57 protein-coding genes (2 of these 57 only partly in view) are annotated in these 55,332 nt (G+C 71.5%); 36 read left to right on the top strand and 21 right to left on the bottom strand.

The features are described 5' to 3' along the window. Nucleotides 1-570, bottom strand: the 5' portion of a protein-coding gene (locus BN39_RS03485; RefSeq protein ID WP_040766496.1) for a hypothetical protein. The gene continues 258 nt to the left of window position 1, outside the view; 570 of the gene's 828 nt are visible here — the first part of the coding sequence; it begins with the start codon at nucleotides 568-570; its stop codon lies beyond the left edge, outside the window. A 48-nt stretch (nucleotides 571-618) separates the two neighbouring features. Between BN39_RS03485 and BN39_RS03480 the strand changes: the two genes are divergently transcribed. The 9 genes from BN39_RS03480 to BN39_RS03445 all read left to right on the top strand — a co-directional run bounded on the left by BN39_RS03480 (nucleotide 619) and on the right by BN39_RS03445 (nucleotide 8,372). After that, nucleotides 619-1,578, top strand: a complete 960-nt coding sequence (locus BN39_RS03480; RefSeq protein WP_040765800.1) for a Ppx/GppA phosphatase family protein — start codon at nucleotides 619-621, stop codon at nucleotides 1,576-1,578. Between the two features lie 169 nt (nucleotides 1,579-1,747). Next, nucleotides 1,748-2,935, top strand: coding sequence for a hypothetical protein (locus tag BN39_RS03475; RefSeq protein WP_019200965.1), 1,188 nt, complete (start codon nucleotides 1,748-1,750; stop codon nucleotides 2,933-2,935). 20 nt (nucleotides 2,936-2,955) lie between these two features. Then, complete coding sequence (locus tag BN39_RS03470; RefSeq protein WP_019200964.1) at nucleotides 2,956-3,807, top strand: sugar phosphate isomerase/epimerase; 852 nt, start codon at nucleotides 2,956-2,958, stop codon at nucleotides 3,805-3,807. A gap of 52 nt (nucleotides 3,808-3,859) precedes the next feature. Further along, entirely contained in the window at nucleotides 3,860-4,675 is an 816-nt protein-coding gene (locus BN39_RS03465; protein WP_019200963.1) for a thioesterase family protein, read from the top strand. Nucleotides 4,676-4,691: 16 nt separating this feature from the next. Then, nucleotides 4,692-5,501 (top strand): pyrroline-5-carboxylate reductase, encoded by an 810-nt coding sequence (proC, locus tag BN39_RS03460; RefSeq protein WP_019200962.1) that lies wholly within the window; start codon nucleotides 4,692-4,694, stop codon nucleotides 5,499-5,501. A gap of 128 nt (nucleotides 5,502-5,629) precedes the next feature. Further along, the gene (locus BN39_RS03455) at nucleotides 5,630-5,872 is read left to right on the top strand and encodes a helix-turn-helix domain-containing protein (protein ID WP_019200961.1); all 243 of its coding nucleotides are present in this window, start codon (nucleotides 5,630-5,632) and stop codon (nucleotides 5,870-5,872) included. A gap of 165 nt (nucleotides 5,873-6,037) precedes the next feature. Next, nucleotides 6,038-6,139 (top strand): 30S ribosomal protein bS22, encoded by a 102-nt coding sequence (locus BN39_RS22630; RefSeq protein WP_003402602.1) that lies wholly within the window; start codon nucleotides 6,038-6,040, stop codon nucleotides 6,137-6,139. Between the two features lie 75 nt (nucleotides 6,140-6,214). Further along, on the top strand, nucleotides 6,215-7,297 hold the full coding sequence (locus tag BN39_RS03450) for an NAD-dependent epimerase/dehydratase family protein (RefSeq protein WP_081585905.1): 1,083 nt from the start codon (nucleotides 6,215-6,217) through the stop codon (nucleotides 7,295-7,297). A 4-nt stretch (nucleotides 7,298-7,301) separates the two neighbouring features. Next, entirely contained in the window at nucleotides 7,302-8,372 is a 1,071-nt protein-coding gene (locus BN39_RS03445; protein ID WP_019200959.1) for a lysophospholipid acyltransferase family protein, read from the top strand. Between the two features lie 12 nt (nucleotides 8,373-8,384). On the opposite strand, the gene BN39_RS03440 is transcribed toward BN39_RS03445, so the two are convergent. Further along, a complete protein-coding gene (locus tag BN39_RS03440; RefSeq protein WP_040765797.1) occupies nucleotides 8,385-9,293 on the bottom strand; it encodes an HAD family phosphatase in 909 nt (302 codons plus the stop codon). A 58-nt stretch (nucleotides 9,294-9,351) separates the two neighbouring features. Between BN39_RS03440 and BN39_RS03435 the strand changes: the two genes are divergently transcribed. The 7 genes from BN39_RS03435 to BN39_RS03405 all read left to right on the top strand — a co-directional run bounded on the left by BN39_RS03435 (nucleotide 9,352) and on the right by BN39_RS03405 (nucleotide 15,983). Then, nucleotides 9,352-9,609 (top strand): glutaredoxin family protein, encoded by a 258-nt coding sequence (locus BN39_RS03435; protein WP_019200957.1) that lies wholly within the window; start codon nucleotides 9,352-9,354, stop codon nucleotides 9,607-9,609. 170 nt (nucleotides 9,610-9,779) lie between these two features. Beyond that, complete coding sequence (locus tag BN39_RS03430; RefSeq protein ID WP_019200956.1) at nucleotides 9,780-11,117, top strand: glutamyl-tRNA reductase; 1,338 nt, start codon at nucleotides 9,780-9,782, stop codon at nucleotides 11,115-11,117. Continuing rightward, nucleotides 11,110-12,066, top strand: coding sequence for a hydroxymethylbilane synthase (gene hemC / locus BN39_RS03425; protein WP_019200955.1), 957 nt, complete (start codon nucleotides 11,110-11,112; stop codon nucleotides 12,064-12,066). Before BN39_RS03430 ends, hemC begins: the two co-directional genes overlap by 8 nt. 89 nt (nucleotides 12,067-12,155) lie before the next feature. Then, nucleotides 12,156-13,862: a bifunctional uroporphyrinogen-III C-methyltransferase/uroporphyrinogen-III synthase gene (locus BN39_RS03420; RefSeq protein WP_019200954.1), complete on the top strand. Its 1,707-nt coding sequence runs from the start codon at nucleotides 12,156-12,158 to the stop codon at nucleotides 13,860-13,862. A gap of 59 nt (nucleotides 13,863-13,921) precedes the next feature. Further along, nucleotides 13,922-14,914, top strand: coding sequence for a porphobilinogen synthase (gene hemB, locus BN39_RS03415; protein ID WP_019200953.1), 993 nt, complete (start codon nucleotides 13,922-13,924; stop codon nucleotides 14,912-14,914). Beyond that, nucleotides 14,911-15,492, top strand: a complete 582-nt coding sequence (locus BN39_RS03410) for a hypothetical protein (protein ID WP_148281403.1) — start codon at nucleotides 14,911-14,913, stop codon at nucleotides 15,490-15,492. The genes hemB and BN39_RS03410 overlap by 4 nt, the downstream gene beginning before the upstream one ends. Continuing rightward, nucleotides 15,489-15,983 (top strand): DUF3093 family protein, encoded by a 495-nt coding sequence (locus BN39_RS03405; RefSeq protein ID WP_019200951.1) that lies wholly within the window; start codon nucleotides 15,489-15,491, stop codon nucleotides 15,981-15,983. Before BN39_RS03410 ends, BN39_RS03405 begins: the two co-directional genes overlap by 4 nt. Before the next feature lie 61 nt (nucleotides 15,984-16,044). Here the strand turns inward: BN39_RS03405 and BN39_RS03400 are convergent, their stop codons facing one another. Further along, nucleotides 16,045-16,521, bottom strand: coding sequence for an NUDIX domain-containing protein (locus BN39_RS03400; RefSeq protein WP_019200950.1), 477 nt, complete (start codon nucleotides 16,519-16,521; stop codon nucleotides 16,045-16,047). A gap of 42 nt (nucleotides 16,522-16,563) precedes the next feature. Between BN39_RS03400 and BN39_RS03395 the strand changes: the two genes are divergently transcribed. From BN39_RS03395 to BN39_RS03365, 7 genes are all read left to right on the top strand, one after another. Beyond that, nucleotides 16,564-17,685 carry a serine hydrolase gene (locus BN39_RS03395; RefSeq protein ID WP_019200949.1) on the top strand — a complete coding sequence of 374 codons (1,122 nt, stop codon included), beginning with the start codon at nucleotides 16,564-16,566 and terminating at the stop codon, nucleotides 17,683-17,685. A 90-nt stretch (nucleotides 17,686-17,775) separates the two neighbouring features. Next, a complete protein-coding gene (locus BN39_RS03390; RefSeq protein ID WP_019200948.1) occupies nucleotides 17,776-17,982 on the top strand; it encodes a heavy-metal-associated domain-containing protein in 207 nt (68 codons plus the stop codon). 23 nt (nucleotides 17,983-18,005) lie between these two features. Further along, complete coding sequence (locus BN39_RS03385; RefSeq protein ID WP_019200947.1) at nucleotides 18,006-18,629, top strand: adenylate cyclase; 624 nt, start codon at nucleotides 18,006-18,008, stop codon at nucleotides 18,627-18,629. Nucleotides 18,630-18,694: 65 nt separating this feature from the next. Then, nucleotides 18,695-20,908: a serine/threonine-protein kinase gene (locus tag BN39_RS23655; protein ID WP_019200946.1), complete on the top strand. Its 2,214-nt coding sequence runs from the start codon at nucleotides 18,695-18,697 to the stop codon at nucleotides 20,906-20,908. Between the two features lie 81 nt (nucleotides 20,909-20,989). Next, nucleotides 20,990-23,191 carry an MMPL family transporter gene (locus BN39_RS03375; RefSeq protein ID WP_019200945.1) on the top strand — a complete coding sequence of 734 codons (2,202 nt, stop codon included), beginning with the start codon at nucleotides 20,990-20,992 and terminating at the stop codon, nucleotides 23,189-23,191. A gap of 4 nt (nucleotides 23,192-23,195) precedes the next feature. Beyond that, nucleotides 23,196-23,879, top strand: a complete 684-nt coding sequence (locus BN39_RS03370; protein ID WP_019200944.1) for a TetR/AcrR family transcriptional regulator — start codon at nucleotides 23,196-23,198, stop codon at nucleotides 23,877-23,879. Between the two features lie 164 nt (nucleotides 23,880-24,043). Further along, nucleotides 24,044-25,477, top strand: a complete 1,434-nt coding sequence (locus BN39_RS03365; RefSeq protein ID WP_019200943.1) for a cytosine permease — start codon at nucleotides 24,044-24,046, stop codon at nucleotides 25,475-25,477. A gap of 8 nt (nucleotides 25,478-25,485) precedes the next feature. On the opposite strand, the gene BN39_RS03360 is transcribed toward BN39_RS03365, so the two are convergent. From BN39_RS03360 to BN39_RS03345, 4 genes are all read right to left on the bottom strand, one after another. Continuing rightward, entirely contained in the window at nucleotides 25,486-27,459 is a 1,974-nt protein-coding gene (locus tag BN39_RS03360) for an acyl-CoA dehydrogenase (RefSeq protein ID WP_019200942.1), read from the bottom strand. A gap of 76 nt (nucleotides 27,460-27,535) precedes the next feature. Beyond that, nucleotides 27,536-29,125 (bottom strand): alkaline phosphatase, encoded by a 1,590-nt coding sequence (locus BN39_RS03355; protein WP_040765795.1) that lies wholly within the window; start codon nucleotides 29,123-29,125, stop codon nucleotides 27,536-27,538. Nucleotides 29,126-29,201: 76 nt separating this feature from the next. Continuing rightward, nucleotides 29,202-30,725, bottom strand: a complete 1,524-nt coding sequence (locus tag BN39_RS03350; RefSeq protein WP_019200940.1) for a carboxylesterase/lipase family protein — start codon at nucleotides 30,723-30,725, stop codon at nucleotides 29,202-29,204. Continuing rightward, a complete protein-coding gene (locus BN39_RS03345) occupies nucleotides 30,722-32,152 on the bottom strand; it encodes a wax ester/triacylglycerol synthase family O-acyltransferase (protein ID WP_019200939.1) in 1,431 nt (476 codons plus the stop codon). Before BN39_RS03345 ends, BN39_RS03350 begins: the two co-directional genes overlap by 4 nt. A gap of 163 nt (nucleotides 32,153-32,315) precedes the next feature. Between BN39_RS03345 and hemL the strand changes: the two genes are divergently transcribed. From hemL to ccsB, 6 genes are read left to right on the top strand one after another with little or no spacing between them, the layout of a single operon-like run. Beyond that, a complete protein-coding gene (hemL, locus tag BN39_RS03340) occupies nucleotides 32,316-33,629 on the top strand; it encodes a glutamate-1-semialdehyde 2,1-aminomutase (RefSeq protein ID WP_040765793.1) in 1,314 nt (437 codons plus the stop codon). Between the two features lie 16 nt (nucleotides 33,630-33,645). Then, nucleotides 33,646-34,287: a histidine phosphatase family protein gene (locus BN39_RS03335; protein ID WP_019200937.1), complete on the top strand. Its 642-nt coding sequence runs from the start codon at nucleotides 33,646-33,648 to the stop codon at nucleotides 34,285-34,287. Then, nucleotides 34,284-34,898, top strand: a complete 615-nt coding sequence (locus BN39_RS03330) for a TlpA disulfide reductase family protein (protein ID WP_019200936.1) — start codon at nucleotides 34,284-34,286, stop codon at nucleotides 34,896-34,898. The genes BN39_RS03335 and BN39_RS03330 overlap by 4 nt, the downstream gene beginning before the upstream one ends. Then, complete coding sequence (locus BN39_RS03325) at nucleotides 34,898-35,683, top strand: cytochrome c biogenesis CcdA family protein (protein WP_019200935.1); 786 nt, start codon at nucleotides 34,898-34,900, stop codon at nucleotides 35,681-35,683. The genes BN39_RS03330 and BN39_RS03325 overlap by 1 nt, the downstream gene beginning before the upstream one ends. Further along, nucleotides 35,683-37,299, top strand: a complete 1,617-nt coding sequence (locus BN39_RS03320) for a cytochrome c biogenesis protein ResB (protein WP_019200934.1) — start codon at nucleotides 35,683-35,685, stop codon at nucleotides 37,297-37,299. Before BN39_RS03325 ends, BN39_RS03320 begins: the two co-directional genes overlap by 1 nt. Beyond that, a complete protein-coding gene (gene ccsB / locus BN39_RS03315) occupies nucleotides 37,299-38,291 on the top strand; it encodes a c-type cytochrome biogenesis protein CcsB (protein ID WP_019200933.1) in 993 nt (330 codons plus the stop codon). Before BN39_RS03320 ends, ccsB begins: the two co-directional genes overlap by 1 nt. A 96-nt stretch (nucleotides 38,292-38,387) precedes the next feature. Here ccsB and BN39_RS22620 read toward each other — a convergent pair whose 3' ends face one another. Next, nucleotides 38,388-38,549 carry a BldC family transcriptional regulator gene (locus BN39_RS22620; RefSeq protein ID WP_019200932.1) on the bottom strand — a complete coding sequence of 54 codons (162 nt, stop codon included), beginning with the start codon at nucleotides 38,547-38,549 and terminating at the stop codon, nucleotides 38,388-38,390. A 176-nt stretch (nucleotides 38,550-38,725) separates the two neighbouring features. Between BN39_RS22620 and BN39_RS03305 the strand changes: the two genes are divergently transcribed. Together BN39_RS03305 and BN39_RS03300 are read left to right on the top strand one after the other, a co-directional pair. Beyond that, entirely contained in the window at nucleotides 38,726-39,073 is a 348-nt protein-coding gene (locus tag BN39_RS03305; protein ID WP_081585903.1) for a DUF4229 domain-containing protein, read from the top strand. After that, entirely contained in the window at nucleotides 39,070-40,167 is a 1,098-nt protein-coding gene (locus tag BN39_RS03300) for a PLP-dependent cysteine synthase family protein (RefSeq protein ID WP_019200930.1), read from the top strand. The genes BN39_RS03305 and BN39_RS03300 overlap by 4 nt, the downstream gene beginning before the upstream one ends. A gap of 6 nt (nucleotides 40,168-40,173) precedes the next feature. Here BN39_RS03300 and BN39_RS03295 read toward each other — a convergent pair whose 3' ends face one another. Next, nucleotides 40,174-41,112: an SDR family oxidoreductase gene (locus BN39_RS03295; protein WP_019200929.1), complete on the bottom strand. Its 939-nt coding sequence runs from the start codon at nucleotides 41,110-41,112 to the stop codon at nucleotides 40,174-40,176. A 165-nt stretch (nucleotides 41,113-41,277) separates the two neighbouring features. On the opposite strand from BN39_RS03295, the gene BN39_RS03290 reads away from it, so the two are divergent. Beyond that, complete coding sequence (locus BN39_RS03290; protein WP_019200928.1) at nucleotides 41,278-42,117, top strand: helix-turn-helix transcriptional regulator; 840 nt, start codon at nucleotides 41,278-41,280, stop codon at nucleotides 42,115-42,117. Nucleotides 42,118-42,266: 149 nt separating this feature from the next. On the opposite strand, the gene BN39_RS03285 is transcribed toward BN39_RS03290, so the two are convergent. The 8 genes from BN39_RS03285 to BN39_RS03250 form a co-directional block, all read right to left on the bottom strand. Then, on the bottom strand, nucleotides 42,267-42,818 hold the full coding sequence (locus BN39_RS03285; protein ID WP_019200927.1) for a LysR family transcriptional regulator: 552 nt from the start codon (nucleotides 42,816-42,818) through the stop codon (nucleotides 42,267-42,269). Between the two features lie 42 nt (nucleotides 42,819-42,860). Beyond that, entirely contained in the window at nucleotides 42,861-43,736 is an 876-nt protein-coding gene (locus tag BN39_RS03280; protein ID WP_019200926.1) for a 1,4-dihydroxy-2-naphthoate polyprenyltransferase, read from the bottom strand. Nucleotides 43,737-43,756: 20 nt separating this feature from the next. Next, nucleotides 43,757-45,589: an acyl-CoA dehydrogenase gene (locus tag BN39_RS03275; protein WP_019200925.1), complete on the bottom strand. Its 1,833-nt coding sequence runs from the start codon at nucleotides 45,587-45,589 to the stop codon at nucleotides 43,757-43,759. A gap of 70 nt (nucleotides 45,590-45,659) precedes the next feature. Next, nucleotides 45,660-46,808 carry an o-succinylbenzoate--CoA ligase gene (menE, locus tag BN39_RS03270; RefSeq protein ID WP_019200924.1) on the bottom strand — a complete coding sequence of 383 codons (1,149 nt, stop codon included), beginning with the start codon at nucleotides 46,806-46,808 and terminating at the stop codon, nucleotides 45,660-45,662. Between the two features lie 9 nt (nucleotides 46,809-46,817). Then, nucleotides 46,818-47,162, bottom strand: a complete 345-nt coding sequence (locus BN39_RS03265) for a DUF3349 domain-containing protein (protein WP_019200923.1) — start codon at nucleotides 47,160-47,162, stop codon at nucleotides 46,818-46,820. Nucleotides 47,163-47,259: 97 nt separating this feature from the next. Further along, nucleotides 47,260-47,583 (bottom strand): DUF3349 domain-containing protein, encoded by a 324-nt coding sequence (locus tag BN39_RS03260; RefSeq protein ID WP_019200922.1) that lies wholly within the window; start codon nucleotides 47,581-47,583, stop codon nucleotides 47,260-47,262. A gap of 11 nt (nucleotides 47,584-47,594) precedes the next feature. After that, complete coding sequence (locus BN39_RS03255; protein ID WP_019200921.1) at nucleotides 47,595-47,894, bottom strand: hypothetical protein; 300 nt, start codon at nucleotides 47,892-47,894, stop codon at nucleotides 47,595-47,597. 3 nt (nucleotides 47,895-47,897) lie between these two features. Then, nucleotides 47,898-49,160, bottom strand: a complete 1,263-nt coding sequence (locus BN39_RS03250; protein ID WP_019200920.1) for an inorganic phosphate transporter — start codon at nucleotides 49,158-49,160, stop codon at nucleotides 47,898-47,900. Between the two features lie 210 nt (nucleotides 49,161-49,370). Here BN39_RS03250 and BN39_RS03245 point away from each other — a divergent pair, with 210 nt between their 5' ends. Then, on the top strand, nucleotides 49,371-50,504 hold the full coding sequence (locus BN39_RS03245; protein ID WP_040766480.1) for a BTAD domain-containing putative transcriptional regulator: 1,134 nt from the start codon (nucleotides 49,371-49,373) through the stop codon (nucleotides 50,502-50,504). 30 nt (nucleotides 50,505-50,534) lie between these two features. On the opposite strand, the gene BN39_RS03240 is transcribed toward BN39_RS03245, so the two are convergent. Genes BN39_RS03240 through BN39_RS03230 form a run of 3 tightly spaced genes read right to left on the bottom strand, consistent with a single transcriptional unit; the run spans nucleotide 50,535 to nucleotide 52,030 of the window. Further along, a complete protein-coding gene (locus BN39_RS03240; protein ID WP_040765790.1) occupies nucleotides 50,535-50,990 on the bottom strand; it encodes a hypothetical protein in 456 nt (151 codons plus the stop codon). Nucleotides 50,991-51,045: 55 nt separating this feature from the next. Continuing rightward, complete coding sequence (locus BN39_RS03235) at nucleotides 51,046-51,546, bottom strand: hypothetical protein (protein ID WP_040765787.1); 501 nt, start codon at nucleotides 51,544-51,546, stop codon at nucleotides 51,046-51,048. Between the two features lie 58 nt (nucleotides 51,547-51,604). Further along, nucleotides 51,605-52,030 (bottom strand): HIT family protein, encoded by a 426-nt coding sequence (locus tag BN39_RS03230; protein WP_019200917.1) that lies wholly within the window; start codon nucleotides 52,028-52,030, stop codon nucleotides 51,605-51,607. A gap of 143 nt (nucleotides 52,031-52,173) precedes the next feature. Here BN39_RS03230 and BN39_RS03225 point away from each other — a divergent pair, with 143 nt between their 5' ends. Next, nucleotides 52,174-52,716 (top strand): hypothetical protein, encoded by a 543-nt coding sequence (locus BN39_RS03225; protein ID WP_148281402.1) that lies wholly within the window; start codon nucleotides 52,174-52,176, stop codon nucleotides 52,714-52,716. Nucleotides 52,717-52,719: 3 nt separating this feature from the next. Here BN39_RS03225 and BN39_RS03220 read toward each other — a convergent pair whose 3' ends face one another. Continuing rightward, nucleotides 52,720-53,646, bottom strand: coding sequence for a 1,4-dihydroxy-2-naphthoyl-CoA synthase (locus BN39_RS03220; RefSeq protein ID WP_019200915.1), 927 nt, complete (start codon nucleotides 53,644-53,646; stop codon nucleotides 52,720-52,722). Nucleotides 53,647-53,718: 72 nt separating this feature from the next. Here BN39_RS03220 and BN39_RS03215 point away from each other — a divergent pair, with 72 nt between their 5' ends. Both BN39_RS03215 and BN39_RS03210 read left to right on the top strand, forming a co-directional pair. Further along, the gene (locus BN39_RS03215) at nucleotides 53,719-54,639 is read left to right on the top strand and encodes a hypothetical protein (protein WP_086010258.1); all 921 of its coding nucleotides are present in this window, start codon (nucleotides 53,719-53,721) and stop codon (nucleotides 54,637-54,639) included. Beyond that, nucleotides 54,636-55,332, top strand: partial view of a 3-hydroxyacyl-CoA dehydrogenase family protein gene (locus BN39_RS03210; RefSeq protein WP_019200913.1) — the 5' portion only. The gene runs 185 nt beyond the window's last position; only the first 697 of its 882 coding nucleotides appear in the window; it begins with the start codon at nucleotides 54,636-54,638; its stop codon lies off the right edge, out of view. The genes BN39_RS03215 and BN39_RS03210 overlap by 4 nt, the downstream gene beginning before the upstream one ends.

Raw genomic sequence — 55,332 nt, 5'->3', positions numbered from 1 at the left:
CCGGTCGTACTCCGCGATCACCGTCTTGAGGATCTGCTCGCCGTCCGGCCGGTCCACCCACTCCTGGGTGCGCCGGATCGGAAGCTGCCAGCACACATCGGGTTTGACGGTGAGCGGCTCGACGCCCGTGCGCAACGCCATGGCGTGCAGGGCGCAGCCCTCGCCGCCCTCGAAGCCCGGCCGGTTGTGGAAGATGCACGCACCGTCGACCCGGCGGGTGCGGATCGCGGGCTCGCCCTCGAGGTCGTCCTCCTCGAGGTAGCCCTTCTTGCCCATTCCCTTCCGCCGGAACTGCCAATCCGCGTCCGTGAGCTTCGCGACCGCCTTCTTCAGGCGCTTGCGGTCGTCCTTATCGGAGAGGAACGCCCCGTGGCTGCAACAGCCGTCAGTCTCGCGCCCAGGCTCGATGCCGTGGCACGCGGGCGTCCCGAACACGCACGTCCAGTGCGAGAGCAGCCACGTGAGGTCCGCGGAGATCAGATGGCTCGGATCCGCCGGATCGGTGAACTCCAGCCACTCCCGCGGGAAGTCCAGCGGGACTTCCGGGACGGGGCGGCCCACACCGGGCATCGGAAGGTCGGTCACCGTGCCCACGGTAGTCGGGTCTAGATTGGCACCGTGAGATTGGGAGTCCTCGACATCGGGTCCAATACGGTGCACCTCCTCGTGGTGGACGCTCACTGGGGCGCGCATCCCACCCCCATGAGTTCGACCAAGGCCACGCTGCGGCTGGCGGAGAAGATCGAACCGAGCGGCCGGCTCAGCCAGGCCGGCGAGGACTCGCTGGTCGAAGCCGTCCGCGAATTCACCACGATCGCCCACAGTTCCGGCTGCTCCGAGGTCATGGCGTTCGCCACCTCCGCGGTCCGCGACGCCAGCAACACCGACACGGTGCTGGCCCACGTCAAGGACGCCACCGGCGTGGACGTGGAGATCCTCTCCGGCGTCGACGAATCGCGCCTCACCGCCCTCGCGGTGCGCCGCTGGTACGGCTGGAGCGTGGGCCGCGTGCTCAACATCGACATCGGCGGCGGCTCCCTGGAGATGAGCAACGGTGTCGACGAGGAACCGGACGTCGCCCTCTCGCTTCCCCTCGGCGCGGGCCGCATCACCCGCGAGTGGCTGCCCGACGATCCGCCCGGCCGCCGCCGCGTCAGCATGTTGCGCGACTGGCTGGACGCCGAGATCGCGCCCGCCGCCGCGCGCCTCGAGTCCGCGGGCGCGCCGGACATGTTCGCCGGGACGTCGAAGACGATGCGCACCCTCGCCCGCCTGACGGGCGCGGCACCGTCGTCCGCCGGGCCGCGCGTCAAGCGCACCCTGACCGCCTCCGGGCTGCGTCAGCTCATCGCGTTCATCAGCAGGATGACGGTGGCCGACCGCAAGGATCTCGAGGGCGTCAGCGCCGACCGGGCCGGCCAGATCGTGGCCGGCGCGCTCGTCGCCGAGGCCGCGATGCGGGCCACCGGGGCCGAGACCCTGGACATCTGTCCGTGGGCGCTGCGGGAGGGCGTGATCCTGCGTTATTTGGACACCCAGGCAGGATTCACCCCGGAAAATTCCACTAAAGGCCAGTAAATACGCTAGGTAGAATGGCAGACCGCCGCGCGCCGCATGACAGAGGCGCCACGGTGAAGACGTAGAATCTGCCGCAGACCACTAAAGACGCGGGTGCCGGTGCGAATGCACGCGACGCGCGCGGAAAGGCCCCACAAGGGGCCCGACATCTTCAGGACGGTGACTTCAATTGAGTGACGAGCGCATCTCCGTAGCTGAGCTGCTCGCCCGGGGTGGCGGGGGCGACAAGCCCGCGCAGGGCGGTCGTCGTCGCCGGCATCGCGGCGGCGAGAACTCGGTCACCGTCGCCGAACTGACCGGCGAGATCCCCGTCGTCCGCGACGAGGAGCAGCCGGCGGACCAGCAGTCGCAGGCCGCGCCCCAGGAGGCCCAGCAGGCCCCCGCCGAGCAGGCGCAGGCCGCGCAGCAGCAGCCCACCGCGCAGCAGCCGGCGGCGCCCCAGGAGGCGTACGAGGAGCAGGCCCCGCAGGCCCAGGCGCAGCCCGTCTCCGAGCAGCCCGCCACCGAGCAGGCGCCGGCCGAGCAGGCATCGGCGGAGCAACCCGCCGAGGAGGACGAGGACGACGCGCCGACCACGTCCTCCTTCCTCGCCGCCGCGGTCCAGACCGCCCGCTCGGACGACGAGACCGGTCAGGCCGAGGTCGTCGAGGCGGAGGTCGTCGACGAGACCGCCCAGGCCCCGCAGGCGGCCGCGCAGGACGCGTACGGCGCAGCGCAGGCGGCCGCCCCCGAGGCGGACGCCGAGCACCACACGAACGAGAAGCACGTCGAGGCCAACTACGCGTGGTCCCAGTGGGACGACGTCAATGCGGCCGGCGCCGCCCCCGGCATGGCCACCGCCGACTTCAACACGGCGCAGGTCCGCGAGCGGCAGGCCCGCTTCGCCGAGCCGCCCGCCGAGGACACCGTCGACGTCAAGCCCGTGGGCGACGTGCCGGCGGCCCCCGACACCGCGGCGCTGAGCGCCCAGCAGATCGACGACGCCCGCGACGGCGGCACCGCCGAGCAGGCCCCCGCCTTCCTCGCCGGCGACGACGCGCAGGACGCCGAGCCCGCGAAGACCGAGGCCGCGGAGAAGGGCGGCGGCAAGAGCTGGCTGCTGCTCGCCGGCGAGGTGATCCTCGGGATCGCCGCGGGCGCCGGCCTGTTCTACGGCTTCTTCAAGCTGTGGAACTGGGGCGGCGGGACCCTGACGATCGCGCTCACCGTGGTGCTGGCGTTCGTCGTGATCATCGGCATCGTGACCTTCACGCACTACCTGCGGAAGACCACCGACTACCTGACCCTGGGCCTGGCCCTCCTGGTGGGCCTGGTGATCACCTTCGGCCCGCTGGTCATGAGTCTCGCGCAGAGCTGACGGCGGGTACCTTCGAAGGAGTGAAAGGGATCGAGATCGGGCTGTCGACGGCCTCGGTCTACCCCGAGAAGCTCGAGGACGCGTTCCGCTACGCCGCCGAAACCGGCTACGACGGTGTGGAACTCATGGTCTGGCACGAATCCGCCAGCCAGGACGTGGCGAACGTCGCCGGGCTCTCCATGCGCTACGACGTGCCGGTGCTGTCCGTGCACGCCCCCTGCCTGCTGATCAGCCAGCGCGTGTGGGGCAGCGACCCCATGGCCAAGCTGGGCCGCGCCGTGACCGCCGCCGAGGACCTGGGCGCGCGCACCGTCGTCGTGCACCCGCCGTTCCGCTGGCAGCGCCGCTACGCCGAGCACTTCGTGGACCTGGTCAACGAGCTCGAGGACACCAGCGACGTGTTCATCGCGGTGGAGAACATGTTCCCGCTGCGGTTCGACGCGTTCTTCGGGCGCCGCGGCGAGGCCGTGGAACGGCTCAAGCGACGCGGCAGCCCCGGCACGGCGGTCTCCGCGTTCTCCCCGTCGATCGACCCCACCGACGTGGGCTTCGCGCACTACACCCTGGACCTCTCGCACACCGCGACCGCCGGGATGGACGCGCTCGACCTGATGGACCGGATGGGGGCCGGGCTGACCCACCTGCACCTCACCGACGGGCTCGGCGCGGCCGTCGACGAGCACCTCGTGCCCGGCCACGGCACCCAGCCGTGCGCCGAGGTGTGCCGGCGCCTGGCCACGTCGGGCTTCGACGGGCAGGTGGTCCTGGAGATCGCGACGGGCTCGGCGAGAACCCCCGAGGAGCGTCGTGCGATGCTCAGCGAGGCGCTCGAGTTCGCGCGGGACAACCTGCGGGCCGAACCGGCCGCCTGACGACGTCCGGGTCGCCGCAGGCCCGGACCCTGTGGCGTGGAGGAGAGAGCACATGGCAACGTTCGCGGAGCTGACCGCGGTCACCCCGGCACCCGGCGGCTTCACCGCCGACATCGACCCCACCTGGTCCGTGGGGCGCAAGGTGCACGGCGGCGCCCTCCTCGCCGTCACCGCGTCCGCGGCGCGCGCCGCCCACCTGGCCGGCGGCGGCGAACCCGCGATGGAGCCCGTCGTGATCTCGGCCGAGTACCTGGGCGCACCGGACCCGGGCACCGTCGAACTGCGGACCGACGTGCGCAAGAGCGGTCGCACCACCTCCGTGGTGAACGTCGAGGCCGTGCAGGGCGACCGCGTGTACGTGCAGGCGACCGTCACCCTCGCCCGGCGCGACACGGACGAGCTGCTCGCCGAACCGGGCCCCCTGCACGACCTGCCGCCGCAGCCGCCGGCGGACGCCCTCGCCTGGGATCCCGAACACCCGGCGGCGAAGATCTTCAAGGTGGGCCGGGTCGCCGAGGTGCACTACGACGCGTCGACCCTGCCCGTCCTGACCGGCGAGACCGGGCCCGCCGAGACCCGCGGCTGGGTCCGCCTGCGGCAGGAGCCCACCACCCCGCTGTTCGCGCTGCTGGCCACCGACATCTCGCTGCCCGTGGTGGCGAATCTCGGCAAGGTCGGCTGGGCGCCGACGCTGACCCTCACCGCGACGGTCCGCCGCGAGCCCGCGCCCGGATGGTTGCGCTTCCGCGCGGCGGCGCCCATCGTCGGGGAGCGGTGGTTCGAGGAGGACCACCAACTGGTCGACGAGGCCGGGCACGTCGTCGCCACATCGCGCCAGCTGGCCATGGTCCCGGCGCAGAACCCCTGACACGAAGAGGAGTGAGATGAGCGAGAACATCGCCCTGATCGGCGGCGGACGGATCGGCGAGGCGCTGCTCGGCGGCCTCGTCGCGGCGGGCCGCGAGCCGGCGAGCCTCACCGTCGCCGAACCGCACGAGGGCCGGGGCGGCGAGCTCGCGGATCGCTACGGCGCCCGGGTCGTCACCACCGTCGGGGAGGCGGTCGACGGTGCCGACCTCGTCGTCATCGCCGTCAAACCCGACGTGGTGGGCGCGATCCTGCCGGAGATCGCCTCCGCGCTGCGGCCCGGCGCCGTGGTCGCGTCGGTGGCCGCGGGCGTCCCCACGACGACGTACGAGGCCGCGCTGCCCGACGGGACGCCCGTCGTGCGGGTCATGCCGAACACGGCCATGCTCGTCGGCCGGTCGATGAGCGGGATCTCCGCCGGGCGGGACGCCGCGGAGGCCGATGTGGCGCTGGTGCGCGGCGTCATGGAGGCGGTGGGGCAGGCGCTCGTGGTGCCCGAGGCGAAGCTGGACGCGCTGACCGCATTGTCCGGTTCCGGGCCGGCCTACGTGTTCCTCGTCGCCGAGGCGATGATCGACGCGGGCGTGGATCTGGGGCTCACTCGGGACCAGGCCTCGACCCTCGCGACGCACACGATCGCGGGTGCAGGTGCACTAATGGTTGAGACTTCTACGTCGCCCACGGAGCTTCGGGCGGCCGTGACTTCGCCCGGCGGCACGACGGCCGCAGCGATCCGTACACTGGAGAAAAATGGCCTCCGACCTGCGTTTTACGACGCGACCCGGGCATGTGCGGAGCGTTCGGCGGAGCTGGGGAAGCTTTCCTAGAAGGTTCGGTTAGCTCACTCCCGTCGCATTATTCCCATTGGTACCGCTAAGCTGCTCGAAGCACGTGCGTGTCAGGTCCGCCGGAGGGGAAGCCGGCGGCGCGACATGTGCCGGAGGTTAGGGATTACATGGCGTCTGCAAACAAGAACAGCAAGCCCGCCGAGATCGGTGCCGCGGCCCAGCCCGCTGCAGCCGGTTCCTCGTTCCTGACGGTGGCCGAGGTGGCCACCCTGATGCGGGTGTCGAAGATGACGGTCTACCGCCTGGTGCACAACGGCGAGCTGCCTGCCGTGCGCGTCGGCCGCTCGTTCCGGGTGCACGAGAAGGCCGTGCACGACTACCTTCAGACCTCGTTCTTCGACGCGGGCTAGAAACGCTCCGATCGAGGTGCGCGGCCCGGGCGGATTTCGCCTGGGCCGTCGCGGTTGGTAAGGTAGAAAGCCGCTGCGTGGACGCGGGTGGCGACGATCGTGTCGCAACACTCGGCCGCCGCGCGCCCCGTACCGAGCAACACGACTGAAGAACGCGAGGAACCCATGGGTTCAGTGATCAAGAAGCGCCGCAAGCGCATGTCGAAGAAGAAGCACCGCAAGCTGCTCCGCCGCACCCGTGTGCAGCGTAGGAAACTCGGCAAGTAGGCCTTCGCGTCACAGTTTCACCAGAACCCGCCCGCATCCGGGCGGGTTCTCGTGTTTTCCGGTTACCCTTCAGTAATGAGTGAGTCGGTCGTCAGTGCGCCGCGCGTCGTCATGGTGACGGGCGCGTCCACTTTCGTCGGCGGCTACCTCGTGCGCCGGCTGGCGCAGCGCCCGGACATCGAGCGCGTGATCGGCGTGGACGCGGTGCCCCCCACCAAGGCGATGCATCGCCGGATGGAGCCCGCCGAGTTCATCCGCGTCGACTACCGCAGCCACATCTTCGGCAAGATCATGGCCACCAACGAGGTGGACACCGTGGTCCACGCGGCCACCTCGGTCACGGACAACCACTTCCCGTCGACGTCCACGAAGGACGCGATCGTCTTCGGCTCCATGCGGGTGTTCGCCGCCTGCCAGAAGTCCGAGACGGTCAAGCGGGTCATCATGCGCTCCTCGACCCAGGTGTACGGCTCGCGCTCGCGCAACGCGGCCCTGCTCACCGAGGACCTGGTGGGCGGCGTAGCCGCCAGCGGGCACCCGCGGGACCTGCTCGACGCGGAGGCCTACGCCCGCAGCATGGCCCGCCGCCGCACCGACATCGACCTCACGGTGCTGCGCCTGGCGCCGATCGTCGGGCCCAACATCGAGACCCTCATGCTCTCCCTGTTCGACCGCCCCGTGGTGCCGTCGATCATCGGCCGCGACGCGCGCCTGCAGCTGTTGCACCAGGACGACGCCCTCGGCGCCCTGGAGCACGCCGTGGTCGCGGGCCGGCCGGGCACGTACAACATCGCGGGCGACGGAGCCATCTCGATGTCGCAGGCGATCCGCCTCACCGGACGCATCCCGCTGCCCGTCGTGCGGGCGACGTTCGGGCCCGCGGCCGCCGCGATCCGCGGCCGGGCCGGCAGCCGCAGCGACAAGGTGCAGCTCGACTACCTGAGCCACGGGAACGCGTTCGACACCACCCGCATGCGGGGCGATCTCGGGTTCAGTCCCCGTTTCAGCACGCGGGAGGCGATGGTCGACGTCGCACGCCACGGGCCGACAGAACCTACAATCGGTGTGGAGTCGATCACGGCGGTCGAGCAGCGGGTCGCGGCCCTCGCTCGGCGGTTCGCCGGGACCACCCCCGACTACGGCACGGCTGGACGGTAGAGAGATGACCAACGCTTCGGGCTCGCAGCACGCGAAGGTGCTGCAGCTTCCGGTGTCCATCGACACCGCGCGCTCCGCAGGGCGGGAGCGCGCGCAGCAGAGGCACCCCTCGTCGCTGACCGGCGCACCGTCGAACCAGGGGGCCGCGCGGTCCCGTGCCGCGACGGTCCACCCGCTCAACACCGACTTCACCCCGGAGCCCCCGGCCGAGCCCGGCCTCGGCTGGCGTGAGCGCGCCGCGGAGTCCGTGGTCGACGGTGCCGCGTTCGTGCGCGAGCGGCTCAGCGGCGATTACGACATCGACCCGTTCGGGTTCGACCCGCACCTCACGGACTCGCTGTTCCTCCCGGCGCTGCGGCCCGTCTACGACAAGTGGTTCCGGGTGGACACGTCCGGCGCCGAGAACCTACCCCGCGAGGGCGGCGCGCTCCTGGTGGCCAACCACTCCGGCGTGATCCCGCTGGACGGCCTCATGACGGCCGTCGCGGTGCACGACAACCACCCCGATCAGCGGCACATGCGGCTGCTCGCAGCGGATCTCGCGTTCGAGTACCCGTTCATCGGCGAGGTGGCGCGCAAGATCGGCGCCACCGTCGCCTGCAACGCCGACGCGGAAGCGCTGCTCAAGCGCGACGAGCTGGTGGCCGTGTGGCCCGAGGGCTTCAAGGGCATCGGCAAGCTGTACCGGGACCGGTACAAGCTGCAGCGGTTCGGCCGCGGCGGCTTCGTGACCGCCGCGATCCGCGCGCAGGTGCCGATCATCCCCGTGTCCATCGTGGGCGCGGAGGAGACCTACCCGATGCTGGCGGACGTGAAGCCCATCGCGCGGCTCCTCGGCCTGCCGTACGCGCCGATCACGCCGTTCTTCCCGTGGCTCGGGCCGCTCGGCATGATCCCGTTGCCGTCCAAGTGGCACATCGAGTTCGGCGAGCCGATCTCCACGGAGCAGTACGCGCCCGCGGACTCCGACGATCCGATGGTGGTCTTTGAGCTCACGGACAACGTCCGCGAGACCATCCAACAGTCGCTGTACCGCATCCTCGCGCGCCGCAAGAACATCTTCCAGGACTTCTAGGCGGCGCGGCGGCTACTCGTCGCTGAAGTGCTTGATCAGGGCGGCGGCGCCGCCCACGGCCACGCCCACGCCCACGGCGGTGGGGACACCGATGCGGGCGGCCTTGCGGCCCGTGCGGTAGTCGCGGATCTCCCAGCCCCGCACCCGCGCCACGTCGCGCAGGTCGGAATCGGGGTTGATCGCGACGGCCGTGCCGCACAGCGACAGCATCGGCACGTCGTTGTGCGAATCGCTGTAGGCGGTGCAGCGCTTGAGGTTCAGGCCCTCGCGGATCGCGAGCGAGCGCACGGCGTGCGCCTTGCCGAGACCGTGCAGGATGTCGCCGACGAGCTTGCCGGTGAACACCCCGTCCTCCGATTCGGCGACGGTCCCGAGGGCCCCGGTGAGGCCCAGCCGGTCGGCGATCGTCTGCGCCAGCTCGACGGGGGTGGCGGTCACCAGCCACACCTGCTGGCCCGCGTCGAGGTGCATCTGCGCCAGCGCGCGGGTGCCGGGCCAGATCTTGTCGGCGATCACCTCGTCGTAGATCTCCTCGCCGAGCGACTTGAGTTCTTCGGTGGAGCGGCCGGCGATGAACGACAGCGCCTTCTCGCGGCCCGCGGCCACGTCCTCGGAGTTCTCCTTGCCGGTGAGACGGAACTTGGCCTGCGCCCACATGGCCGACGCCATGTCCGAGTAGCTGAAGTAGTTCCGCGCGGCCAGGCCGCGGGCGAAGTGCACGATCGAGGCGCCCTGCACCATCGTGTTGTCCACGTCGAAGAACGCCGCCGCGGTGAGGTCGGGCGGCACGACGCCGTCCTCGCGGGGCCCCTCCTTCTCGATGAGCGCCGAGTACGCGGCGTCCGCGCTCGCCTCGCCCGCCTCGTTCTGCCGACGAACCTCGGCGCTGACCTGGTCGGACACGAGCCACCTCCCACTCACACGTGATCTCCCCCAACCTTAGCGGCGCACGTGCGGCGCCGGGTGGGACACTCGACACATGGCGACGATCACCCTGCTCACGCGCGCCGGGTGCGCGATGTGCGCCCGCGCCCACGACGATCTGACCGCGCTGCTCGAAGAGGTGCGCGCGGCCGGCGGCGACGCCGGATACGAGCAGGTCGACGTGGACGCCCCCGGGAACACGGAGCTGCGCGGGGAGTACGGCGACATGCTGCCGGTGGTGCTGCTCGACGGGGAGCAGCACAGCTACTGGGAGGTCGACGCGGCGCGGCTGCGGGCCGATCTCGGCGCGTGAACGGCCGTTAACACCGGCGGGGGCCGTCTCCGGCGCCCGCCCGGGGCCCGCGCAGCGCGTAGGTAAGCCTCACTGCGTTTTCCTTCCGGGTGCGAAGCGGGGTACCGTGCAGGGACGGGACAACTACGTTCTGTAGTTCCCGCGTGATCTTCTGCGAAGGAGCAGCCAGGGTGTCGGTACTGCTGTTCGGCGCGTCGCACCGCAGCGCGCCGGTGTCGGTCCTCGAGAAGCTGGCCATCACCGAGACGGATCGACCCAAGGTGCTGGCACAGCTCATGGAGTCGCCCCACATCGACGAGGTCATGGTCGTGACCACCTGCAACCGGGTGGAGATCTACGCGGTGGTCGAGGCCTTCCACCCCGCGCTCGAGGCGGTGTCCGACGTCCTCTCGACGCGCTCCGGGCTCACCATCAACGACCTCAGCAAGCACGCCTTCGTGCGGTACTCCGAGGCCGCGGTCCAACACCTGTTCTCCGTCGCCAGCGGCCTGGACTCGATGGTCGTGGGGGAGCAGCAGATCATCGGGCAGATCCGCGGCGCCTACGCGGCGTCCGACGAGCACCAGGTGGCCGGCCGGGTCATCCACGATCTCGCGCAGCGCGCCCTGCACGTGGGCAAGCGCGTGCACACCGACACCGGCATCGACAAGGCGGGGGCCTCCGTGGTGTCCGTCGCCCTCGACCGGGCGCAGGCCGTCCTCACGCCGCAGGGCGGGAGCGTGCGCCGCGCCGTGGTGGTGGGGGCCGGGGCGATGGGCGGCCTCGGCGTCGCGCACCTGGCCCGCGCCGGGGCGGTCGACGTGACCGTCGCCAACCGCACCCTGGACAAGGCGGAGCGCCTCGCGCAGGCCGCCCTGGACGCCGGGGTCGACGGTGCGCGGTCCGTCGCCATGGACGGCCTCGTCGACGCCCTCGCCGACGCCGACGTGCTGATCGCGTGCACCGGCGCCGTCGGCAGCGTCGTGAGCCTCGCCGACGTGCACTCCGCGCTGGCGCAGCGCACCGTCGACACCGATCTCGTCGTCTGCGATCTGGGCCTGCCCCGGGACGTGGATCCCGCGGTCTCCGGGCTGCCCGGCGTCGCCGTCATCGACATCGAGACCCTCTCCCGCGAACCGGGGGCGCAGGCGGCCCAGGAGGACGCCGACAAGGCCCGCCGGATCGTCTCGGACGAGCTGGCCGAGTACCTCTCGGCGCAGCGGTCCGCCGAGGTCACGCCCACCGTCACGGCGCTGCGGCGCCGGGCCGCCGAGGTCGTCGAGGCCGAGATGATGCGCCTCGACTCGCGCCTGCCGGGGCTGGAGGGCGCCGACCGCGACGAGGTGGCGCAGACGGTGCGCCGCGTCGTCGACAAGCTCCTGCACGCCCCGACGGTGCGCGTGAAGCAGCTCGCCGCCACGCCGGGCGGCGATTCGTACGCCGAGGCGCTGCGCGAGCTCTTCGAACTCAAGCCGGGCGCCACCGGCGCCGTCTCCGCGACCGAAGGATCCGACGAAACCCGTGCCTGAAGCGACCGCCGAAGCGCAGACCATCCCGAACCCGATCCGCATCGGCACCCGCGGCTCCCAACTGGCCACCACGCAGGCCGGGACGGTGCGCGACGCCCTGATCGAGGCCGGCTACGCCGCCGAGCTGGTCATCGTGACCACCCCGGGCGACCTGAGCTCCGATCCGGTGGAGAAGATCGGCGTCGGCGTGTTCACCTCCGCCCTGCGCGACGCGCTGGCGAACGGCGAGGTCGACGTGGCCGTGCATTCGTACAAGGACCTGCCGACGGCCCCCGACGACCGGCTGTCGATGCCCGCCGTACCGGCCCGTGAGGACTCCCGCGACGCCCTGGTGGCGCGCGACGGTCTCGTGCTCGGTGAGCTGCCCGCGGGCTCCGTGATCGGCACCTCCAGCCCCCGGCGGGCCACGCAGCTTACAGCACTGGGTCTGGGTTTGGAAATCCGCCCCCTACGAGGCAATCTTGATTCTCGGTTACGCAAAGTCGCCGATGGCGAACTCGACGCGATCGTGGTCGCGCTCGCCGGACTCAAGCGAATCGGTCGCCAGAACGAGGTGACGGAGGCGCTCGATCCGGTGCAGATGATCCCGGCGCCCGCACAGGGCGCACTCGCCGTCGAATGCCGTCACGACGATGCGGAGCTGCATTCCGTGCTCTCCGAGCTCGACGACGCGAGGACTCGCGCGGCGGTCACCGCCGAACGCGCCCTGCTCGCCGAACTGGAAGCCGGATGCACCGCGCCCGTCGGTGCGATCGCGGAGGTCGTCGAGTCACTCGACGACGACGGTCGGATCTTCGAGGAGCTGTCCCTGCGCGGCGTCGCGCTCGCGGCGGACGGCTCCGACTCGGTCCGAGCCTCCGTTGTCGGTCCGGTGGGCGACGCCGACGCGCTGGGCACCGCGTTGGCACGGGAGCTGCTCGACCTCGGCGCACGCGACCTGCTCGCGTAGCACAGAACGAGCGCCCTGCCCGCCGCGCACGCGGTCTTGACCGAAGAGGCCGCGCGCGCACCGCTAACAGGACTACTGGGAGCCGATACATGAGCCGCACTGCACAGTCCGCGACGGCAGCCGACACCGCCGTGGTGTCCAGCCGCCCCGCCTCCGCGAAGGCGTCGAAGCCCGGCCGGGGCAAGGCCACGGCGCCGGGACGGATCACCTTCGTGGGTTCCGGCCCGGGGGACCCGGGGCTGCTGACCCTGCGTGCACAGCAGACTATCGCGCAGGCGCGCACCGTCTTCACCGACCCCGACGTTCCGCAGGCGGTCGTCGACATGGTGGGCGTGGAGCTGCCGGTCGAGCCCATCGAGGCCGGCGAGAACGCCGAGGCCGCGACCGAGACGAAGGGCCGCAAGAACGAGCCCGCGTTCCGCAACCCCGCCGAGGTGTCGCCCGCGCTGGGCGAGCCCGCCGACGTCGCCAAGACCATGCTCACGCAGGCCCGCCACGGGCACGACGTGGTGCGGCTCGTCGCCGGCGACCCGCTGTCGTCGAACGCCGTGCTGGCCGAGGTGAACGCGGTCGCCCGCACGCAGGTCGCCTTCGAGATCGTCCCGGGGCTCTCGCCCGCCACCGCGGTCCCCACCTACGCCGGCATGGCGCTGGGCTCGGCGCACACCGAGGCCGACGTGCGCGGCGAGGTCGACTGGGCGGCGCTGGCCGCCGCACCGTCGCCCCTGGTGCTCAGCGCCACCGCCGAGCACCTCGCGGACACCGCCTCGTCGCTCGTGGAGAACGGCCTCGCGCCGCAGACCCCGGTCGCGGTCACCACGCAGGGCTCCACCTGCAAGCAGAAGACCGTGGACGCCACGCTGGCCACGCTCAACGAGGCCGCGGCCGGCCTGCCCGGCCCGTTGGTGGTCACCGTCGGCAAGATCGCCGGCAACCGCACCAAGCTCTCCTGGTGGGAGTCGCGGGCGCTGTACGGCTGGACCGTGCTGGTGCCGCGCACCAAGGAGCAGGCCGCCGACATGTCGAGCCGCCTGCGCGGGCACGGCGCCATCCCCATGGAGGTCCCGACCATCGCGGTCGAGCCGCCGCGCAGCCCCGCGCAGATGGAGCGCGCGGTCAAGGGCCTCGTCGACGGCCGCTACCAGTGGGTGGTGTTCACCTCCACCAACGCGGTGCGCGCCGTGTGGGAGAAGTTCACCGAGTTCGGCCTGGACGCCCGCGCGTTCTCCGGCGTGAAGATCGCCTGCGTGGGCGAGCAGACCGCCGCGAAGGTGCGCGCCTTCGGCATCGAGCCGGAGCTGCTGCCCACCGGCGAGCAGTCCAGCCTGGGCATGCTCGAGGTGTTCCCGCCCTTCGACGACGTCTTCGACCCGGTCAACCGGGTGCTGCTGCCGCGCGCCGACATCGCGACCGAGACCCTCGCCGAGGGCCTGCGCGACCGCGGCTGGGAGATCGACGACGTGACCGCGTACCGCACGGTGCGCGCAGCGCCGCCGCCCGCGTCGACCCGCGAGATGATCAAGACCGGCGAGTTCGACGCGGTCTGCTTCACCTCCAGCTCGACGGTGCGCAACCTGGTCGGCATCGCCGGTAAGCCGCACGCCCGCACCATCGTCGCGTGCATCGGCCCGAAGACGGCCGAGACGGCGATCGAGTTCGGCCTGCGGGTGGACGTGCGGCCCGAGACGGCGTCCGTCGAGGACCTCGTCGAGGCCCTCGCCGCGCACGCCTCCCGGCTCCGTGCGGAGGGTGCGCTGCCCCCGCCGCGGAAGAAGCCGCGCCGCTCGCGGTCGTAGCGGCGGCGCCGATGCGGCCCGCTCGCTCCGCTCCCGGCACCGTCCGTAGTCTGGGAGACATGACGTTCCCGCAGGTGCGGCCGCGACGGCTGCGCACCACGCCCGCCGTCCGCAGGTTGGTCGCCGAGGTCTCGATCGAGCCCCGGCAGCTGGTGCTGCCGATGTTCGTCCGCGACGGGATCGACGCACCGGTGCCGATCTCGTCGATGCCGGGAGTGCAGCAGCACACCCTCGATTCGCTGCGCGCCGCCGCCGAGGAGGCGGTCTCCGCGGGCGTGGGCGGGCTCATGCTGTTCGGTGTGCCCGACGATGCCGACAAGGACGCCGAGGGCAGCGCCTCCTGGGACCCCGACGGGGTGCTCAACCGTGGATTGCGCGCGCTGCGTGAGGATCTGGGCGATTCCACCGTGATCATGGCCGACACCTGCCTGGACGAGTTCACCTCGCACGGGCACTGCGGCGTGCTGGACGCAGAGGGGCGCGTGGACAACGACGCCACCCTGGAGCGGTACGCGCTCATGGGTGTCGCGCAGGCGCAGGCCGGGGCGCACATGCTGGGCCCGTCGGGGATGATGGACGGACAGATCGGCGTGCTGCGGTCGGCGCTGGACGCCGCTGGGCAGCAGGACGTCTCGTTGTTCGCGTACACCGCGAAGTACGCGTCCGCCTTCTACGGGCCGTTCCGCGAGGCCGTCGGTTCCTCGCTGCAGGGCGATCGCCGCACGTACCAGCAGGACGCCGCGAACCGCCGGGAATCGCTGCGCGAACTGGAGCTCGACGTGGCGGAGGGGGCAGACCTGGTGATGGTCAAGCCCGCCATGAGTTACCTCGACGTGCTGGCCGACGTGGCCGCGGCGTCGCCGGTTCCGGTTGCCGCCTACCAGATCTCGGGTGAGTACGCGATGATCACCGCGGCCGCGCAGAACGGCTGGATCGACCGCGACGCGGCGATCCGCGAGTCGCTGCTGTCGATCCGCCGCGCCGGCGCCGATGTGGTGCTCACCTACTGGGCGGTCGAGGCGGCCCGGAACGTCGCGCGGGGTGCGTGGTGACCGGACCCGAGCAGGGCCCCGTCTGGCCCGGTCCCGGCCCGCAGCCGCCGACGTGGCCCGCGCCGCCGCCGCAGCCGAAACCGGAGCGTCCGCCCCGTCCCTCGGACGTGGTCCTCTCGGTGCAGCTGTGGATCTTCGTGATCGCCACCTTCACCGTGTCCATGATCGCGCAGATCGTCGCGAACAAGGGCTCGGAGGCCGTGCGCGCGCAGTACGAGCGCGACATCCAGGGTGAGGGCCCCGGGCAGAAGATGATGCGCGAGCAGTTCCCGACCTTCGAATCCTTCGACAACGCGATCTTCGGCGTCGCGCTGTTCGCGGTGATCACCGGCGCGATCGTGACCGGCGTGCTGGTCTACCTGATGTGGCGCGGCCAGTCGTGGGCCCGGGTCGCCCTGCAGCTGGTGGGCGCGTTCATCCTGGTCCAGGGCGTGTTCGCGTTCTTCTCCGATCAGGCGCTCATCGCGGTACCCGCGATCCTGGCGGCGATCGCCATGGTGGGGGCGCTCATCACGAGCAACAGCCGCGAGGCGATGGAGTACTTCAAGCCGGGCTTCGCGTCGAGGACGCGGCGGTGACGGACGCAGCGGTGGCGCCGCTGTACGCGGAGCGGGGACTCTCGCGGATCTGGCTGATCTGGGCGCCGCTGGCGACGGTCCTCATGATCGTCACCCAGTGGCTGCTGCTGGGACGCACCTCGGACTGGTGGATGTGGGTGATCCTGGGGCTCATGGCGCAGCTGTTCGTGTGGCTGCAGGTGAGCGCCGGCCGCACGCATGTGAGCGTTGAACTCACGCCCGAGACGCTGCGCTGCGGCGACGAATCGATCGCCGTCGCGGACATCGCGGAGATCCTGCCGGGCAAGGCGCCCGACCATCCGAAGAAGGCGGCGCCCGAGGACTTCCCGTCGTGGACCTCGGCACGCACGATGGGCCGGCTGTCGTCGGTCCCACGCCGCCGCTACGGCATGGGGATCCGGCTCCGGGACGGGTCCGTGGTGCAGGCGTGGGCCCGCAACGACTACGCCCTGCGGGCGGCGCTGGAGCCGCTGCTCATGCCGGCGGGATGAGCCCGGCGACGGTCCGCCCGCCCCTGTTCGTGGTCTGAATTCCGAACGTCGGGTTCAGGCGCTACTGCCAGGCGGGGCGGGTGTCGCCGCGCAGGGCGGCGAGGCCGCGGCGCACGCGCTCGGTCTGCCGCGGCGACATCGGCGGAAGGGCCTCGGGGTGGAACCAGGCGATCTCGAGCGATTCGTCGTCGGCGACGTGCGCCTCCCCGGACACGTACCGGCACAGGAACAGGATCGTGAGGTACTGCGCAGCATCGCCGTTGGGGTAGGTGACGGGATCGTCGGTGCGCAGCGCCAGCAGGTCCAGGACCTCCGCCTCGACGCCGGCCTCCTCGCGGATCTCACGGACGATCGCGTCTGCGGGCTGCTCTCCGGGCTCCAGGATCCCGGCGATCGAGGCCCACGCGCCGGTGTCCGACCGCCTGCCGAGAAGGACCCTGCCGTCACCGTCGACCACGACGGCCGCGACGCCGGGCATCCACAACAGATCCGTACCGATCTTCTCGCGCAGGCTGCGCACGTACTCGGGGATGGGCATGCTGGTCAGGGTACGCACGATCGGCTGCTCGAGAGGATCGCGATGCTGGACGAATTGGTGGCGGCGCAGGTGGGCAGGGGTGCGGTGCCGGGCGTGGTGGCGGCGATCGACGGCCCCGGCGGTCTCGACGTGGCGGTTGGCGGCGAGCGGGCACCGGGCGTGGAGATGACCCGCGACACGGTGTTCCGCATCGCGTCCATCGGGAAGCCGATCCTCGCGGCCGCCGTGCTCGCGCACGCCGAGCGCGGCACGCTTGCGCTGGACGACGATGCGGCGCACTGGCTTCCGGAGATCGCGGCGCCGCGGGTGCTGCGCGATCCGGGCGGCCCGCTCGACGACACTGTGCCCGCCGACCGCCCGATCACGGTGCGCCACCTGCTCTCCTTCACCGGCGGCCTGGGGATGGTCTCGGATTTCGGCGCGCCCCTGATGGCGGCGCTGTTCGGCGAATTGCACCAGGGCCCGCCCGATCCGCAGGGCACGCCGCCGCCCGACGAGTGGATGGCCGTCGCCGGGCGGCTGCCGCTGGCGCACCAGCCGGGGGAGGGGTGGACCTACAACACGGGCGCCGATCTGCTGGGCGTGCTGCTGGCGCGGGCCACCGGCGGCACCCTCGGGGAGGCGCTCGACGAGGCGGTGCTGGCCCCGCTCGGCATGGCGGACACGGCCCTCCACGCCGGGCCCGCGCAGCGCGGACGCCTCGGCGATGCGGTACAGAACGGCCCCGACGGCTTCGTCGTGGTCGACCCGGCGGACGGGGCGTTCACCTCGCCGGCGGTGTTCGAGTCGGGCTCGGGCGGGTTGGTCTCGACCCTCGACGACATGCTGCGGTTCGGCCGGATGCTGCGCGGCGAGGGCGCCCTCGACGGTGCGCGGGTGCTCGCCCCGGAGGCGGTGCGCTCGATGCTCACGCCGCACGTGCCGCCGCAGCCGGGCAACGTGTTCCTCGACGGCGCCGCGTGGGGCTACGGCGGCGCGGTGGACGTGGCCCGCGACAAGCCGTGGAGCGTCCCGGGCCGGTACGGCTGGATCGGCGGCTCGGGCACGGCGTTCTACTACTACCCGGACACCGGCCGGGTGGTGGTGTGGCTCAGCCAGTTGCAGCTGGACGGGCCCGACGAGTTCGACGTGATCGGCAGGTTCCTCACCGCCGCGGTCGAGTGACCGTGGCGAATGTACCCCTAGGGGGTATATTTGAGTCGACGGTCCGCGCGACGATGGACAGCAGCGGCCGTCGCGACGAAGGAGTGAGGAATGGCAGTGGAGAGCAACTACACCGTGACCGGGATGACCTGCGGCCATTGCGCCGCGTCCGTGCGCGAGGAGATCTCGGAGATCGCCGGCGTGCAGGGTGTGGACGTGAACGTGGAGACCGGCGCGGTCACCGTGACGAGCGACGCGGACCTCGACCGCGCGGCGGTCGACGCGGCCGTCAAGGAAGCCGGTTACGCGCTGGCCTGAGGTTCACCGGTTACGGTGGAACCATGTCTGAGCAGGGTTTCGGGGACTTCGAGTTCGAGCGCAAGTTCTTCGTGCGCGAGGTCCCCGAGGCCGCATCGCTCGACCCCGCGCCCACGCTGATCGTGCAGGCCTACCTGTTCGCCGCGGACGGATACGCCGTGCGGGTGCGCGTGCAGGGGCCGGCCCCCGAGGATCCGACCGACGATCCCGGTGTGCTCATCGACGCGCTCGGCGACGCGACGACCGGCACCATGGCCGCCAAGGGGCCCGCCGTGAGCGGCACCCGCTACGAGGCCGAGCGCGAACTGGATCCGCTGGTCGCCGGGCAGATCGTGCGCCGCGCCGACCACGTCGTCGCCAAGGTCCGCCACTCCATGTGGCTCGGCGAGGACGGCTGGGTGATCGACGAGTTCCGCGGCGCCAACGCACCGCTCGTCATGGCGGAGGTGGAGCGCGGAGGGCCCGTCGTGGACCTCGCCATCCCCGACTTCTGTGTGACCGAGGTGTCCGAGGACGACCGGTTCCGCAACGAGTACCTCGCTCACGTCCCGTTCGGCGGCTGGGCCGACGCCTACCGGCGAGAGCTCGCGCTGCTCGGGCCCCGATTCGTGCACTCGCTCGGCGAGAACCGCCTGGGCGGCGTCTGAACTCAGCCGAGTCCAGGCGCGCGCCAACCGCCGGGTGGCAGCATCTCTCCGCATGAGGAGGCACGATGCTGCACGCGGGTGAGGACTTCGCCGGGTACCGGATCGAGCGGATGCTCGGGGCCGGCGGGATGGGGGAGGTGTACGTCGCGCGGCACCCGCGGCTGCCCCGATCCGATGCACTGAAGGTATTGGCCCCGCAGTTCGCGGCCGATGCCCACTACCGCGCGCGGTTCGAGCGCGAGGCCGACCTGGCTGCCGCGCTCGCGCATCCGGCGATCGTCATGGTGCACGACCGGGGTGAGTTCGAGGGCCGGCTGTGGATCGCGCTCGCCTACGTCGACGGCGCCGACGTGGCGAGGATCGCCGCCGCGGGACGGTTGCCGAACGCCGAGGTTGTGCGGATCGTCGCCGCCGTCGCGGACGCCCTGGACTACGCCGGCGCCCGCGGCCTCGTGCACCGCGACGTCAAACCCGCCAACATCCTGGTCAGCACCGACCGCCGGATCCTGCTCACCGATTTCGGCATCGCCCGGATGGGCGACGAGGCCTCCGACCTCACCGGCACCGGGGTCACCGTCGGGACGCTCCAATACGCCTCCCCCGAACAGCTGCGTGGGCTCACCGTCGGGCCGAGGTCCGATCAATACTCCCTGGCGTGCACCGCCTTCCACCTGCTGGCCGGGTCCGCGCCGTTCGCGGACAGCAACGCCGCGAACGTGATCGCCGGCCATCTCGCGGCGCCGGTGCCGACGGTCCGCCGCGCCCGCCCCGATCTGACGCCGCAGGTGGACGCCGTCCTCGCGCGGGGCATGGCGAAGGATCCGGCGCACCGGTTCGGTACGAGCGGCGAGTTCGCGGCCGCGCTGGGAAGGGTGCTCCAGGCCTCGCCCGGGTGGGCACCGTCGGCACCTGCGCCGCACGACCCCGACCGGACGCACCTGCGCGGGCGGGAACCGGTCCCCGCCCCGACGGTGCCCGCCGCCCGGCGGACCGGACGCGCGGCCGCCGCGATCGGCCTCGTCGCGCTGCTCCTCGTGGCGGCCGCCGGATACGGCGGATACCGGTGGCTGCGCTCGCCCGGCGCCGGAGACGGGCCGACCGCCGCGGCCGCCGCGCTGCCGCGCGTGTCCTCGGTGCCCGCGCTGCCGTCGCTGGCGGCGAAACCCGAGAAGCCGCGCTGGGAGGTGAGCGACGACTGGGACTTCCTCGACGCGACCGAGCGGCTGGCCGCGTTCCAGGTGCGCTCGCGGCCCGGCGGGATCGCGGTCGTGGACGCCGCGACGGGGCGGCCCACCCGCCCGGTGATCGCGCTGCCGAACCTGCAGCGCGTATCGGGCTGCGCCGCGCGCGAGCGGCGGCTCGCCTGCGTGGGGGAGTCCGGCGCGCAGGAGCCGCTGCTCGCCGTCGTCGACCTGGAGTCGGGTGCGGTGTCCACGAAACCCGTGGGGGACAAGGGGGATGCCGCGTTCGTGGGGGAGAACGCGGTCTGGCACACCGAGAAGGAGGCCATCGCCTTCCGCCCCGACGGCACCGAGGCCTGGCGCTTGTCGGCGGAGACCGTGCAGATCCATCCCACGGCGGGCTTCGCGGTCGCGATCGCCGCCGCGCCGAAGGGTGACCCGTTCGGGAAGGGCATCGTCACCGTGCTCGACGGCGGTGGTCGGGAAATGCTGCGCCGCGAATACGAAGCGGGCCGGCAGTCGCCCGTCGTGCGGACGTCGATGACCGGCCTGCTGCTGGAGACGCGCGACGCCCTGGAGGTGGTGGCCCGCGACGGCACCGTCCGCCCCGTGGCCGGCGGTTGGCAGGGCGCCCACGACTGCTTCTGTGATGCGCCGCCGTCGCTGCCGGTGGTGTGGCGGGCGGAGGGCGACCGGACCGTGGTCGCCGCGATCGACCCGGCCACCGGCGAAACCCTCTGGTCGCGGGCGATGTTCGGCAAGCGGGTCTCCGGTGCGGAGGGCTCGGCGACGGTCGAGGTGCGCGGCGCGGGCACCGCGATCATGGGGAAGCGCACGCAGTCGAACACGAGTGGCTCCGATACCACCGCGTACGACATCCGCGACGCCTACACCGCCGAGGGTGGCGACGTCTTCTTCGGCCGCACCGGCGAGATCGTCGGCAGCGACGGCACCCGCGCGCTGGTGCGCCTCTCCTCGCCGAGCGGCCTCGCGGCGTACGCCGTGGGCGAGGTGGCGGAATCGTGGGCGCTGCCGTTCAGTGCTGCGCCGTTCGTCGAGGCGGGCGGTGTGTATGTCGGCAATCGGAGGGTGATGTAGATCTCCGCCCGTGGTCGGTTGACGCCACCTGTATTAACGCTGTTAACTTAACGTCGTTAATACAACTGGAAGGGACGCCCGATGATCGACGCACTCACCCGCTTCGTCGCGCGCCGCGCGAAGGCGGTGCTGTTGCTCAGCGTGATCCTGCTCGCCGCGTCGGGCCTCGCCGGCGCCGGCGTCGCCGACAAGCTGCAGGCCGGCGGCTACGTCGATCCCGAGGCCGAGGCGATGCAGACGTACGACCGGATGGCGGACGACTTCGATCGCGGCGGCCTGCCGCTGGTTCTCGCGATCGCCGCGCCCGAGGGCAGGACGCTCGCCGACACCCCGGAGGCCGCCGGCTACGCCACGGGCCTCATCGACGGCCTCCGCAAGGACTCGCGTGTGGAGAGCGTGGTCGACGGGTTCTCCGCGCCCACCCCGATGTTGCTCAGCGAGGACAAGCGCACCGCCCTCATCGTGGCGTCGATCGCCGGCGGCGAATCCCAGGCGCCGATCAACGCGCGCGACATCGTCGACGGGTTGCCCGCGCCGCCCGCACCCGTGACCATGACGCCCGGCGGGCAGGCGTACAGCTACGAGCAGATCAACGCGCAGTCCAGCAAGGACCTCCTGATGGCGGAGGCCGTGGCCATCCCGATCACCTTCCTGGTGCTGGTGTGGGTGTTCGGCGGGCTGATCGCGGCAGCGATCCCCGTGCTCGTCGGCATCGCCGCGATCATCGCCACGACGGGCATCCTGCGCGCGTTCACGGCCGTCACCGACGTCTCGATCTTCGCGCTGAACCTCACCACGGCGATGGGTCTCGCGTTGGCGATCGACTACACGCTGCTCGTGCTCAGCAGGTACCGGGAGGAGGTGACCGTGGGACGGGCCCGGGGCGACGACCCGTCCACCCTGCGACGGGACGCGCTGCGCCGCACCATGACCACCGCGGGACGCACCGTGATCTTCTCCGCGGTGATCGTCGGCCTCTCCCTCGCGGCCATGGCGATCTTCCCGATGTACTTCCTGCGCTCGTTCGCGTACGCCGGCGTGGCCGTGGTGCTGTTCGCGGCGCTGGCCACGCTGATCCTCACGCCCGCGATCCTCACCGTGCTCGGCGACCGGGTGGACGCCCTGAAGATCGGCCGGCGACGTCCCGAACCCGAGCCGCAGCACAGTCTCTTCTACCGGTTCACGCAAGTGGTGCTGCGCCGCGCGGTGCCGATCGGGCTCGCGCTCACCGCGCTCCTGCTGATCCTCGGAACTCCGTTCCTGAACATCCATTTCGGCTTCCCCGACGACCGCGTGCTGCCCTCGAGCGCGTCCTCGCACCAGGTGGGCGACACCATCCGCTCGGACTTCTCCGAGGATGCCGCGGGGCAGGTGAGCGTGGTGCTCACGTCGCCGGTCGACGACGGTGCGGTGACCGACTACGCCACCCGGCTCTCGCAGGTGGGCGACACCGGCGCCGTGGTCGCCCCGACCGGGACGTACCTGCACGGCACCCGGGTGTCCGACGGTGACCCGACGGCGCGCGCGGCGAACGGCACTGTGCTGCTGACGGTCTCGTCCACGCTCGACCCGCTGTCCGGCGACGCTTCGGACCAGCTGGACCGGCTGCACGGGGTCTCCGCGCCCGCCGACGCCTCGTTCGGCGGCTCCGCGCAGCTCAACCGGGACTCGGTGAACTCGATCATCGACACCCTGCCGCTGGTGCTGCTGGTGATCGCCGCGACAACGTTCGTCCTGCTGTTCCTGCTCACCGGCAGCGTGGTGTTGCCGCTCAAAGCCCTGGTGATGAACGTGATCTCGCTGTCGGCGGTGTTCGGCGCGCTGGTCGCGATCTTCCAGTGGGGCTGGCTCGGCGGGCTCGACACCACGGTGACCGGCGCGATCATCGCGAACATGCCGGTCCTGATGTTCTGCATCGCGTTCGGACTCTCCATGGACTACGAGGTGTTCCTGCTCTCCCGGATCAAGGAGTTCTGGGACCACTCGCCGGTCAAGGATCACGCGGCCAACGACGAGGCGGTGGCGCTGGGCATCGCGCGCACCGGCCGGGTGGTGACCGCCGCCGCGCTGCTCATGGCGATCGTGTTCGCCGCCATCGGTTTCGCCGGCGTCTCGTTCATGAAGATGTTCGGCGTCGGCATGATGATCGCGGTCCTGCTCGACGCGACGCTGATCCGGATGCTGCTGGTGCCCGCGTTCATGCGGGTCGCCGGGACGTGGAACTGGTGGTCGCCGGCGCCGCTGCGGCGCCTGCACGACCGCTTCGGTCTGCGAGAATCGTGACACCATGACGATTCCGGGACGGCGTAGGCGCAGCAAGCGCGGCGACGGGGAGCGCCTCGCCGGCGACATCCTCGTGGCCGCCACCGAACTGCTCATCGAGACCGGCAGTGCCGAGGCCGTGTCGATCCGCGGGGTGGCCCAGCGCGTCGGGGTCACGCCCCCGTCGATCTACCTGCACTACCCCGACAAGCAGGCGCTGTTACGCGCAGTCGTCGCCCGATTCCTCGAGGGCCTCGACGACGCGCTGCGCGCCGCCGAGCAGGACGCAGCGACGCCGCTCGACGCGGCCCGCGCCCAGGGCCTCGCGTTCGTGCGCTTCGCCGTCGAGAACCCCGAGCAGTACCGCCTCGCGGTGATGGAGCCCTCGGAGTTCGCCTCCGACGTGGACGTGATGCTGAACAATGCAGCTTTCAGTCACCTCGAGGAAACCGTCCGACGGCTCCAGGAAGTGGGCTACTACCCGCCCGGTGACCCACGCCCGATCGCGCTGCAGATGCTCACCGTCGTGCACGGCGTCGCCTCACTCCTCGTCGCGAAACCCTTCCTGCCGTGGGGCGACGAACTCGAGTACGCCGACCGCGTGATCTCCGGCGCGTGCCTCGGGATCGCCCTGACCTCGGGGCTGCCGGAACTGCCCGACGGTGCCGAGGCCCTCCGGATCGTCCAGAACCTGCGCGACGGGCTCTGAGTCGCGTCCGGCGGCACGGCGCCGCACAGGAAAACCCGTGCGACCTGCTCGTTCGCGGGAGCAAACAGCTTGACAACGATCTGTATAGACCGCACTATACAAATCACACGGTGACGCACGTCACCGCGGCACGCAGTTCCGCTCCAGCACGAAGGGCCGCCGAGATGACGACGAACGCGAAGGCCCCGCTGCGGGAACGCCGCACCATCGACGTGGTGCCCGATTCCGAGCGGCACGGCACGCCGCGCAGCCAGTTCACGCTGTGGTTCGGCGCCAACCTGCAGATCACCGCGATCGTCGACGGCGCGCTCGCCGTGGTGTTCGGCGCCGACGCGCTGTGGGCGATCCTCGGCGTCCTCATCGGCAACGTCGCGGGCGGCGCCGTCATGGCGCTGCACGCCGCGCAGGGCCCCAGGATGGGCCTGCCGCAGATGATCTCCAGCCGCGCACAGTTCGGCGTCAAGGGCGCCGCGGTCCCGTTGATCCTCGTGATCCTCATGTACCTCGGCTTCGCGGCCACCGGCACCGTGCTCGCCGGGCAGGCGATCAACCGGATCATCGGGGTCGACGAGCCGGCGGTGGGGATCGTCGTCTTCGGGGTCCTCACGGCGATCGTCGCGGTGGTGGGCTATCGGCTCATCCACATCGTCGGCCGGATCGCGACCGTGGTCGGGATCGCCGGCATCGCGTACCTGGTGGTGCGGCTGTTCAGCACCTACGACGTGGGGGCGGCCGTGGGGGTCAAGGGGTTCGACGTGGTGACGTTCCTGCTCGCCGTCTCTCTGGGTGCCGGGTGGCAGCTCACCTTCGGCCCGTACGTCGCCGACTACTCGCGGTACCTGCCGCGGTCCACGCCGGAGCGCACCACCTTCTGGGCGACGTTCTGCGGCAGCGTGATCGGCTCGCAGATCTCCATGACGTTCGGCGCTCTCGTCGCGGCGTGCGCGTCGAAGGCCTTCCTGGGCAATCAGGTGGGCTTCCTCGGCGACCTCGCGGGGCCCGCTGCCGCCGCGATGGTGGTGTACCTGGTGATCGTCGTCGGCAAGCTCACGGTCAACGTGCTCAACGCCTACGGCGGATTCATGTCGGTGCTCACCACCGTCACCGCGTTCGGCGGCGGGTCCAGGATCTCCTCGCTCGCCCGCACCCTGTACATCGTGGGCTTCGTCGCGGTGTCCGTGCTCATCGCGGTGGCCGCCAGCGCCGACTTCCTGGAGAACTTCAAGAACTTCGTGCTGGTGCTGCTGATGGTGTTCACCCCGTGGAGCGCCATCAACCTCATCGACTACTACGTGATCTCCCGCGAGCGGATCGACGTCCCGGCGCTGTACGACCCGGCGGGCCGGTACGGGTCGTGGAACGCGGCAGCACTGGTGGCCTACGCGGCCGGGGTGCTCATCCAGATCCCGTTCCTCGCGCAGAAGTTGTACACGGGACCGGTCACCGAACTGCTCGGGGGAGCGGACGTCTCGTGGATCGTCGGCCTGCTCGGGACCGCGGCGATCTTCTACCCGCTGGCGAAGCGGACGTCGCGCGCACCGTCGGCGATGATCTACCCCGCGGGCTTCGAGTCGGAGCCGGCGCCGGCGGGACGGTAGCGCGGCCGCTACTGGGCGGCGACGCTGTTGCGCGGATCCAGCATCGGTACGTCGAGGGCGGCGGCGGGGATGCCGAACGCGTCGACCAGGGAGTCCGCGATCGGGCGGGCCTTGCCGCACAGCTCGTTCACGCCGCGGCGGATGGCCTTGGCCCGCTCCACCGATACGTGCCGGTGCATGAGGTACCAGCCCAGGTCGCGCTCCAGCAGCGAGTACACGTACAGGTTGCGCATCAGCTTGAGCGCATCGCGGGTCTCGCGGTCCTGCACGTCCGTGATCACGTCCACGAAGCTCTCCAGGACGATCCGCTCGATGTGCGCCTCGCCGACCTTGATCAGGTGGTCCTGGGTCTCGGTGAACACCTCGAGCGGGTCCGCGTCGTCGTCCTTGGCGCGGCGCATCCGGTCCGCGGCGGTGCGCAGCAGATGGTTCTCCCGATTGCGGAGCAGGCGCAGCTGCGTGCCCGGGTGGGTGAGTTCGCTCTCCTCGGTGTCCTCGTCCGAATCGTCCATCAGCGTCTGCACCACCTGGCGCGCTGCGGTCTTCTCCAGCACCACGTCGCGGGCCATCTCGGCGACGAACCGCACCCAGCCCACGGCGTCGAGGCCCTGCACATCGGCCGCGTACGCGGTGAGCTGCTCCTTGGCGACCAACTGGGTGAGCACAAGGTTGTCGCCCTCGAAGGTGGTGAACACGTCGATGTCGCCGCGCAGCAGGGGAAGCCGGTTCTCGGAGAGGTATCCGGCGCCGCCGCACGCCTCCCGCGCCGCGCTGATCGCGTCCGACGCGAGCCGGGTGTGGCCGGCCTTGATCGCGGCGGCCTTGCCCTCGATCTCGCGCGCGTAGTCGGCGTCCACGGCCTCCGGGTCGCCCGTCTGCAGCTCGTGCAGCTCCGCCGTGAGCTCGTTCTGCGCCAGCGCGAACGCGTAGGCGCGGGCCACCAGCGGCAGCAGCCGGCGCTGGTGCGTGCGGTAGTCCAGCAGGAGCAGCTCGTTCTCGCCGCCCGGCGCGTCGAACTGGCGGCGCACCAGCGCGTACTTGGTGGCGAGGGTGATGCCCAGGCGCCCCGCGGCGCCGGCCGCGGCGCCCACCGTGACGCGGCCGCGGATCAGCGTGCCCAGCATGGTGAAGAACCGGCGATTATCGGATTCGATGGGGCTGGAATAGGTTCCGTCCCCGGCGACGTCCGCGTACCGGTTCAGCAGCTCCGCGCGCGGGATGCGCACGCGGTCGAACACGATGCGGCCGTTGTCCACACCGGGCAGGCCGCCCTTGTAGCCGCAGTCCGAGGTGGTCACGCCGGGCAGGTCCGCGCCGTTCTCGTCGCGGATCGGCACCACGAAGCAGTGCACGCCGCGGCCCGTGGGCTCCTCGCCGGGGCCGCCGGTGATGAGCTGCGCGAACACCGCGGCCCAGCGCGCATGCTTGCCGGCGCCGCCGATGTAGTCCTTGCGCGCGCTCGACGTGGGGGAGTGGATCTCGAACTCGCCCGTCTCCGGGAGGTACGTCGCCGTGGTCTCCAGCTCCTGCACGTTGGAGCCGTGGCCCGTCTCCGTCATCGCGAAGCAGCCCACCACGTCCAGATCGATCAGCCCACGCACGTAGGTGTCGTGGTGGTGCCTCGTGCCCAGGTTCTCCACGGCGCCACCGAACAGGCCCCACTGCACGCCGGCCTTCACCATCAGCGACAGGTCGCCGTAGCCGAGCGTTTCGATCGCGGTCACCGCGGCGCCCACGTCGCCGGTGCCGCCGTGCTCGGTGCGGAAGCCGTCGGCCGGGAAGCCCAGCGGCACCATGTCCTTCATCTGCGTGAGCATCAGCTCGCGGTACTCGTCGAGCCCCAGCCCCGCCTTGGGGACCACGTCCCCGGCCTGGATCTGCTCGCGCACCGTGTCCCTCGTGGCGGCCCAGCGGCCGTCGAGGATGGCGCGCAGCGCTGCGGTCAGTTCGGGCGACGATGCCGGTGAGGGCGAAGCACTCATGCTTCCCACCGTACCCACCGAGGGTGATTCGCGAGGGTTTCGCGATCAGGATCACCCGCGGCAGGGCCCGAGCGGCTCAGACCTGTTGCAGGCCGCGCACCCCGTCGCGGATGTCGAAGGACGCCGCTGTCTCCACGGGCGCACCGGGCTTCGAGACGTACGGCAGCACGCGGTAATCGGCGCGCATCGACTCCGGTGTGATCCGGGTGCTGATGTAGCCGCGCTGATTCCGCAGCAGCCGGATGTGCGGGTTGTCGCGCAGCTGCGCGGCCTCCTTCGCGCTGTGCTCGGCCGAGCCGTCGCCGCCGCTCGTGATCGACGTGGCGGTCAGCTCGGACGCCACCACCGCGTCGCCGCGACGGATGTCGTTGGCGTAGTGGGTGTGCACGTCGCCGGTGAGCACCACCGGGTTGCGGGTCCCGGCCGCCTGCCAGCCGTCCATCACGCGGTCGCGCGAGCCCACGTAGCCGTCCCAGCCGTCCGGGTTGTAGCCCGCCGCGTCCGTCGGGTCGTAGTCGATCGGCGCGAACATCACCTGCTGGCCCAACAGGTCCCAGCGCGCCTTCGACGCGTGCAGCCCGTCCAGCAGCCAGCTCTCCTGCTCGGCCCCGGTGAGGCTGCGCGCCGGGTTCCGGTTCTCCGGATCGGTCGCCGGCAGCTTGTCGTTCCCCACCTGGTCGTCGCGGTACTGCCGGGTGTCCAGCATGTGGAAGGTGGCGAGGTCGCCCCACTGCACCCGGCGGTACAGCCTCATCGACAGCCCGCTGGGCACCTGCGCGCGCCGCAGCGGCATGTTCTCGTAGTACGCCTGGAACGCGGCGCGGCGCCGCTCCAGGAAGTCGGGCTGCGGCTTCTCCGGCTTCTCGTAGATCTCGCCCGCCCAGTTGTTGTCGATCTCGTGGTCGTCCCACACGACCACCCAGGGGGCCGCCGCGTGCGCGATCTGCAGGTCCGGATCGGACTTGTACTGCGCGTAGCGCTGCCGGTAGTTCGCCAGGGTCTGCGTCTCGGGCCCCTTGTGGTCCCGCACGTTCCCGGTCTTGAGCTCGTACCCGCCCGCCTCGTACTCGTACTGGTAGTCGCCCAGGTGCAGGATCAGCTGCGGGCGCTCCTCGGCGAGGTGCCGGTACGCCGTGAAGTAGCCGTGCTCGTACTGCGAGCAGCTGGCGAAGGCCATCGCGAGCGGCGTCATCGAACCCGGTGCGGGCGTCGTGTGCGTCCGCCCGACCGGGGAGAGGGCGCCCTCGGCGCGGAACCGGTAGAAGTACTCCCGCCCCGGCTGCAGGCCCGCCAGCTCGACGTGCACGCTGTGCCCGGCCTCGGGGGCGGCGGTGGCGTCGCCGCGCTGCACCACCTTGGCGAAGCGCTCGTCCTCGGCCACCTCCCACTGCACCGGGAACGCCCGCGACGGGATGCCGCCCATCCCGTCCTCGGCGAGCGGGTCCTTCGCGAGCCGCGTCCACAGCACAGCGCCGTCCGGAGCGGGATCGCCCGATGCGACGCCGAGCGCGAACAGGTCGCCGCGCGGGGTGGCGCCCGGCGCGGAACCCGGCGCCGAGCTCGGCGCGGAGGAGCCGCCGTTCGACGCGCAACCCGCGCTGAACAGGGCGGCCGCTCCCGCGGCGCCGAAGAGGAGTGTGCGACGGTTCACAGAGGGCGAGGGCATGGCTGCACCGTGCCGCCCGCGGGTGACGCGAGCGCGTCCGCGGCATGAGCAGCGGGTGAACTCCCCTGGACGGTCGCTACCGGCGCGCCGCCTCGAACGACTCCCAGGCACGCCGGATCTCGGCCGACGGGTCGTACTCCACCCGGCTCTCGTCGTCGATGACCAGTGTGGCCCTGGAGGTTCCGTTGTAGGTGGGCCACTCGCCGGCGGGACGGCCGGTGCGCGAGAAGGTGATCCAGTCCCGCTGCATCCCGTCGGACACCCGCATCGCGATCCGCCGGTCGCCCAGCGCGCCCATGACCCAACCCGTGACGCCGTGGTACACGCCGAACACCGCCATCAGCTCCGAGGCGTGAGTCGGCCCGTAGCCCAACAGGTCCAGCGTCTTCGGCGAGAAGTCGTACCGGTAGAAGTACGTGGGCTGGTGCTTGGCGTGCGCCTGCGCGATCCGCACGGACGGCGCCCAGAACATGAAATCGCCGATCAGCCGGTTGATCGCGGGAACGCTCGGGTACGACGGGTACGCGGCCGTCAGCGCGTCCACCCGATCCTGCGGCGCGCCGAGGGTGTGCGCCGCGCGGTCCGCCGAGGGCTTGCCCATTCCCGGCATCTTCGTGAACAGCGTCGCCTCGGTGCGGTTGGTGCCGATGATGAGCGGCACCTGAGCGCCGCGCCCCGCGGCGATCGCGACCTCCGGATCCTCCGGGAGGAAGTCGCCGTCGACCGTGGGGCCGTAGGGGACCACGCCGAGCTGTTCCCGATTGACCTCGCCCATCAGGTGATTGCCGGTGCGGCCCAGCTCCTCCGAGGTGGACGTGTCGATCGCCTCGGGTCCGCCGAGCATCTCGACGAACCGCTTGCCCCAGCCGCGCGCGGTGGTGGCGTCGACGGTGAGCTCGGGCGCGGAGCTCTGCGCGATGGCCCGGTGGAACAGGCCGCGGGCGGCGGGCGTGGCGAGCAGCGTGGTGACGGCGTTGCCGCCCGCGCTCTCGCCGAAGATCGTGACGCGCTCCGGGTCGCCGCCGAACGCGGCGATGTTGCGGTGCACCCACTCCAGGGCGGCCACCTGATCACGCAGGCCGAGGTTGCCGTCGATCGGCCGCTCCGCGGTGGAGAAATCAGTGAGGTCCAGGTAGCCCAGGGCACCCAGCCGGTAGTTGATCGACACGAAGACCACGTCGCCGCGCTCGACCAGCGAGTTGCCGTAGTACAGCGGCGTCGCGGAGCTGCCCATGAGGTAGGCGCCGCCGTGGATGAACACCATCACCGGGCGCGGCGTGGTGGCCGGGCGCGCCGGGGTGACCACGTTGAGCGTGAGGCAGTCCTCGCTGGTGGGCTGGTACTCCCGGAACCCGATCAGCGTGTACTTCTTGTTCTGCGGCGCGGCGTCGCTGAACTCGGTCGCCGCGCGCACCCCCTCCCAGGGCCGCACAGTCTGCGGCGCGCGGTAGCGCAGCGGGCCCACCGGCGGCGCCGCGTAGGGGATGCCGCGATAGGCGTGCACGGACCCCTGGTCGAGGCCCCGGAGCTCGCCCGCGTCGATCCTGACCCGCGGGCCGTCGGACTCCTCGCGGGTGGCGTCGGCTGCGGTAGCCGTCATGGATTCCCTCCGTCCGTCGTCGGTCCCGCACCGTCGACCGACGCGGCGAGCTCCGCGATGTCGCGCTCGAAGGCGCGCACGATCGGCCAGGGATCGGGCACCTGCTTCTTGCAGGCGATGACTCCGATGTTCAGTGTGCCCTCCTGCGAGAAGACCGTCACGTTGAGACCCGCGCCGTGGAACACCGGGCCCAGCGGGTACATCGAGTGGATCCGCGCGCCCAGGAAGTACAGCGGGAAGTCCGGGCCCGGCACGTTGGAGATCACCAGGTTGTAGACCACGGGGTGCAGCTCGGGGATGTTGTTGTCGCCGTAGAGCTTCGCGCCCAGCTGCATGATCGACGCGGGCGCGAACTGGGCCCACGAGCGCAGCAGGTTGTCGTCCAGCTCGCCGTGGTGCTCCTTGCTCGTGGCCACTCGCTCCCGGATCGCCTCGAGCCGCCCGACGGGGCCCTCGACGTCCGTGGTGAGCCGGGTGAACATGCCGGTCACCTTGTTCGTGCCCTCCACCAGGGTGGCGCCGATCTCGGCCTCGTGCACCGATACCGGCACCATCCCGACCAGCGGCTGCTGCGGCAGCTCGCCCCGGTCGTGCAGGAATTCGCGGATCGCGCCGGACACCGCCGCCAGCACCACGTCGTTGACCTTGACGCCGTAGTGGTCCTTGATCAGCTTGACCGTCTCCAGCGGAACGTTCGCGAACGCGATGGACCGGTGCCCGGTGATCGCGCTGTTCAGCGACGTGCGCGGCGCGCTGAACGGGGCGGGCATCGCCTCGCCGCGCCGTGCCCGCGACCACCACTTCACCGGAACCGGCAGCGTCCGCGGGATGAGCGAGACCAGCGACAGCGGGCGCATCAGGACGTTCCGCGCACCGTCGGCCGCGAGCTCCCAGACGGGCGCGCCCCCGGTCGAACGGCCCACCATCTCCGGGTCCAGCGGCGGCGGCTCGGGCGTCAGCGAGCACAGCTGGGCCATCAGGCCCGCGCCGGTGACCCCGTCGACGCCCGCGTGGTGCATGCGCATCATGATCGCGATCCGCCCGTCGGCGAGGCCCTCGATCACCCACATCTCCCACAGCGGCTTGCTGCGGTCCAGGGGCAGCCCGGCCACGTGCGCGCACAGCTCGGCCAGTTCGTGTTTGCCGCCCGGCGCGGGCGCCGCCACCCGGTGCACGTGCGCCTCGATGTCGAAGTTCTCGTCCTCCACCCACACCGGGTGGTCCAGGTTGATCACCGAATCGTGCAGCTTGCGCCGGAACGCCGGCATCGCGGTGATCCTGCGCGCCAGCTCGGAGCGCAGGTCCTCGAACCGGTAGCCGCCCTCGACGGTGCCGGGGTCCAGTTCGAGGATCCCGGACACGTGCATCAGCTGCGATCGGGATTCGAGGTAGAGGAAGGAGGCGTCCAGCCCGCTGAGCCGTTCCATGTGCGTGCTCCCCTTGTGTGAGGTGTCGGGCCCCTGGCTGGAACCTGTTCCACTATACGAGGCGGGTGCGCTCCGCTGCGCTCAGTTCCCCGGGATGGTCCGGGAGGCCCGCCTCCTACACCCTGTAGTTGACGAGTTGCCCTCGTTTGGGACACTGGAGGTCGTGAGTTCCCCCGAAACCCCCGCAGCGACCAGCGCCGCGCTCTTCGAGCGCGCAGCAGCATCGATCCCGGGCGGCGTGAACTCACCCGTCCGCGCCTTCTCCGCCGTCGGCGGAACGCCCCGGTTCATCACCTCCGCCACGGGCTCGCAGCTCACCGACGCCGACGGCAACACCTACGTCGACCTGGTCTCCAGCTGGGGCCCGATGATCCTCGGGCACGCGCACCCCGCCGTGGTCGACGCCGTGCAGCGGGCCGCGTCCACCGGCCTCAGCTTCGGCGCGCCCACCGAGGCCGAGGTGGAGCTCGCCGAGGAACTCATCGCGCGGGTGGCCCCCGTCGAGCGGGTCCGCCTCGTCAACTCCGGCACCGAGGCCACCATGAGCGCCGTGCGCCTGGCCCGCGGCGTCACCGGTCGCGGCAAGATCGTCAAATTCTCCGGCTGCTACCACGGCCACGTCGACGCGCTGCTCGCCGACGCCGGCTCCGGCGTCGCCACCCTGGGCCTTCCGACCAGCCCCGGCGTCACCGGCGCCCAGGCGGCGGACACCCTGGTCCTCCCGTACAACGACCTCGACGCCGTCCGCGAAGCCTTCGCCCGCTACCCGGGCGAGATCGCCGCCGTCATCACCGAGGCGGCCGCCGGCAACATGGGCGCCGTCCCGCCCCTGCCGGGCTTCAACGCGGGCCTGCGGGAGATCACCGAGGCCGACGGTGCGCTGCTCATCCTCGACGAGGTCATGACGGGTTTCCGGGTCAGCGCCGCCGGCTGGTACGGGCTCGACCCGGTCGACGCGGACCTGTTCACCTTCGGCAAGGTCATGTCCGGCGGCCTGCCCGCCGCGGCCTTCGGCGGCAGCGAGCGCGTGATGAACCACCTGGCCCCGCTCGGCCCCGTCTACCAGGCCGGGACCCTGTCCGGGAACCCCGTCGCCGTGGCAGCGGGCCTCGCGACCCTGCGCAACGCCACCGCCGACGTGTACGCCGCCCTCGACGCCAACAGCCGCCGGCTCGGCGGCCTCATCGGCGACGCGCTCACCGCCGAGGGCGTCACCCACCACGTCCAGTACGCCGGGAACCTGGTCTCGGTGTTCTTCGCCGGCGGCCCCGTCACGAGCTACGCCGAGGCCAAGGCCGCGGAGACCTTCCGCTTCGCCCCGTTCTTCCACTCGCTGCTGGAGCAGGGCGTGTACCCGCCGCCGAGCGCCTTCGAGGCGTGGTTCGTCTCCGCCGCGCTCACCGACACCGATTTCGAGACCATCGCGGCGGCCCTGCCCGCCGCCGCCCGCGCGGCCGCCGCCGCCCGGGCGCAGTAGAAGGAACCCGCCCGTCATGACCCAGGACCAGACCCAGACGATCGTGCACGTGATGCGGCACGGCGAGGTGCACAACCCCGACGGCATCCTCTACGGGCGCCTCCCCGGCTTCCGGCTCTCCGACCGCGGTCGCGCGCAGGCGCAGACCGTCGCGGACGCCCTCGCCGATCACGACATCACCCAGGTCTTCGCCTCGCCTCTGCAGCGCGCTCAGGAGACCGCCACCCCCATCGCCGCGGTGCACGGGCTCGGCATCATCACCGACTACGAGCTCATCGAGGCGGGCAACCGGTTCGAGGGTCTCAAGGTGTCGGTGGGCGACGGTGCGCTGCGCCGGCCGGAGCACTGGGCCAAGCTGCGCGACCCCTTCACCCCGTCGTGGGGCGAGCCGTACCTGCAGATCGCGCACCGCATGCTCGGCGTCGTCGACATCGCGCGGGAGCGGGCCCGCGGCCACGAGGCGGTACTGGTGAGCCACCAACTCCCCGTCGTGACCCTGCGCCGGCACCTGGAGGGCAAGCGCCTGTGGCACGACCCCCGCAAGCGGCAATGCTCGCTGGCCTCCCTGACCAGCCTCGTCTACGAGGGCGACGCGCTCGTGGACCTCGTCTACTCCGAGCCGGCGGGCGCCTCCGACCCGCTGGCGACCGGCGCGTGACGCGCTCGGCCCGGGCCGCCCGCACCGCCACCCGCCGTGCGCTCGCCGCCCTGATCGTCGGCGTGGTCGCGGTGACCGCCGCCGGCTGCGTCCAGTTCACGGACCAGAGCGGCAAGGGCGGCGTGATCGCCCCCAACGGCAAGACCAAGCACTTCTACGAGCCCGGCAAGCGCAGCACCGTCGGCACCCTGACCGGGCGCAGCGTGGCGGACGCGAACACCAGGATCTCGCTGTCCGACTTCGCGGGCAAGGTGGTGGTCATCAACGTGTGGGGCTCCTGGTGCGCGCCGTGCCGGATCGAATCCCCCGACCTGGAGCGCGCGTACGTCGCGACCAAGGACAAGGGCGTGCAGTTCCTCGGCATCAACGTCCGGGAGACCGCCGGTGACGACGCCGCCCGCGACTTCATCGCCTCGCAGGGCCTGACCTACCCGTCGATCTACGATCCGCCCGGCCGCACGCTGCTGGCCATCGGCGAGCAGTACCCCACCACCGTGGTCCCGATGACCTTCGTGCTCGACCGGCAGCACCGGGTGGCCGCGACCTATCTGACGACGGTCGCCGAGAAGGAACTGCTCGGCACCATCGACACCGTCCTCAAGGAGCAGTGATGGGGGAGGCCTTCGCGAATGCGGCCGTGTCCGGGCCGCTGATCGTCGCCCTCGCCGCGTGCGCGCTGGCGGGCCTGGTGTCGTTCGCGTCCCCGTGCATCGTGCCGCTCGTGCCCGGCTACCTCTCGTACCTGTCCGGCCTGGTCGGCGCCGAGGCGCCCGCCGCCACCGTCGACGAGGCGAAAGCCGGTGCGCGCGCGGGGCGTTGGCGCGTCGTGGGCGCCGCCGGCCTGTTCGTAGCCGGGTTCACCGCGGTGTTCCTCCTGATGACGATGTCCGTGTTCGGGCTCGCCACGTCGATCCGGCTCAACGCCGAGACCCTGATGCGCATCGGCGGCGTGGTCACCATCGTCATGGGGCTCGTGTTCATCGGGCTGGTCCCGCTGATGGACCGCGACGTGCGGTTCGCGCCCCGGCAGTGGACCACCCTGGCCGGCGCGCCGCTGCTCGGCGGCGTCTTCGCGCTCGGCTGGACCCCGTGCACCGGCCCCACCCTGGCCGGGATCCTCTCCGTGAGCGTGGGCACCGAGGCCGCGCCCGCCCGCGGCGCCGCGCTCATCGTGGCGTACTGCCTGGGGCTGGGGCTGCCGTTCGTCGTCCTGGCTCTCGGTTCGACGGTGGCCGTCCGCGCCGTCGGGTGGCTGCGCCGCAACTCCCGGAAGATCCAGGTGTTCGGCGGGGTGCTGATGATCCTCGTCGGCATCGCCCTGGTCACCGGCTACTGGGCCGAGCTGGTGGACCTGGTGCGCCGAATGTTCGTCTCCGACACGGTGATGCCGATCTGATGACTGCTCCCCTCTCGCAATCCCTGCCCCGCCGCGTGCTGGCGACGTGCCGCAACACGTGGCGCTCGCTGACGTCGATGAAGACGGCGCTGGTGCTGCTGTTCCTGCTGGCCGTCGCCGCGATGCCCGGCGCGCTGCTGCCGCAGCGCGACATCGATTCGCAGGCCACCGCGAAGTACATCGACGATCACGGCACGCTCGGCGAGCTCATGGACAAGCTCCAGCTCTTCGACGTGTTCAAGTCGATCTGGTTCACGTCGATCTACGTGCTGCTGTTCGTCTCGCTCGTGGGCTGCATCGTGCCGCGCCTCGGCGAGCACGTGCGCGCCCTGCGCACCCCGCCCGTGAAGACGCCCCGCAACCTCGCCCGGATGCCGCGGCACACCGAGCGTGAGTCCACCGAGGATCCCGAGGCCCTCGCCGCGACGATGCTCGGCAACATGCGCGGCTGGCGCAAGGTCAGCCGCGCGGGCGGCAAGGGCGAGGCCGACGGGGTCGTCACCGTCTCCGCCGAGAAGGGCTACCTCCGCGAGGCCGGGAACCTGCTGTTCCACGCGTCGCTGCTGGGGATCCTGGTGGCGATCGGGGTGGGCCACCAGTTCGGCTATGAGGGCTCGCGGATCGTCATCGCGGGCGACGGGGGCTTCTGCAACTCCTCGTCGAACTACGACACCTTCCGCGCGGGCAACCTGGTCGACGGCACCGGCCTCGCCCCGTTCTGCCTCCGCGCCGACGACGTGCAGGCCACGTTCCACCCCAACGGCCAGCCGGACATGTTCCGCACCGAGGCCTCCTACCAGGACCGCGACGGGCTGCGCGAGGACACCTGGCAGAAGTACTCGATCGAGGTCAACAAGCCGCTGCGCACCGAGGGCGTGCGCGTCTACATGCTGGGCCACGGCTACGCGGGCACGTTCACGGTGACCTACCCGAACGGCGCCGTCCGCACCCAGACCATGCAGTTCGCTCCGCAGGACAAGTTCTCGTTCCTCTCCTCGGGCGCCCTGCGGTTCGACCCGCCGGGCGACCTCTACAGGACCGAGGACGAGCGCCGCGCCAAGCAGATCGGGATCGAGGGGCTGCTCGCCCCCACCAAGCGGCTCGACGGTTCGCTGCTGACCTCCAGCTTCCCCGCGCCGAACGACCCCGCCGTGGCGGTGGACGTGTACCAGGGCGACACCGGGCTGGACACCGGCAAGCCGCAGAACATCTTCGCGCTGAGCCGCGACCAGATCGACTCCGGGCGCCTGGTGAAGAAGGCGCGCGTGAACCTCGACGTGGGGCAGGCGACGACGCTCGAGGACGGCACGCAGGTGCGGTTCGACGGGGTGAAGAACTTCGCGGCGCTCCAGGTGAGCCACAACCCGGAGCAGGGTTGGACGCTCGGCTTCGCGATCGGCATGCTCGCCGGGCTCATCGTCTCGCTCACGGTGAAGCGCCGCCGGGTGTTCGCGCGGCTCACACCGCGCGAGGGCGGCGGTACCGTGGTGGAGATCGCCGGGCTGGCCCGCACCGACGAGGCCGGCTGGAACGAGGACTTCGAGGAGCTGGCCGACCGGCTGGTGGGGCGGAACGCGACCCGCCCGCAGAGATCCGATGAGGAAGAGACGAACTGATGGGTCCTGACATCGACGCCGACCTGGCCAAGTACTCGGACGTGCTGTTCACCAGCGCGACGGGGATCTACGCCTTCGCGCTGATCCTGCTGGTCGTGGAGCTGGCGACGTCCAGCGTGGACCGGAGCGCGGCGCGCGACCGCAGCCGCGAGCTGGTCGCGGCGGGGGGCGCCCCCATCGCCACGTCGTCCACTCCGGGGCTCGTGGTCGACGACGCGCCGCGGCGCGGCCGGTCGGAGCGCATCGGGCGGATGGGCTACGCGGTGGTCGCGGCGGGCCTGCTGCTGCACATCGCGTCCATCGTGTGCCGCGGCCTCGCGACGGACCGCATGCCCTGGGGCAACATGTACGAGTTCGTCGCGATCACCTGCGCGGGCGCGGTGCTCGCGGGCCTGATCATGCTGCGCTCCACCGCGACCCGCCCGATCCTCGTGTTCGTCCTGGTGCCGGTGCTGGTGCTGATGTTCGTCGCCGAGGGCGTGCTCTACACGACCGCGGGCCCCGTGGTGCCGGCCCTGAAGTCGTACTGGCTCGCGATCCACGTGTCGATCGTCTCGGTCGGCTCCGGCATCTTCCTCGTGTCCGGCGTGGCGAGCCTGCTGTTCCTGCTGCGGCGGCACTACGAGGCGCCGGACGGGACCGTGCGCGCGCCGTCGGGCGCCTTCGGGACGCTCGTCGAGCGCCTGCCGTCCGCCAAGGTCCTGGACCGGGTGGCGTACGGCACCGTGATCGTGGCCTTCCCGCTGTTCAGCGCCGGCGTGATCTGCGGCGCGATCTGGGCGGAGGCGGCGTGGGGCCGGGCCTGGGGTTGGGACCCCAAGGAGACGGTGTCCTTCATCGCGTGGGTGATCTACGCGGCGTATCTGCACGCCCGCGCGACGTCGGTGTGGCGGCGGGCCGCACCGTATCTCAACATCCTCGGATTCGTTGCGATGTTCTTCAATCTGTTCGTCATCAATTACGTGGTGAGCGGTCTCCACTCGTACGCCTGACATTTCCGCGGAATCGCGAAACATGCGAAAGGGCGCCACATCCCGTGCGGGAGTGGCGCCCTTTTTCCGGTCGAATCGCGGACGATGACGGGACGGCTACTGCGTCGTATTCTGGTTCAGTAGAGCAAAGACCTCGGAGGCGCGGAAGCGACGATGCCCGCCGGGGGTCCGCACGGAGCCGAGCAGGCCCGCGCCCGCCCACCGGGTGACGGTCTTGGGGTTCACGTTGAACAGAGCGGCCACCTGGCCAGGGGTCATGAGTCGTTCGGGCTGACGGGGCGCGGCCGCACGCAGATCGGCGGGGCGCTGGGCGGTGTTGGGGTGTGCCGTGGTCATGATGCCCAGTATGCAGTGATTTGCCCGAGTGTTCGAACCCCTATCCAAGTGTCAAGTATTGGTAAAGTCGTATTTCGGACCGGAGGTAGGCTTGGGGGGTGACCGATTCCTCCCCCTCCGCAAGCCCGCAGTCAGGCGCACCGTCGGACTCCGAAATCGGCGCCGCCAAACGCGGCCTGGCGCGCGATATTCTTTTATATACGCTGTTTCGCTTGGCACTTGTCGCAGTGATCGTCGCGGTGTTCTACGGAATCGGCCGACTCATCACCGACGAGGTGCCCCTCATTCCGGTATTCCTGTTCGCCATCGTCGTGGCGCTCCCGCTGTCGATGGTCGTGGGCAAGGGACTGCGCGATCGGGTGACACGCAACGCCGCCGTCGTCGACAGCAAGCGCAAGGCCGAGCGCAACGACTTCCGCCGCCGGCTGCAGGGGATGGACGAGTGACCGTCGTCTGCGACCGGAGCGCCGACCGCTCCTGGGTCGACAACGCCGTCCGCCTCATCGAGGCCGACGCGCGCCGCAGCGCCGACACCCACCTGCTCCGGTTCCCGCTCGGCGAGTGGGGGGTGAAGGCCGGGGTGCAGCTCTACCTCAAGGACGAGACCACCCACATCACCGGCAGCCTCAAGCACCGGCTGGCCCGGTCCCTGTTCCTCTACGCGCTGTGCAACGGCTGGGTGCGCGAGGGGACCACCGTGATCGAGGCCTCGTCGGGCTCCACCGCCGTCTCCGAGGCGTACTTCGCCAAGTTGCTCGGGCTGCCGTTCGTGGCGGTGATGACGAAGTCCACGTCGCCCGCGAAGGTCGCGCTCATCGAGCGCGAGGGCGGCACCTGCCACTTCGTGGACCGCGCTGACCAGGTGTACACGGAGGCGGCCCGGCTCGCGGACGAGCGGGGCGGGCACTACATGGACCAGTTCACGCACGCCGAGCGGGCGACGGACTGGCGCGGCAACAACAACATCGCCGAGTCGATCTTCTCCCAGTTGTCGCTGGAGGAGCACCCGGAGCCGGCGTGGATCGTGGTCGGCGCGGGCACCGGCGGTACTTCCGCGACGATCGGGCGGTACATCCGGTACCGGCGGCACGCCACGCGGCTGTGCGTCGTGGACCCGGAGAACTCCAGCTTCCTCCCGGGCTTCGAGGCGTCGGACTGCGGTGTGGAGACCGGGAGGTCCTCGCGGATCGAGGGCATCGGCCGCCCCCGCGTCGAGCCCTCCTTCATCCCCGACATCGTGGACCGGATGGTCGGCGTGCCCGACGCGGGCTCCATCGCCGCGGCGCGGGTCGCATCCTCGCTCCTGGGCCGCCACGTCGGCGGATCCACGGGCACCAACCTCTGGGGCGCGTTCGGCGTGCTCGCCGAGATGGTGGCCGCGGGCACGTCGGGCAGCGTGGTCACGCTGCTCGCGGACGACGGTGACCGCTACCTGGACACGTACTTCGACGACGCCTGGGTGTCCGGGCAGGGCTTCGACCTGATCCCGCCGACGCTCACCGTCGAGCGGTTCCTGGCCGACGGGTCCTGGCGGGAGTAGGGCGGGTCACCCGCCGAACGGCACCCCGGTGAGGCGCTCGGAGACCTCCCACATCCGGCGGGCCTCCTCCCGGCCGCTGATCCGGCTGTACGGCGCGTGCTCGGCGGGGGCGCCGCCCAGGTGACGGAAGCCCTTGGGGCCGTACAGCTTGCCGCCCGCATCCGGTGCCGTCGCGGCGAGCAGCGCGGGGAGCTTCGCGGTCTCGACGGTGCCCACCAGCACACCCCGGTTCGACAGCCGCCGGATGGCCCGGACGGCGAGGGTGTCGCCGTCGCGGCCGATCTCGGGGCGCGCGGCCAGCAGGTTCGTGGGCGCCACGCCGGGGTGCGCGAGATTGCTGCTGATGCCCCAGCCGCGCTCCCGGCTGATCCGGTCGAGCTCGAGCCCGAACAGCCCGAACGCGATCTTGGACTGGCTGTAGGCGCCGGCCCCGTCGTAGGAGCGTTCCCAGTTCAGGTCGTCCCAGTTGATCGCCCGCTCGTTCGCGGCGATGCTGATCTGCGACGTGACCCGCGCCCCGCCGGCACGCAGGAGCGGCAGCAGGTGGGCGACCAGGGCCACGTGCCCGAGGTGGTTCGTGCCGAACTGCAGCTCGAAGCCGTCCGCGGTGGCCTGCCGGGTGGGCGGCGTCATCACGCCGGCGTTGTTGATGAGGACGTGGACGGGCCGCCCGTCGTCCAGCAGCGACCGGCCGAGCGCCGCGACCGATTCCAGCGACGACAGGTCGAGGGTTTCGACGGTGACCGCGGCCGAGGGGCTCTCCTCCCGGATCGCCGCCACCGCCGCCTCCGCCTTGGCGGGGTTGCGGGCGGGCAGCACCACGTCGGCCCCGGCGGCGGCGAGGCGCCGGGCGATGCCCAGTCCGATGCCGTCCGTGCCGCCGGTGACGACGGCGCGGCGCCCGGCGAGGTCGGGGAGGGTGATGTCGATCGGTGCTCTGCTCATGCATCCACCGTGGCAGCGGCGGGGATCCCCATCCAGGGATCGTCGATCCCCGGATACGCGGGCCGGGGAGGGCGCGCCGCGGCCCGCGCGGCAGTACCGTCGGATTTCAGGAGCAGCGGGTGCGCTCCGGGACGCTCGACGGTGCTCGAGGGGAGTTGAGTGCGGATGATCGACCGGGAGGGGCTCGCGGAATTCCTGCGGCGCCGGCGCGCGGCGCTGCAGCCCGAGGACGTGGGGCTGCCGCGCGGGCGGCGCCGCCGGACGGAGGGGCTGCGCCGCGAGGAGGTCGCGGCGTTGTGCCACATGTCCGCCGACTACTACACCCGGCTGGAGCGGCAGCGCGGCCCGCAGCCGTCGCAGCAGATGATCGCGTCGATCGCGCAGGGCCTCCATCTCAACCTCGACGAGCGGGATCACCTGTTCCGGCTGGCCGGGCACACCGCGCCGCCGCGCGGCGCGACGGGCGACCACATCGGGCCCGGGTTGCTGCGTGTGTTGGACCGACTGGCCGACACCCCCGCCGAGATCGTCACCGAGCTGGGGGAGACGCTGCGGCAGACGCCGCTGTCCGTGGCCCTGACCGGCGACACCACCCGGTACACCGGGCCGGAGCGGAGCGTCGGCTACCGGTGGTTCACGGACCCCGGTTCCCGGGCGATCCACCATCCGGAGGATCACGAGTTCCTGTCGTCGATGTTCGTGTCGGGGTTGCGGGCGGCGGTCGCGCTCCGCGGGCAGGGCTCGCGGGCGGCGGAGTACGCGGACCTCCTGCTGGCCCGCAGTGCGGAGTTCGCGACGCTCTGGGAGGCGCACCCGGTGGGGATCCGCCCGAGCGCGGTGAAGCGGTTCGTCCACCCGGACGTGGGCCTCCTCGAGCTGGACTGCCAGCACCTCGTGGACCCCGAGCAGTCCCACCTGCTGCTGGTGTACACCGCGCAGCCCGGCTCGGAGAGCCACGAGAAGCTGGGGCTGCTGGCCGCGGCGGGCGAGCCCGCACTCGGGTGATCGCGCGAGCTCTGGTCGCTCCCGAAAAGCCATGCGCGGCACGCATAGGTGGATCGTCCCTGTTCAGAGGCATTTTCCGGCGGTCTGGCCATGCGTCGCACGCATGACGCGCGGCGGGGTGCGCGGGCGGTGTCCGCCGGATAGGACTGCTACACGAGCCTGAGGAATTCGTCCGTGGCACCGGTCGGATCCGGAAGGCAGAGCAATTCCACCCTCTCGGGGCGCAGGAGGTGCACGATCGCTGTCCTCAGGCCCGGGAGCAGCGGGCCGCCGCGTAGGAGGACGGCGAACTCGACCCGCCCGGCGCGGACGGCCGCGAGCGGATCGTCCAGGACCACGGGCTCAGCCCGCAGCGTGTTCCCTCGATTCCACCGCGCCATCGCGCTGTCCAGGCGGACGGGGATCGGGAGGTCGGCGCGGTGGGCGAAGCGCAGGGCCGGAGGGCGCTCGTCGTTCAGGGCGCGCAGCTCGTCGAAGCCCCCGACGATCCGCTCGATCAGCGCGATCGCCGGCTGCGCGCCCGCCGCCTGCTGTGATCCCGCAGGTCCCCGCTGGAACAGGGGGAACCCCACCAACTGTTCGGCGGCCGCGACCGAACGGGTCACCGTGGACTGCGCGATGCCGTGGACCCGCGCTGCCTCGCTGATGCTGTGGGTGCGCGCCACGGTCGCCACGACGCGAAGCCGTTCGATGTCCGACATGCAGGGACGGTACCGCCAGGGGCTGACGATTCCGTGCGCCCGTCAGGCGCCGAGGAACAGCGCCGCCGCCGCGGCGACGGACCACACCAGCATCGCGAGGCCGGTCTGTGCCAGGGCCGGGATGAGCGCGGGGCCCTGGCCGCCGCGGACCACGGGGAGCGCCGCGCGTACGGCGAGCGGCGCGGAGAGCAGCGTCAGGAGCGCCCACGGGGTGGCGACCGCTGCCAGGGCGAGGCCGAGCACCGTCGGGACTGCCACCAGCACGCCGAACAGCACCCGGGTGCGGGAGTCCCCGAGCCGCACGGCGAGGGTGATCTTGCCCGATTCGCGGTCGGTGGGGATGTCGCGCAGGTTGTTGGCGACCAGCACCGCCGAGCTGTACGAGCCGATGGCGCACGCGGCCAGCACGCCCGTCGCGTCGATACGGCCGGCCTGCACGAACTCGGTGCCGAGGACCGCGACCAGGCCGAAGAACACGAACACCGCGATCTCCCCGAAGCCCTGGTAGCCGTAGGGGGTCTTGCCGCCGGTGTAGAACCAGGCGCCCGCCACGCAGGCCAGGCCCACGAGGATCAGCCACCACGCCGATGTCAGCGAGAGCGCCACTCCGGCCACGCCGCCTACGCCGAAGCACGCGAACGCCGCGCGCTTGACGGACGCGGGGGAGGCCAGGCCGGACCCGACGAGCCGCAGCGGCCCGACGCGGTCGTCGTCGGTGCCGCGGATCCCGTCCGAGTAGTCGTTCGCGAAGTTCACGCCGATGATCAGCGACAGCGAGACGACCAGCGCCAGCAGCGCCTTCCACCACACCGCCTCGCCGAGGAACCCCGCCGCTCCGGTGCCCGCGATCACCGGGGCGATCGCGTTCGGGAGCGTGCGGGGCCGGGCTCCTTCGAGCCACTGCGCGGGGGATGCCATGCGCCCAGCCTAAGCAGTCGTCAGAGGATCGTGGTGTCGAGGTCGACAGTGGTGCGGTCGAGTTCGGCCAGCAGATCGAACTCGGTGTGCGCCTTGGGCAGCTCGTAGGTGAAGAAGTAGCGCGCCGCCGTGCGCTTACCGCGGTAGAAGGCGTCCTGCAGCGCCGCCCCGTCCTCGCCGTACGTGGCGAGGGCCTGATCGAGCCACAGCCACGCCACCACGACGTGGCCGAGCCCGTCCAGGTACGCCGTGGCGTTCGCCAGCGACAGCTCCGGATCTCCCGCGCCGCCCACGGCCATCGTGACCTCGAGGGCCCGGGCGGATGCCGCCCTGAGCTTCGCGGCGAAGCCGGCGAGCTCGGCCTTCTCGGCGGCCCGCGCCGCCGTGGCCTCGATCCGGCCCAGCAGGGCTCCGAACGACGCCCCGCCGTGCTGCGGCACCTTGCGGCCCAGGAGGTCGAGGCCGTGGATCGCCTTGGCGCCCTCGTGGATCGCGTTGAGCCGGTTGTCCCGGTACAACTGCTCCACGTTGTAATCGCGGGTGTACCCGTAGCCGCCGTGGATCTGGATGGCGTAATCGTTGGCCTTGACGCCGAACTCGGCCGGCCAGCTCTTGACGATCGGGGTGAGGAAGTCGAGCAGGCGCTCGGCGGCGGTCCGGGCGGCGTCGTCGGCGGCGGTGGCCGCCTCGTCGATCAGGCGCGCCGCGTACAGGGTGAGGGCGAGCCCGCCCTCGGCGTAGCTCTTCTGCGCCAGCAGCATCCGGCGCACGTCCGGATGCTCGATGATCGGGACCTGCGGACCGTCGAGCGCCGTGACCGGACGCCCCTGCACCCGGCCCCGCGCGTACCCCAGTGACTGCAGGTACGCGGTGTAGGCGTTCGCGGAGGCGGTGTAGCCCACCGCGATCCGCGCCTCGTTCATCATCTGGAACATCTGGATCAGGCCGCGGTTCTCCGTCCCCACCAGGTAGCCGGTGGCGCCGCCGCCCTCCTGGGGGTGGCTGCCGTCGCCGAACGCGAGGAGGCAGTTGGTGGTGCCCTTGTTGCCCATCTTGTGGTTCAAGCCCACCAGGGTGACGTCGTTGCGGGCGCCGACCTCGACGGCGCCGTCGGCGCCGTCGTTGACCAGGAACTTGGGCACGATGAACAGCGAGATGCCCTTCACGCCGTCGGGCGAGCCGGGCACCTTCGCGAGCACGAGATGCACGATGTTCTCGGTCATCTCGTGATCGCCGCCGGTGATCCACATCTTGGTGCCGGTGATGCCGTAGCTGCCGTCCTCGCGGCGCTCGGCCTTCGCGGTGATGTCGGCCAGCGCGGAGCCCGCCTCCGGCTCGGACAGGCACATGGTGCCGGTGAACCGGCCCTCGAGCATCGGCTCGACGAACAGCCGCTTCTGCTCGTCGGTGCCGAACGAGCGGATGACGTTGGCGTTGCCCAGCGTGAGGCCGGTGTAGACGGCGGTGGGCAGGTTCGCGGCGTTGAGCCAGGCGAACGCGGCCTTGGCGACGACCGACGGGAGGCCGATGCCGCCCTCCTCGGTGGGGATCTCGCCGGTGAGCAGCCCGGAGTCGAAGATCGCCTTGATGCCCTCTGCGGTCGCCGGCAGCGTGACGACCTTTCCGTCCGGCCCGACGGTGGGCTCGTGCGCGTCGGCCTCGCGGTAGTGGTTGGACAGCTTCTTCACGGCGATGTCCGCGGCCAGGTCGAGGGCCGCGTCGAAGGTCTCGCGTGAGTGCTCGGAGAACCTGTCGTGCTTGGTGAGCTCCTCGGCGCCGAGCCATTCGTAGACGAGGAAATCGACGTCGCGGGGGCTGAGCAGCGGGGTCTGCGCTGCGATGTTCTGCTTCACGGGTCTCCGATCCGAGCCAGGACTTACTGCTGAGTAAGATTACTGCTCGGTAAGCTTACAAGAGTTTCCTTCACTCGTGAAGATTTGTGAGCCGGGTCGCCAGCGCCCGCCGGTCGATCTTCCCCGGGCCTCGCCGCGGCAGCTCGTCGACCAGGTACAACGCCCGCGGCGCCGCCGTCCGGTCCAGCTCGGCCGCCACGGCCCGTCGGACCTGCTCGACGGTGACCGTCGCCCCCGGCTCGGCCACCACGGCCGCCGCGACCGCCTGGCCCAGGCGCTCATCGGGCTGTGCGAACACCGCGACCTCGGCGACGCCCGGCACGCGCGCGAGGACCGCCTCGACCACCTGGGGGAGCACCGTCAGGCCGCCCGTGGAGATGGCCTCGTCCAGCCGGCCCGTGACCGCGAGAACCCCGTCGGTCAGCGTCCCCGCATCGTCGGTGCGGAAGAAGCCCGGCTCCGCGAACGCGGGGTGCTCGGGCAGGTTCCGGTAGCCGAGCGCCACCGTCGGGCCGCCCAGGACGACGCGGGACTCCGGGCCGTCGAGGCGCACCTCCACGCCGGGGAGGGGCGCACCGTCGTACACGCACCCGCCCGCGGTCTCGCTCATCCCGTACGTGCGCACCATGCGGATCCCGGCCGCGAGCGCGGCCTCACGGACCGGCGCGGGGCACGCGGCGCCGCCGATGAGCACCCCGTCGAAGCGGGCGAGCGCCTCGGTCGCGGCCGGGTCGGCGAGGACCTTCACCAGCTGGGTGGGCACCAGCGACAAGTAGCGACGGGACGCGGTCATCCGCGCGAACCCCTCCGCCAGGCCCGACGGTGCGAATCCCGCCGAGACGTCGAGCCCGACGGGCGCGTGGCCCGAGGCCAGCGAGCGGAGCATCACCTGCACCCCCGCGACGTGGTGCGGGGGCATGGCGAGCAACCACTGCCCGTCGCCGCCGAGGCGTCGCGCGGTACCCGCGGCGCTCGAGGCGAGGTTCGCGCGGGTCAGCACGGCGCCCTTGGGGATTCCGGTGGTGCCCGACGTGGCGACCACCAGCGCGGCGCGCTCGTCGATGGGGGAGCCGGCGGCGAGCGCCGTGGTGAGCCGTTCGGCCTCGCGCGGATCGCGCGCGGGGACCGGCAGCCACGCCGGGGCGGTACCCGCGAGCAGGGCCTCGAGCTGCGGGAGGGCGGATTCGACGGTGTCGATCGGCAGCGGCTCGAGGTTCACGGGTCGAGGCTACTGGGGCGGATCGTCGTCGTACCGCAGTGGCGCATCGTCGAAGGGCCAGCCCTTGATCTCGAGGCGCTCGCGCACGCGGGTGATGTCCTTCTCCAGCGGCAGCTCGTGGGTGCGGCCGCTGATCGCGACGGCGGCGTCCACGCGGGTGATCGGGTCGACGCCCTCGGGGGTGAGGTGCGCGTCGTTGATCAGCTCGCGTGTGACCTCCTTGACCTCGTCCTTGGTGAGCTGGCGGTCCAGGAGCGCGAGGAGCGGCTGGTAGTCATTGGTCGGCACGCCGTCCGGGTAGCCGGCGCGCAGCCAATCGACGATCTTCGCGATGAAGCCGGGGCCTGAACTCATCGACGAATCACCTCCGTGTACCTAGGGGACGACCCCCTACCCTTGCCCTCAAGGATAGGGGGTCGGCGGGCCGTTCATTCAACGGCGTAGCGAATGATCAGCCGGCGTGTGCGCTGGTGAAGCCGGTGAGCGGCCACCCGCCGGCGGCCAGCTTGGCGGCCACCTGATGCAGCTCCTCGTCGCTCGGCTCGGTCTGCGTCACCTTGGTGATCGCGGCCTCGATCTCGTCCTTGTGCACCTCGTCCGGGCGGACGGCCAGCAGGCGGCCGATCACGGCGTCGGTCTCGTCGTCGGTCAGGGACCGCTTGAGGAGTGCGAGCAGCGGGAAGTAGTCCTTCGGCGGGACGCCCTCCGGGTAGCCGGCGCGGAGCCAGTCGAGGACCTGCGCGAGGACGTTGTCCTGGGTGTTGTCGGTGCTCATGCGTTCCGCCCCTACTTCTTCTCGAACCACGGGTAGATGTTGTCGAAGGTGAGCTCGTACTTGAAGCCGGAGGCCACGATCATCGCGACGCCCAGCACCACCGCGACGATCACGATGAGGAAGGCGATGGCCGCGAGCGCGTTGCCCATCGGGTTCGGCTTGTGGACGGTGCCGTCCTCCTGCTCGTGGCCGTTGCCGATCGCCAGGCCGCGGACGCCGACTGCGAAGAGGGCGGGGAGGCCGGCGCCGAGGACGAGTCCCACGAGCAGGACCTTCCACACCGCGTCGAGGGCGAGGGAGATGGTTTCCATGTCTTAGACCTTCGCAATCTTCTCGGCGGCGGCGGTGGGCGCGACCGAGTTGGTCTCGTCGTCCCACTCGGCGTTGACGTTCTTGGAGTCGACCTTCTGCTGCTGTGCGCGCCAGTACATGTAGCCGGAGAGCGCGCAGAGGACGGCGAAGGCGACCACGGGGCCGGCGAGGCCGGGGATCTTGGCGGCGACGACCCACATGACGGCGCCGACCACGGCGGCGGCGGGGAGGGTGATCAGCCAGGCGGCCACCATGCGCACGGCGACGTTCCAGCGCACCTTGGCGCCGGGCTTGCCGACGCCCGAGCCGAGGATGGAGCCGGTCGCGACGTGGGTGGTCGACAGGGCGAAGCCGAGGTGGCTGGACACCAGGATGATGGTGGCCGAGGAGGCCTCGGCGGCCATGCCCTGCGGGGCGCTGATCTCGATGAGGCCCTTGCCGAGGGTGCGGATGATGCGCCAGCCGCCGAGGAAGGTGCCGAGCGCGATGGCGGCCGCGGCGGAGAACTTCACCCACAGCGGGACGCCGTGGGTGTCGTCCCAGAACAGGAAGCTGCCGCTGGCCTCGGGGGTGCCGGCGCTGTAGCCGATGAGGGCCAGGGTGATCACGCCCATGGTCTTCTGCGCGTCGTTGGTGCCGTGCGCCAGCGAGACGAGCGAGGCGGTGCCGATCTGGCCCCAGCGGAATCCCTCGTTGGTGAAGCGCTCGGCGACGCCGGCGACGATCTTGAAGATGAGGAACGTGCCGACCGCGGCCACGATGCCGGCGACGACCGGGGCGAACAGTGCGGGGAGTACGACCTTGCCGATGACACCGTCGAGCTTGCCCTGGCCGATCCAGACCACGCCACCGGTGCCGAGGGCGGCGATCGCAGCGCCGATCATGCCGCCGAACAGTGCGTGCGAGCTGGAGCTGGGCAGGCCCAGCAGCCAGGTCAGCAGGTTCCAGACGATGCCGCCGATGAGGCCGGCGAGAACGATGATGAGCAGTGCGCGTCCGTGATCGGCCGTGAACTCCGCCTTGGGCGAACCGTCCTTGTTCTGGATCTTGATCACCGCGTTGGTGACGGTCAGCGCGACCTCGACCGACAGGAACGCGCCCACCAGGTTGAGGATGGCCGACAGGCTCACCGCGGTCTTCGGCTTCAGGGCACCGGTCGCGATGGAGGTGGCCATCGCGTTGCCCGTGTCGTGGAAGCCGTTGGTGAAGTCGAAGGCGAGCGCCGTCACGATCACCAACAGCAAGATGATCAGTTCGCTGTTCATGACGAGAATCTTGCGGCCCGGAGGGGCATTCCACCAAACGGGTGAGATGCGCCTGACATCCTTCTGACCTGCAGCTTCCTACGAACCGGATCATAGTTCATCTGATGTTCATACAGGGGTTGGCGAGTGGCTTCCGGGCTGTGTCCGAAATATCCCGATTTTGCGTGTACCCTGCGATGGCGGATGACGCGTCACGACTACTATTCGCGCATGGCGACATTGGATATCCGGGTGCTCGGCCAGGTCTCGTTGTCCGTCGACGGGGCGCCCAACGAGGTGTCGGGCGTGAAGCCCCGGTCGGTCCTCGCGCTCCTGGTGATGAATCGCGGGCGGGCGGTCACCGTCGACTCGCTGAGCGAGCAGGTGTGGGATGGCAACCCGCCCGCATCGGCACGGGCCAGCCTCCAGGTGTTCGTGAGCGGCCTCCGCAAGGCGCTCCGGGGGCCCGGCGCCGGCTCGGGCCTCGACGCGCTGCTGGTGACCTCCGGTTCCACCTACCGCCTCGATCTCGAGCCCGAGCAGTCCGACGTGGGCCGGTTCGACTCGGCCCGTCGACGGGGCGCCGAGCTCGCGGCCGCCGGCCGGTACGACCAGGCGTCGCTGATGTTCGCGTCCGCCCTGGCCGAGTTCCGCGGCGATGCGGTGGCCGACCTCCGCGGGCTGCAGTTCGCCGACAACTTCGCGATCGGCATGGCGGAGGAGCGCGCCGCGGTGCAGTCCGCGATGTACGACGCGGAGATCGCCGCGGGACGCGCGGGGTCCGTGATCGGGGACCTGCGCAGGCTGGTGTCGGAGCACCCGCTGCAGGAGCCGCTCTGGGGCCAGTTGATCACGGCGCTGTACGTCACGGGCCGGCAGGCCGATGCGCTCGAGGCCGCCCGCGAGTTGCGCCGCACCCTGGCCGACGAGCTGGGCGCCGATCCCACTCCCGCCCTCGTGGAGTTGGAGGGCAAGGTGCTGCGGCAGGAGCCGATGGCGTTCGCGCAGGCCCGCCCGCAGCAGGCCTCGGGCCGCGCGTTCGAGAAGACCGAGACCGACGCCGCCGCCGAGTCGGTGGGGCCCCGCGGTGTGCTCACCGCGCCCGACGGCACGGAGCACGAGGTGCACGGCGAGGTGCGCCTCGGCCGCCTCCCGGACAACGACGTCAGCATCGACGACACCAAGGTCTCGCGCGAGCACGCCGTCATCACCGGCTCGGTGAGCGGGTTCTCCGTGCGCGACCTGCAGTCCTCCAACGGGACCTTCGTCGGGGAGCGCCGGGTGTCCGGCCTGCTCCCCCTGTCCGACGGTGACGCACTCACCCTGGGCCGCACCACCTTCCACTTCCGGGTGGTCGAGGAGTAGGCGCGCGCCGGTTCGGGCGGCCGACCCACGTCACTCGGTGGCCGATACCGCCGCCGCGAGGGTCCGCCAGCGGCGGTGGCGGTGGCGGAAGATCGCGCGCACGAACAGTGCCGCGAGCGCGCCACGCGCACCGTCCTCCACCTCGACCTCGTCGGTGTACCGGCACCGGTCGGGCCCGAGCGGCTCGAACGTGAGGCGGTGATTCCACACCCGCACGGGCCCGCCGCGCTCGTTGGTGTAGATCTCCCGTTCGTCGAGCCGCCGCACGCTGATCTCGTGGGTCCAGGTGGGGATCACTCCGAGCCACCGCACGCGGCCCCGCGCCGTGAAACCCGGCTCCACGGGGACGCCCGGGGGCGGCGCCTCGCGCATGTCGAACGACAGCACGGGGGCCAGCACGAACAGCATCACGTCGGGCACCGCCGCCATCGTCCTGGCCTTCGCGGCGGGCAGCGGCAGCTCGGTGCTAATGGAAACGACTGTCATGTACGCACGATACCGCCGCGCGACCGCCGGGTGCGGGCCGTGCTCGCGCCGGGGATCAGCCCTTGAGTTCGGTCGCCAGCTGGACCGCGGCCTTCTGGTCGAAGGAGCCGCCGATCTGCAGGCGCGGACCGTCGACGGGTTCCTGGACGAGCGGCGCACTGATCACCCGGCCCTCGTGCACCATCGCCATCTGCGATCCGCGCAGCCGGGCGGTGGCGCGGCGGACCGCCTCGCTCGCGCCCGGCGCGAGCGTGACCTCGACGACCCACGAGCCCGACGGGGTCCGCACGGCCTTCGCGTCCCGCGGCGTCGTGGCGACGTACGCCGCGGACAGGTCGAACACCGAGCGCCCGTCGGGGCCGCACGCGCGGTAGCGGTCGCCCGGCGCGGGGTGCTGCGGGACGATCGTGCACGGCGGGGCCGAGGGCGGTCCGGCGACGAGCGTCGCCTTCCGGAGTTCGAGGGTGTCCTTCGGGGCGGCGCCGGCCGTGCCGCCGCCGGCGATCATGCCGAGGCCGACGGTGACGGCGGCCGCGGCGCGGAGTCCGCGTTTCATTGCTCTTCCTCACGACGACTGTCCCGAGGCTACCTCCGGGGCGGCGTTCCGCGCGGCGTCACGGCGAGGATCGCAGGGCGTCCCGCAGGAGGGCGGCGGCATCGTCGGACGTGCGTGGCCGGCGCCGGAGGAACCTGCCGACCACGGACCTCTTGTCTCCGGCGTGACGCGGAACCACGTGCAGGTGAACGTGATCGACGGTCTGGAACGCGGCCCGCCCGTCGTTGACGACGAGGTTCACGCCGTCGGCGCGCAGCGCCCCGTCGCGCGCGGCGAGGGCCAGACGGTGCCCCAGCGCGAACATGCGGGCGCCGAGCGCACCGTCGAGCTCGGACAATCCGGACGCGTGCCGTTTCGGGACCACGAGCGTGTGGCCGCGGCTGAGTGGTCGCGCGTCGAGGAACGCGATCAGGTCGTCGTCCTCGTGGACGACCGCCGCCGGCGACTCGCCCGCGATGATCGCGCAGAAGACACATCCCGGCATGGCGTCAGCGTAGACCGCGCATAAGGGTGATTATCGCCACGTGCGCGTGCAGTTCCGCGTCGATGCTGCGACTAACACAATGAGAGATGCGTGGTAGCGCACCATGGAACGACGAACGGACTGAGGACATGAAGGCTCGCAGCGTGCGATCGACGCTCATCGGGGCGGCATCGGTACTGGTCATCGGGGCTCTCGCGGCTCCCGGGCCGGCGTCGGCAGCGCCTCCGCCCGCCGTGCTGACCGCGGCCGACCTGCCCGCCGGGTACACCGGCTACCGGACCAAGGTGCAGTCGGGGGAGGTCGCGATGGTCCCGTCGGGCGACACGTCCGCGCGGTGCCTCGACGCCACCGCCGCGGCGGCCACGGCCACCCGCGGCGCGCAGAGCCGGGAGGCGTCCGCGCAGCGCGACCGCTTCACGCTCATGGTCGCGGCGCTCTCGGCGCCCGCCGGTGCGCAGCTCGGCGACCTGCTGGATCGCTGCTCCACCGGCGACCGGACCTTCCGCCCGGTGGCGGCCCCCGCCGATCTCGCCAGGTTCGCCCCGCGCCTGTACTGGGACTCCGCGGGCGACGAACGCGTCGCCTACGTCACCGTGCGGAACGCGACGGTGGTGGTGCGCACCGTCGGGCCGGCGGAGCCGTTCTGGGAGACGCTGCGCAAGCAGGTCGCGCTCACCGACCGGTAGCGGTCAGTAGTACCAGGGGAAGGGCGACCAATCGGGGGAGCGCTTCTCCAGGAACGAATCCCGGCCCTCCACCGCCTCGTCGGTCATGTACGCCAGGCGGGTGGCCTCGCCCGCGAACAGCTGCTGCCCGACGAGGCCGTCGTCGGGAAGGTTGAAGGCGTACTTCAGCATCCGCTGCGCCTGGGGGCTCTTGCCGAGGATCTTGGCCGTCCACTCCAGGGCGACGTCCTCCAGCCGGTCGTGGTCGACGACGCGGTTCACGGCGCCCATGCGGTGCATGTCCTCGGCGCTGTAGACGTCGCCCAGGAAGAAGATCTCGCGGGCGAACTTGTTGCCCACCTGCTTGGCGAGGTACGCGCTGCCGTAGCCGCCGTCGAAACTGCCGACGTCCGCGTCCGTCTGCTTGAACCTCGCGTGCTCGCGGCTCGCGAGCGTCAGGTCGCAGGTCACGTGCAGCGAGTGCCCGCCGCCCGCGGCCCAGCCGTTGACCAGGGCGATCACGACCTTGGGCATGAACCGGATGAGCCGCTGCACCTCGAGGATGTGCAGCCGTCCGCCCTCGGCCTTCGTGCGGACCTCGTCGACGCCGTCCGCGGTCGCGGCCTCGACGTCGGAGTCGTGGCTCGTGGCGTACTGGTAGCCGCTGCGGCCGCGGATCCGCTGGTCGCCGCCGGAGCAGAACGACCACACGCCGTCCTTCGGCGCGGGTCCGTTGCCGGTGAGCAGCACCGCGCCCACGTCGGCCGACCGCCGCGCGTGGTCCATCACCGCGTACAGCTCGTCCACGGTGTGCGGCCGGAACGCGTTGCGCACCTCGGGCCGGTCGAACGCGACGCGGACGGTGCCCTGCTCCTTGTGCCGGTGGTACGTGATGTCGGTGAGGTCCTCGAATCCGGGGACCGGCTGCCACAGCTCCGGGTTGAAAGTCACGTGACCGACCTTACTGTTCCGGTCGGCCCGAGAGGGTTGGGGCGGCGTGGTCCACGGCGTAGAATTAGTTAAGTGATCGAATTAATTATCGCGCTCGGGGTGCGCAGCAGCGAGATCTTCCGCGTCGCGCCCGACGGGGCCGTCACCACGGTCCGGCGCGGCGCCCGCGGGGAGAGCCCCGACGGTGTGGTCGTGTCCGGCGGCCGCCTGTACTGGACCACCATGGGCCGGCCCGAGGTCGGCGACGGGGAGGGCGAGGGCCGCCTCGACTACTCCGCCCGTACCGGCGGTGTGCACACCGCGGACCTCGACGGCGGCGACGTCCGCGACCTCACCGAACCGGGCGCCGTCACCACCGGCAAGCAGCTCGCGACCGACGGGGCCGGCCGGCTCTACTGGGGCGATCGCGAGGGCTGTCGCGTGAGCAGCGTGCGCGTGGACGGCACCGGCCGCACCGACCTCGTCGTCAACGCGCCGCAGCCCGACCGGATGGCCGAATGCGTCGGCGTCGCCGTGGATCCCGCACGCGGGCACCTGTACTGGACACAGAAGGGGCCCGCGAAGGGAGGGCGTGGCCGGATCCTGCGCGCCGGGCTCGAACTCCCCGCCGGGGAGTCGCCCGGGACCCGCACCGACATCGAGGTGCTGTGGGACGGGCTCCCGGAGCCCATCGACCTCGAGATCGTGGGCGACCGCCTGTACTGGACCGACCGCGGCGCCGAGCCGGCGGGCAACACCCTCAACCGGGCGCCGCTGCCCGGCCCGGGCGCGCGCGGCACCGGACCCGAGATCCTCGCCGGCGGCTTCGCCGAGGCCATCGGGCTCATCGTCGACGAGGCCGCGGGCCTCGCCTACGTCTCCGACCTCGGCGGCCGCATCCACCGCGTCGCCCTCGCCGACGGCGCCACCGAGGTGTTCGCCGACCTCGGCACCCCGATATCCGGAATCACCGCACTCCACACGACCGCAGTACCCGAGGAGGCCCGCGCATGAGCTACTCCCACACCTTCGACACGATCAAGCACCGCCCCGTCGCGGTCGTCGGCGCCGGCACCCTCGGCCGCCGCATCGCCCTGATGTTCTGCAGCCGCGGCGGCGAGGTCCGCATCCACGACCCGAACGCCGAGCAGGCGCAGGCCGCCGTCGACTACGTCGCCGAGACCCTCCCGGGGCTGGTGGCCGACGGTCGCGCGGGCGCCGTGGGGCGGGCCGTCGCGGCCGGCGACCTGGCCTCCGCGCTCGACGGTGCCTGGCTCGTCGTGGAGGCCGTGCCCGAGCGGCTCGACATCAAGATCCCGCTGTGGGGCGAGATCGATTCCCTCGCACCGGCGGACGCGATCCTCGCCACCAACTCCTCGTCGTACGCCTCGCGCCTCATGAACGAGAAGATCGCCGACAAGAGCCGGTTCTGCAACATGCACTTCTACATGCCCCCGCGCGCCAACGCCGTGGACCTGATGTCCGACGGCGAGACGGCGCGCGAGGTGCTCGACACCCTCGAGGCGGTGCTCCCCGAGTTCGGGGTGCTGCCCTTCGAGGCCAAGAAGGAGAGCACCGGCTTCATCTTCAACCGGATCTGGGCCGCCGTGAAGCGCGAGTCCCTGGCCGTGGTCGCCGAGGGCGTCGCCACCCCGGAGGACGTGGACGGCATGTTCAAGGCCAACTGGCACATGCCTGCCGGCCCGT

The organism is Tsukamurella sp. 1534 (assembly GCF_000312385.1).
In the GTDB taxonomy this organism is placed as follows: domain Bacteria; phylum Actinomycetota; class Actinomycetes; order Mycobacteriales; family Mycobacteriaceae; genus Tsukamurella.
The sequence above is the reverse complement of the archived record's forward strand: the minus strand, read 5'-3'. Positions and strand labels throughout refer to the sequence as shown.

What these genes read in the sequence shown, in the direction of transcription:
- BN39_RS03465 (WP_019200963.1), top strand. Translation starts at nt 3,860, where the DNA reads ATGGCAACGTTCGCGGAGCTGACCGCGGTCACCCCGGCACCCGGCGGC.
- proC (WP_019200962.1), top strand. Translation starts at nt 4,692, where the DNA reads ATGAGCGAGAACATCGCCCTGATCGGCGGCGGACGGATCGGCGAGGCG.
- BN39_RS03455 (WP_019200961.1), top strand. Translation starts at nt 5,630, where the DNA reads ATGGCGTCTGCAAACAAGAACAGCAAGCCCGCCGAGATCGGTGCCGCG.
- BN39_RS22630 (WP_003402602.1), top strand. Translation starts at nt 6,038, where the DNA reads ATGGGTTCAGTGATCAAGAAGCGCCGCAAGCGCATGTCGAAGAAGAAG.
- BN39_RS03450 (WP_081585905.1), top strand. Translation starts at nt 6,215, where the DNA reads ATGAGTGAGTCGGTCGTCAGTGCGCCGCGCGTCGTCATGGTGACGGGC.
- BN39_RS03445 (WP_019200959.1), top strand. Translation starts at nt 7,302, where the DNA reads ATGACCAACGCTTCGGGCTCGCAGCACGCGAAGGTGCTGCAGCTTCCG.
- BN39_RS03435 (WP_019200957.1), top strand. Translation starts at nt 9,352, where the DNA reads ATGGCGACGATCACCCTGCTCACGCGCGCCGGGTGCGCGATGTGCGCC.
- BN39_RS03420 (WP_019200954.1), top strand. Translation starts at nt 12,156, where the DNA reads ATGAGCCGCACTGCACAGTCCGCGACGGCAGCCGACACCGCCGTGGTG.
- hemB (WP_019200953.1), top strand. Translation starts at nt 13,922, where the DNA reads ATGACGTTCCCGCAGGTGCGGCCGCGACGGCTGCGCACCACGCCCGCC.
- BN39_RS03400 (WP_019200950.1), bottom strand. Translation starts at nt 16,521, where the DNA reads ATGCCCATCCCCGAGTACGTGCGCAGCCTGCGCGAGAAGATCGGTACG.
- BN39_RS03395 (WP_019200949.1), top strand. Translation starts at nt 16,564, where the DNA reads ATGCTGGACGAATTGGTGGCGGCGCAGGTGGGCAGGGGTGCGGTGCCG.
- BN39_RS03390 (WP_019200948.1), top strand. Translation starts at nt 17,776, where the DNA reads ATGGCAGTGGAGAGCAACTACACCGTGACCGGGATGACCTGCGGCCAT.
- BN39_RS03385 (WP_019200947.1), top strand. Translation starts at nt 18,006, where the DNA reads ATGTCTGAGCAGGGTTTCGGGGACTTCGAGTTCGAGCGCAAGTTCTTC.
- BN39_RS23655 (WP_019200946.1), top strand. Translation starts at nt 18,695, where the DNA reads ATGCTGCACGCGGGTGAGGACTTCGCCGGGTACCGGATCGAGCGGATG.
- BN39_RS03375 (WP_019200945.1), top strand. Translation starts at nt 20,990, where the DNA reads ATGATCGACGCACTCACCCGCTTCGTCGCGCGCCGCGCGAAGGCGGTG.
- BN39_RS03370 (WP_019200944.1), top strand. Translation starts at nt 23,196, where the DNA reads ATGACGATTCCGGGACGGCGTAGGCGCAGCAAGCGCGGCGACGGGGAG.
- BN39_RS03365 (WP_019200943.1), top strand. Translation starts at nt 24,044, where the DNA reads ATGACGACGAACGCGAAGGCCCCGCTGCGGGAACGCCGCACCATCGAC.
- BN39_RS03360 (WP_019200942.1), bottom strand. Translation starts at nt 27,459, where the DNA reads ATGAGTGCTTCGCCCTCACCGGCATCGTCGCCCGAACTGACCGCAGCG.
- BN39_RS03355 (WP_040765795.1), bottom strand. Translation starts at nt 29,125, where the DNA reads ATGCCCTCGCCCTCTGTGAACCGTCGCACACTCCTCTTCGGCGCCGCG.
- BN39_RS03350 (WP_019200940.1), bottom strand. Translation starts at nt 30,725, where the DNA reads ATGACGGCTACCGCAGCCGACGCCACCCGCGAGGAGTCCGACGGCCCG.
- BN39_RS03345 (WP_019200939.1), bottom strand. Translation starts at nt 32,152, where the DNA reads ATGGAACGGCTCAGCGGGCTGGACGCCTCCTTCCTCTACCTCGAATCC.
- BN39_RS03335 (WP_019200937.1), top strand. Translation starts at nt 33,646, where the DNA reads ATGACCCAGGACCAGACCCAGACGATCGTGCACGTGATGCGGCACGGC.
- BN39_RS03325 (WP_019200935.1), top strand. Translation starts at nt 34,898, where the DNA reads ATGGGGGAGGCCTTCGCGAATGCGGCCGTGTCCGGGCCGCTGATCGTC.
- BN39_RS03320 (WP_019200934.1), top strand. Translation starts at nt 35,683, where the DNA reads ATGACTGCTCCCCTCTCGCAATCCCTGCCCCGCCGCGTGCTGGCGACG.
- ccsB (WP_019200933.1), top strand. Translation starts at nt 37,299, where the DNA reads ATGGGTCCTGACATCGACGCCGACCTGGCCAAGTACTCGGACGTGCTG.
- BN39_RS22620 (WP_019200932.1), bottom strand. Translation starts at nt 38,549, where the DNA reads ATGACCCCTGGCCAGGTGGCCGCTCTGTTCAACGTGAACCCCAAGACC.
- BN39_RS03295 (WP_019200929.1), bottom strand. Translation starts at nt 41,112, where the DNA reads ATGAGCAGAGCACCGATCGACATCACCCTCCCCGACCTCGCCGGGCGC.
- BN39_RS03290 (WP_019200928.1), top strand. Translation starts at nt 41,278, where the DNA reads ATGATCGACCGGGAGGGGCTCGCGGAATTCCTGCGGCGCCGGCGCGCG.
- BN39_RS03285 (WP_019200927.1), bottom strand. Translation starts at nt 42,818, where the DNA reads ATGTCGGACATCGAACGGCTTCGCGTCGTGGCGACCGTGGCGCGCACC.
- BN39_RS03280 (WP_019200926.1), bottom strand. Translation starts at nt 43,736, where the DNA reads ATGGCATCCCCCGCGCAGTGGCTCGAAGGAGCCCGGCCCCGCACGCTC.
- BN39_RS03265 (WP_019200923.1), bottom strand. Translation starts at nt 47,162, where the DNA reads ATGAGTTCAGGCCCCGGCTTCATCGCGAAGATCGTCGATTGGCTGCGC.
- BN39_RS03260 (WP_019200922.1), bottom strand. Translation starts at nt 47,583, where the DNA reads ATGAGCACCGACAACACCCAGGACAACGTCCTCGCGCAGGTCCTCGAC.
- BN39_RS03255 (WP_019200921.1), bottom strand. Translation starts at nt 47,894, where the DNA reads ATGGAAACCATCTCCCTCGCCCTCGACGCGGTGTGGAAGGTCCTGCTC.
- BN39_RS03250 (WP_019200920.1), bottom strand. Translation starts at nt 49,160, where the DNA reads ATGAACAGCGAACTGATCATCTTGCTGTTGGTGATCGTGACGGCGCTC.
- BN39_RS03245 (WP_040766480.1), top strand. Translation starts at nt 49,371, where the DNA reads ATGGCGACATTGGATATCCGGGTGCTCGGCCAGGTCTCGTTGTCCGTC.
- BN39_RS03240 (WP_040765790.1), bottom strand. Translation starts at nt 50,990, where the DNA reads ATGACAGTCGTTTCCATTAGCACCGAGCTGCCGCTGCCCGCCGCGAAG.
- BN39_RS03235 (WP_040765787.1), bottom strand. Translation starts at nt 51,546, where the DNA reads ATGAAACGCGGACTCCGCGCCGCGGCCGCCGTCACCGTCGGCCTCGGC.
- BN39_RS03230 (WP_019200917.1), bottom strand. Translation starts at nt 52,030, where the DNA reads ATGCCGGGATGTGTCTTCTGCGCGATCATCGCGGGCGAGTCGCCGGCG.